Source organism: Bradyrhizobium sp. KB893862 SZCCT0404 (genome assembly GCF_018130885.1).
In the GTDB taxonomy this organism is placed as follows: Bacteria; Pseudomonadota; Alphaproteobacteria; order Rhizobiales; family Xanthobacteraceae; genus Bradyrhizobium; species Bradyrhizobium stylosanthis.
This window is the reverse complement of sequence record NZ_JAFCLT010000014.1, coordinates 1-54,517: the sequence shown is the minus strand read 5'-3', so window position 1 is coordinate 54,517 and position 54,517 is coordinate 1. Positions and strand designations below refer to the sequence as shown.

Here is a 54,517-nt window from a genome sequence, read left to right as displayed (position 1 = left end):
AGCGCGTAGGGAAAGGTCGAGAGCGAGACGCCGGCGATCAGCGCCCCCATCTCCCGCGACAGCGACAGCCGCTCGGCGGTTTCGGCAACGAGAAAGCACCAGGCCAGCGCGCCGAGCAGGATCAGCTCCGGCCGCCGGGCGATCTGGTGAAACACGCGCGGCAGCACATAGCGGCTGACCAGCAGCGCGGCCGCGACCAGTACCGCGACACGGGCGATGGAGAGCAGGATGACGGTGACTTCCAGATTGGCAAGGCTCGGCTGCACCGCCAGGAACAGGATGGCGAAGATGTCCTGGAGCACCAGCACGCCGAGGGTGATGCGGCCCGGCAGCGTGTCGAGCTCGCGCTTCTCGTAGAGCACCTTGACGATGATGACCGTGCTCGACAGCGCGCAGGCGACGCAGAGATAGACGGCGTCGAAGTGCCCGCCGCCGATCGACAGGCCGATGCCGACGAAGAACAGCACCCCGAGCAGGCAGCCGCCGAGCAACTGGCCGCCGGCCGCGAACAGGATCACCTTGCCCGCCCGCACGATCTTCTTCAGGTCGATCTCGAGCCCGATCATGAACAGCATGAAGATCAGGCCGAGCTCGGAGATGACGCTGATCGATTCCTGCGAATGGACCCAGCCGGCACCGAATGGACCTATGCAAAAGCCGGCGATAAGGTAGGCCAGGATCAGCGGCTGCCGGGAAAAATGGGCGAGCAGGCCCAGCATCCAGGCAAACAGAATACAGAGAGTGATGTCGCGAATGAGCTCGTGCATACCAAATTGGTCCGTTTCGCCGCACCCTAGAGGCGGGTTGCGGCGCGGCAAGCGAGCAATTCGTCACATGCGGAAGGGGCTGTTCGCAGCATTGCTGCTATGTCCCCTTGCCTGTGCCGCGCCCGCAGCCGCGCAATCCAAGGTCAATATCGAACAAAACTTTGCCGATTCGCTCACCGCACTGCCGAAAGAGGAACTCGCGGTGTCCGGCGGGTTCTACGTGCCGGCCTATTCCAGCGTTGCGATGAGCCAGGGCAAGCTGCGCGTCGATTTCTCGGTGACATTGAGCGTCCACAACGCCTCCGAGACCCAGCCACTGGTGGTCAAACGCATCGCCTATTTCGACACCTCAGGCAAGCAGGTCGAGAGCTATCTGAAGGCGCCGGTGGCCTTGAAGCCGCTCGCCACCGTCTCGATCTTCGTTCCGACCGACGACGTGCGCGGCGGCACCGGAGCCAATTTCATCGTCGACTGGGCCGCAACCGGCGACATCTCCGAACCGGTGGTCGAAGCCTTGATGGTTGGCGGCGTCGCCAATGCGCATTACGCTTTCATCAGCCAGGGCCGTCCGACCCGGACGGCCGGAAGGAAATAGGACCGTCCACCCCGGACGGCCCCAAGACGCAAGGCCGGTGCAAAGCCGGCCGCTCGACAAGAACAAAACGAGGAACGCTCCCATGACGTCCAGCTTCGATTTCGCCCCCCTGTTTCCTGCGGGGCTGCCGGCCCCGACTGCGCGCTGGACGGGCCTGGCCAAATACAGCTTCGTCGGCGGCAACAATGATTCCGAACAGGTGCCGCTCGACGAGCTGATCGAGGCCACCAACATTGTGTTGCGGCGCGAGGGCCGCTCGCTCGCCACTTACGGGCTGGCGCACGGGCCGCAAGGCTACCTTCCCCTGCGCGAATTCCTCGTGACCAAGCTGAAGCGCGACGCCGGCATCAATTGCACGGTCGACGATCTCCTGATCGTCTCCGGCTCGCTGCAGGCGCTCGACCTCGTCAACAACACGCTGCTGACGCGCGGCGACACCGTGATCTTCGAGCAGGACAGCTATCAGGGCTCGCTGAACCGCCTCGCCCGGCTTGGCGTCAACGTGGTCGGCATCCCCCTCGACAGCGACGGCATGCGCATGGACGTGCTGGCCTCGACGCTCGCCGACCTGAAGAGCCGCGGCATCCGTCCGAAATACATCTACACCATCCCGACGGTGCAGAACCCGACCGGCAGCATCATGCCGGAGAGCCGCCGCGCCGAGCTGGTGCGGCTGGCGAGCGAATACGGCGTGCCGATCTTCGAGGACGATTGCTATGCCGACCTGGTCTGGTCCGGACACCGACCGCCCGCGATCCATGCGATGAGCCCGAGCGGCGGCGTGATCCATATCGGCTCGTTCTCGAAGTCGATCGCGCCGGCGCTGCGCGTCGGCTTCATCGTCGCGCCCTGGGATGTGATGTCGCGGATGCTGTCGCTGAAGACGGATGCCGGCTCCGGCGCCCTGGAGCAGATGGTGCTGGCGGCCTATTGCAAGCCGCATTTTGCGACCCACGTGCCGGCGCTGACGAAGTCGCTGCGCACCAAGCTCGACACGCTGATGGAAGCGCTCAACGAGCAGTTCGGAACGGCGGCGGAGTTCGAGGAGCCCAAGGGCGGCATCTTCCTGTGGGTCAAGCTGCCCGACCAGGTCGATACGCTAAAGCTCTATCAGGCCGCGCTCGCCGCCGGCGTCTCGATCAATCCGGGGCCGGAATGGTCGACCAGCAAGAGCCATTCCAGCTCGCGCCTGCGGCTCTGCTTTGCGAGCCCGACGCATCAGCAGATCCGCGAAGGCGTCGCCGTGCTGGCGGAAGTGTGCCGCAAGGAGTTCGGCGTCCCGGCCCGCAGCGCCAATGTCGAGAAGCGGGCCTGAGGCTCGCTTACGCCGATTTTTCAAGCCGCCTGAGGCTGGCTGCTGTGGATCGCGGACGCCAGCCGCAGCAGCAGCACGATCGAGACGTTGCCCTTCCCGGCCTCGATCTGGGCGATGTAGCGCTCGGAAATCCCGGAGCGGCGGGCGAGCTCCCGGCGCGACAGGTCGCAGCGGGTGCGGGAGGATCTCAGGCGGTCGCCCAGCTCGGCCAGAAACGCGGTCTCCGAATAGGGCGGCACGGCACAGCTCCCCGGCAGCACCTCGCCCGCAAAATCCATGACTTGATTCAGCATTGGTCTATCCACGTTCGCCTTCGGAGCGGCCATCCTACCCCTGCCCGGCCCGGCCTCATTGACGCGGATCAAATTCGCGCGCGATCGGCGGCGGCCGTGGACGGACGCCGGCGGGATGCTACACTTTGGAATTCTTCGAGGCGGGGCTTTTCAGGACATGACGCGTTGTTTGAGCCGCTGGACCACGGCTGCATTGCTATGGGTTGCCTTGGTGCCTTCAGTGCGCGCGGAGACGCTTGCGGCGACGGTCGAGCAATGGGGCCTGCTTGGCTCATGGGCGGTCGATTGCGCGGCGCGGCCCGACCGCGACAGGGGCGCGCTGCTGACTTACGAGATCCGGAAGGACGGAAGGGTGATGTACCGGCGCAATTTCGGCGACGCCAGGGACGAGAACGAGGTGGTGTCCGCCACCATCAATGCCGAAGGCCTGCTCAATGTGATGGTGTACTTCCCTTCGCTGCATCAGACCCGCGAGTTCGGGCTGCTGCTCCTGAAGGACGGCAGCCTGCGCGCGATCTACAATCGCAGCGAGCGCGGCGAGTACACGATCAGGGACGGCAAATACGTCGCGACCGGCGCGCCGACACCGGCGCAGCAACGCTGCGATGAGAGGCCGTGATTTGAGCGCGATCTTGCGAAGATTCGGTTCGCGCCTGCTCACACCGCACTCTGTCTGAACAGGCGTTCAGAATTCTCCTGCGACTCCTCCGGAACGTTCACGCGAATGCGCCGTTTAGATTGGCATTCGATTGGAGGAGGACATCATGAAGAAGCTTGGTTATGTGGTTGCAGCCCTCGGCGCTCTCGCGATCGCGGCGCCTACGCTCGCCAGCGCGGAGACGGTGGTGATCAAGCGCGGTCATCACCACGGCCCGTATGCGGCGCGTGCCGAGTACGGCATGCATCGTGACCACGGCTGGCATCGTGGCTGGCGTCATCATGGCGACCGGGTCGTCGTGATCAAGCGCAGCCATCGTCACCACTGGGACTAATGCGCAACGCACCATGGAAATGGCCCCTCACGGGGCCATTTCTTTGCGTTTGCGATACGCCTTTGGTCAATCCCACGCCGGCGCGAAGCCCGGATTGACGCAGCGCCTGTCCTTGGGCAGCGCGGCGATCTTTTTGCGATCGGCATCGTCGAGCGTGATCTTGAGCGCATCGAGATTGGCCTGCTGACTCTCGCGGCGCGACGCCTTCGGGATCGCCGCGACGCCGTTCTGGTCGAGCAGCCATTTCAGCGCGACCTGCGCGGCCGTTGCATTGTGTTTGGTGCCGATCTCGGTCAGCACGGGATCGGAGGCAATGCGCCCCTGCGCGAGCGGGCAATAGGCAACCAGCGGAATCGACTTCGCGTTGAGATAGGCCAGCACCTTCGATTGATCGAGCATGGCGTGATATTCGATCTGGTTGCAGGCGATCGGCGCCTTGACGTCCTCGACGGCGATCTTGAGCAGCGCCGTGGTGAAATTCGCAACGCCGATGGCCCGCGTGCGCCCCTCCTCCTTCAGCTTCATCAAGGTCTCGAACACCGCACCCCAATTCGCCGACTTCGACGGCCAGTGCACCAGATAGAGATCGACATGGTCGAGCCGCAGCTTGGTCAGGCTGGCGTCGAAGGCACGGCGGATGGCGTCCGGAGAGAGGTTCTCGTGCCAGACCTTGGTCGTGACGTGCAGCTCGCCCCGCGGCAGCCTGGCCGCGGCGAGCGCGGCGCCGATCGGCTCTTCATTGGCGTACATCTCGGCGGTGTCGATGTGGCGATAGCCGATCGCAAGCGCGCTTTCGACCGCCGCCCGGCAGGCATCGCCCTGCATGCGGAAAGTGCCGAGGCCGAGCTTGGGCATGCTGATGCCCTGTGTCTTCAGATTGTCCATAGGTAAGCTCCTGACGTCATTCAACCCGCCGGACGCGCGGTGAGGCCGCGGGGACAGACTCTTCGGTGATGGAAAAGAGGTGGCGGGAACGGCCAGTATAGCGCGGAAGACGCAGGCGCGGCCAATCAAGATCGAGTTAGCTTTGGGGTGCACCATGCATCCCCGACGTCATGGCCGGGCTTGTCCCGGCCATCCACGCCTTGCTGCGCGGCGCGAAGAACGTGGATGCCCGCGACAAGCCCGGGCATGACGACTGCGGCTCTCAGGAGTGCTGCGCCACCACGGCCGGGCGCGGCTGCGGCTGCGGCACGATGTCGACGGACCAAAGGTCGCGGTTGTCGACGTCCTTCAACGTCACGGTCATCACGCCGCTCGCGCCATCGATGTCGACGCGGCCGAAGAATTGCAGGCCGAAGCACGGCGCGAGGTTCTCGCCCTGCGCCCCGCTGCAGCCGTTCTGGTACATCGCGACCGGACCGAACGTATTGTCGAGCTCGCCCGGGCCCCAGGTGCCGGCATGAAGCGGGCCGGAGACGAACTCCCAGAACGGCTCGAAATCCTGGAACTGCGCCTTGTTCGGATCGTAGTAGTGCGCGGCCGTGTAGTGCATGTCGGCGGTGAGCCAGACGATGTTGCGCACGCCCGCGCGCTTGATGGACGACAGCAGATCGGCGATCTCGTGCTCGCGCCGGTCGGGCGCCCCATTGCCGAGCGCGACGGCGTCGAGGCTGACGAGGCCGATCGGCAGGTCCGCCGCGATCACCTTCCAGGTCGCGCGCGAGGCGGCAAGCTCGCGCTTCAGCCAGGCGAGCTGCTCGGCGCCGAGAATCCAGCCGCGGTGATCGTCGCCTTTGTTCCATTTGTCGTCGCGATAGCTGCGCATGTCGATCATGAAGACGTCGAGCAGCGGGCCGTAGGCGATCTTGCGGTACAGGCGGCCCTGCCGCGTGCCGATGTCGCGGATCGGCATGAAGTCGAAGAAGGCGCGGCGGGCGCGCGCGATCAGGCGCGGCGTGCCGTCGTCCTCGAAGCCCGCATCGTCATAGCTGCCGGCCGGCGACCAATCGTTGGTGACCTCGTGGTCATCCCATTGCGCAACCATCGGCACCTCCGCGTGGAACGCGCGGAAATGTTCATCGAGATGGTTGTATTTGTAATTGCCGCGGAACTGCGCCAGCGTATGCGCGACCTCGGCCTTCTCTTCCGTGACGATGTTGCGCCAGGTCTCGCCGTTCGGGAGCTTCTGCTCCGATGGAATCGTGCAGTCGGCGTAGATGTGGTCGCCGGAATGGATGAAGAAGTCGGGGCGGTTGTCCAGCATGGTGCGATAGCTGCGATAGCCGCCGCGCGAGATGTCGATGCCCCAGCCCTGCCCCGCGACGTCACCGGACCACACGAACGAGATCGACTGGTTAGCCATCGGCGCGCTGCGGAAATGACCCATGCGGCTTTCGCCGGCGATGCCGGTCGCGATATCGTCGAACCGGACGCGATAGAAGATGTCCTGCCCGGCCGGCAGGTCGTGGAGCTGCAGCTTTGCGGTGAAGTCGGAATCGGGCAAGGCGTCGCGCGATGCCGATGCGACGATGGTCCTGAAGCTTTCGACGGTCGAGCATTCGACGTGCATCCGCGCGGCCCGGTCAGCGCGGGCCCAGACGACGGCAGAGCCATCCGAAACGTCGCCGGACTGGATGCCGCCCGCGATCTGCGGGCGGTCGGCGGCACGGCTGATGCGGGGCTTTGCGAGCGTGCCGAGCGAGGCAACGGCGAGGCTGGAGGTGGAGCGGACCAGGAATTGCCGCCGGGTCCATGCGCGCTGGGCGCGGAGCGTTGCCATTCAGGAGACCTTCGTCGAATCGCGACGGAAGGTGCCTGCGCCGGTTGACGGCTACCCTGACGGTTTCTTGACTCGGAGCCTACGGTTTTGCGACGCGGGGATGACGAGCGCGCGGCGAAAAAGGAGCACGCCCTCGCCCCGCTTGCGGGGAGAGGTGAAGCAACATCGCACTCGATTTAGGTGAGATCAGCTACGGCCTAACGCTGCCAGTTGCAGATGCCGCCGGAACGGCAGGGCCAGGTCTGGATGCGGGTATCCCTCGCCTGCGCGTCGAGCGGATTGCCGTGGCGATGGGCGAGCTTGGCGCGGGCGGCGCCGCGCGGCTGCGGGCTCCTGGTGGTATGCGCGACCTTCGGCTCGGCCACGTGCACGCGCTCGGCAGCGACCTTCCTGGGCACGTCCATCGGCTCGGCGCGGGCCTGCGCCTCGTTGCCGCCCTTCGCTTCGAGCGCGACCGGGGCGAATTGCGTCTCCGGTCCGAGCCGCTTTGGCGACAGGACTGCCTTGGAGAGATCGAGACCGAGATATTCGTCAGGCTTGTAGTCGTCAGCGCGCGCAATGCTACCGCACGCCACAGCGAGGGCGACGGCAACTGCAAAAGGAACGCTTTTCAGGACCACGGACGCCTCCTGAAATTGAATTATTAAGGGGTAATTTACCCCTATTTAGGAGGCGTCGCGCGCATTTCCAGCGGCCGATTGCCGCCGTGGTTAAGAAGTTTGGCGGTTTCAGGCGACTTTTCTAGCCGTGCCCGTACCTTCCAGGAACCCCAGCAGGCGGCTGCGGATGATCTGTTCCGCCTCGCCCATGATGCGGTCGATGAGTTCCTTGCAGGTGGGGATGTCGTGGATCAGCCCTGCGACCATGCCGCAGCTCCAGGCACCCGCGTCCATCTGTCCGTCCAGCATGACTTTCGGATAGACGCCGGCGACCTGGTCGTGGATGTCGTCGATGGTCAGCTTGGCGCCCTTCTCGCGCTCGATCTCGAGCAGGCGATCGACATTGGCGTTCTTCAGCACGCGCTCGGTGTTGCGCAGCGCGCGCATGATCAGGCGGGTGTCGAGCTCGGTAGCGGCGACCAGCGCGTCTTTCACGTTCTGATGCACCGGGGCTTCCCTGCTTGCGATGAAGCGCGTGCCCATGTTCATGCCGGCCGCGCCCAGCGACAGTGCCGCGACGAGGCTGCGCCCGTCGGCCATGCCGCCGGAGGCAACGAACGGGATCTTCAACTCCTCCGCCGCGCGCGGCAGCAGGATCATGTTCGGAATGTCGTCCTCGCCGGGATGGCCGCCGCACTCGAAGCCGTCGACGCTGACGGCATCACAGCCGATGCGCTCGGCCTTCAGCGAGTGGCGCACCGAGGTGCATTTGTGGATCACCTTGATGCCGGCCGCCTTCAGCGCCGGCATGTACTGTTCGGGGCTGCGGCCCGCGGTCTCCACCGCCTTGATGCCGCCTTCGACGATGGCGGCGATATACTCCGGATAGGGCGGCGCCGCGAACGTCGGCAGGAAGGTGAGGTTCACGCCGAACGGCTTGTCGGTCATGTCGCGGCAGCGCGCGATCTCCTTGGCGAGCAGCTCCGGCGTCTTCTGCGTGAGGCCCGTGATGATGCCGAGTCCGCCGGCATTCGAGACGGCGGCGGCAAGCTCGGCAAAGCCGACGAAATGCATGCCGCCCTGGATGATGGGGTGCTCGATGCCGAACAGTTCGGTGATCGCGGTCTTCACTTAAATACCTCCCGGAATTTGCTTGATGTTGCGATCAGTCTAGCCGGAGTTTTCGGCCGCGGTCACCATTTCTCTCCGAACGGCCTGATCTCCATCTCGAAGGTCCAGGCGCTCCTGGGCTGCTGATAGAGCTGCCAATAGGCATCCGCGACCGAGGCGGGCGGCATCAGGAGGTCGGGATTGTCGAGCGCGTTCGGCCCGAGCGCCTCGAGCCGGCGCTGCCGCACCCATTCGGTATCGACGCCGGAATCGATGATGAGATGGGCAACGTGGATGTTCTTCGGCCCGAGCTCGCGGGCCATCGCCTGCGCCACCGCGCGCAAACCGAACTTGGCGCTGGCGAAGGCGGCAAAGCCGCTGCCGCCGCGCAAGGACGCCGTCGCGCCGGTGAAGAAGATGTTGCCGCCGCCGTGCGGCAGCATCAGCCGCGCCGCCTCGCGGCCTGCGAGGAAGCCGGAATAGCAGGCCATCTCCCAGACTTTCCGGAATACGCGTTCGGTGGTGTCGAGGATCGGAAAGTTGACGTTGGCGCCGACGTTGAAGATGCAGACCTCGAGCGGCGCGTGCTTGTCGGCATCGCCAAGGAAGGAGATGACTTCCTCTTCCTTCCGCGCGTCGAGCGAACGCGCATGGATCTCGCCGCCGGCCGCCTCGATGTCCTTCACCAACGGCGCCAGCTTGTCACCGTTGCGACGACCGGCGAACACGGTGAAGCCTTCGGCGGCGAATTTCTTGGCGATCTCGGAGCCGATGAAATCGCCGGCCCCGATCACAGCGGCTGTCGCGTTTCGCTTGGGCAAAGTCGCCTCCTCCGGTGAGCGTGTGATTGGGGGGAAGGCTACAGTTCTAAAATAGAACTGTCAAACTCTTGGGCTAAATGCTAGGTTTGGCCCCGAATTGCACTGATTGTTCAAGTCAGTTCCTTTTTCTGACTGACGTTGACCGGAGACCGGATGATGAAGTGGGACACGCTGGACGAGGAGCAATGCTCGCTCTCCCGCACCGTCGCGGTGGTCGGCGATCGCTGGACGCTGCTGATCCTGCGCGAGTGCTTCCTGCGCGTGCGCCGGTTCGAGGCGTTCCAGTCCTCGCTCCAGATCACGCGGCATCTGCTCTCGGAGCGGCTGAAGAAGCTGGTCCGCTTCGGCATCCTGCGCCGCGTCCCCTATTCCGAAGCGCCGAAGCGTTACGAGTACATCCTGACGCAGAAGGGTCTCGACCTCTACCCGATCATCATGGCGATGGTGCATTGGGGCGACACCCACATGGGCGACGAGCGCGGGCGCCCGCTGCTGCACGAGCACAAGACTTGCGGCAAGCTGTTCGATCCCGTGATGGTGTGCTCGGAATGCGGCGAGGTGCTGGATGCGAAACAGGTGCATGTGCATGCGGGGCCAGGACGGAAGGAAGCGGTGGGATGAGTCTCGCTTTTGCCACGCGCACAGCTGCGTTCCCTCCCCCCTTGCGGGGGAGGGTTAGGGAGAGGGGTATCCCACCAGGACTCTCTCGACCTTAGTACCGACAACGCGAGCTGTTGTTGATGGCAGCACGTAGAGCGTCTGGCACCATTTGCTGGGCCACCCCTCTCCCCTGCCCTCCCCCGCAAGGGGGGAGGGAGCGCAGTGTGCTCCTGCGCAAGGACTCGACAACGACGACGTTCTCAATGCCCTCGCGCGGGCGCGCCGAGATTGATCGGGCGCAGCACGGCCGCGGTGGGGATCATCAGCACCGCGACGATCGCAAGCGTCCAGAACACATCGATATAGGCGAGGAAATCGACCTGCTGCTGCAAGGTGCGGCCGACCCAGGCGACCGCCTGCGAGGCCGCATCGCTCGCGCTTGAACCCTGCGCCTGGAAATAGCGCGTCATCGCGTCGATGGTCTGCTGATAGCCGAGATCGGACGGCGCGGCGTGCTCGATCAGGCGGCTTTGATGGAATTGCTGGCGCTGCGCCAGCACGGTTTGCGCCAGCGCGACACCCATGGATCCCCCGATGTTGCGGGCGACATTGATCAGCGCGGAGGCCTGGTTGGTCTTGTCCGGCGGCACACCGTCATAGGACGCCGTCGTCACCGGCAGGAACAGGAAGGGCAAGCCCATCGCGAGGAAGATGCGCGACAGCGCGGCATAGCCATAAGTGATGTCGCCGGTCAGGCCGGTGAGATGCCACATCGAGAACGCCACGATCGCAGCGCCGAACATGATGAGATATTTCGGCTGCACGATGCTGACGAGCCGGCCGACCACCGGCATCAGCACCAGGGTCGCGAGGCCGCCCGGTGACAACGCAAGGCCGGCCAGCATGGCCGTGTAGTTCAGCTCGGTCTGGAGCAGTTGCGGCAAAAGCTGCGTGGTCGAGATCAGCACCGCGCCGGTGGCGAGCATGACCAGGAAGCAGGCGCCGAACTGGCGGCGGCCGAGCAGGCGGAGGTCCACGATGGGATCCTCGCGCGTCAGCTCCCACGGGATCAGCGCGAGCAGCGAAGCTGCGGAGAGCACAGCGAAGAAGATGATCATGTTCGAGCCGAACCAGTCATTGCGCTGGCCTTCGTCGAGCACGAATTCGAGCGAGCCGAGGCCGATCGCGACGAGCAGGAAGCCGACATAGTCGACCCGCAGCCCCTTGCTCAGCAGCTTCTCCCGCTCCTCCTCCGCGCCCGAGGGCTCCTTGACCAGCGAGCCGACCAGGAACAGCGAGAGCAGGCCCATGGGCACGTTGATCAGGAACACCCAGTGCCAGGTGTAGGTGTCGGTGATCCAGCCGCCGAGCGTCGGACCGATCACCGGTGCGACCACGACGGCGACGCCGTAGATGGCAAAGGCCTGACCGCGCTTGTGCGGCGGGAACGAGTCGGCAAGGATCGCCTGCTCGCTGGTCGCCATGCCGCCACCGCCGAGCCCCTGGATGATGCGGAACAGCACCAGTGATTCCAGATTCCACGCGAAGCCGCAGAGCAGCGAGGCCAGCGTGAAGGTCGCGACGCAGATCATGTAGAACCGCTTGCGACCAATCACGGTCGACAGCCAGCCGGAGATCGACAGCACGATGGCGTTGGCGACGAGATAGCTGGTGATGACGTAGGTGCTCTCGTCGATACCGACGGCGAGGCTGCCGGCGACGTGGCGCAACGCGACATTCGCGATGGTGGTGTCGAGCACCTCCATGAAGGTCGCGATCGAGACGACGAAGGCGATCAGATAGGGATTGTGTCCGCCTGCCGCCGAACGCTCCGGCGACCAGCCGCCGGCGCCGTCTTGCGTGGTGTCCGTCATCGCACCCTGGTCCAGGGCACGACCGACATGCCGGGGCCGACGGGCAGATCGGCCGGCCAGTTGTCGACCACGATCTTCACCGGCACGCGCTGCACCACCTTGACGTAATTGCCCGTCGCGTTCTCCGCCGGCAGCAGGCTGAACGCGGTGCCCGAGCCCGGCTGCACGGAATCGACATGGCCCGTGAGCTTGCGGCCAGGATAGGCGTCGATGCGGATCTCGACCGGCTGGCCGGGCCGCATGTCGTTCAGCTGGGTTTCCTTGTAGTTGGCGACGATCCAGACTTCGTCGGGCACGAACATCATCAGGCTCTGTCCGGCCGTGACGAAGGTGCCCTTGGCGCCCGAGAGCTTGACGACGCGGCCGGATTGGGCGGCGAGGACATTGGTGTACTGCAAATTCAGCTTGGCCTGATCGAGCTGCGCCTGCGATTGCGCGAGCTGTGCCCTGGCCCCTTCGAGCTGCGCCTGCAGGGTCTTGATGCCGACCTGTGCGGCCGTGACGGCCGTCTTGGCCTTTTCGGTGTTGGCTTGCTGCGCCTGCAGATCGGAACGGGTCTGCTGCTGGCGCTGCACGGTGCCGGCGCCCTTCTCGACCAGATCCTCGGCGCGCTTGAACTCTTCCTGCGAGAATTGAAGCTGGGCCTGGGCTTGTTCGAGCTGCGCTTCGGCCTGCTTGATCTGCTCCTGCTGCGAAACGATCTGCGCCTCGACGTTATCGATGTTCGCCTTGGAGACCGCAACCTGCGCGTTGGCCTGATCGATCGCGATGCGATAGTCGCGCTCGTCGATCCTGGCGAGGCGATCGCCGGCATTGACGTGCTGGTTGTCGGTGACCGGAATGTCGGTCACGTAGCCGCCGACCTTGGAGGCCACGGAGAAACTGCGCGCCGCTACGAAGGCGTCGTCGGTGGATTCATAGTGACGGACCTCCAGCCAGTAGAGCACCCCGCCGACAACGGCCGCGACCAGCACGGCGGCGCCGACCGTCGCGAGCAACCAGTGCTCACGAAGCCGGTCGCGCAGCGATGGCGTCTCGGCCGGCTTGTCCGGATCCCTGGCATCGCGCGGCTGAGGCGCGGCATTCGGCGCCTCCTTTGCCTTCTGCGGCTGTTCCGCAGACGGGCCGCGCTGCCGTGTCTGAGCATCCACGGTACAACACCTCTCTCTGGACAGAACCGGCGGCGGAGCGGCCAGACGCAGCTCGCGCGCCGCGATGCCAACCGTAGCGCCGCGGCATGGTTCCGGCGTTGAAGCAGCACACCGCCATTCGTGATTGCATCGCTCAAAAAACAAGCGCGGCACTCATCGTGCCGCGCCCGGATTGTCGTCATCAGCGCACTTCGCTCAGTGCGTCTTGGTCTCGTGCCATTTCTCCAGATCGGGTTTCACCTTGCCCGATCCCTGCTCCTTCTCCGGATTGCCCTTCCAGGGCTTGTCCGTCTGGGCGTGGGAGCCCCAGTCGCTCTGCTGCCGGGGATCGTCGTTGGGCCGTTCCTTGCTCATGGGATCTCCTTACGCGAACGGAACACCGTAGTACGAGTTGATGCCGCGAACGGCGGCGTCGTCGCCCCAGTTCCAATCGCTCCTCTCGCCGTATTTCGGCGCACCTTCCAGCTCCTTGGCCGTGATGCCGGTGACGTAGCCACCAAGCTCCCTGTCGTATTTCAGCGATTGCCAGGGCAAGGGATAGTGGTCGTTACCGAGGCCCAAAAATCCGCCGAAACCGAGCACGGCGTAAGACACCTTGCCGCTGACCTTGTCGATCATCACGCGCTCGATTGAACCGATGCGATTGCGGTCGGCACCGTACACCGATGTTCCCTCGACCTTGTCGCTGCCGATCAACCGGCCCATCTCGCTGCGATCCAGCTCGCCTTGATTCAACATTGCAGTTCTCCACTCAGCCAATGTGAAGACCAACCCGGACAGCCCGGCGATCGTTCCGATCATGTTCCAGCGGCAGATCAGGAACGTCACGGGGCAGGAACAACGCGGAGAACGCGTGGTTCTGACTTTCGTACAACCGAGGCCGTGCGCGATGTCCCAGACCGTCTCCGACTTCATCGTCCAGCGCCTGCATCAATGGGGCGTGCGCCACCTGTTCGGCTATCCCGGAGACGGCATCAACGGCGTGTTCGGCGCGCTGAACCGGGCGGAAGGCAAGATCGGCTTCGTGCAGGCGCGGCATGAGGAGATGGCGGCGTTCATGGCGACCGCCTATGCGAAGTTCTCCGGCGAGCTCGGCGTCTGCATCGCGACCTCCGGCCCCGGTGCCTCACACCTCATCACGGGGCTCTACGATGCGCTGCTCGATCACCAGCCGGTGCTCGCGATCGTCGGCCAGCAGGCACGCAATGCGCTCGGCGGCAGCTACCAGCAGGAACTCGATCTCGTCTCAATGTTCAAGGATGTCGCCGGCGCCTACGTCGTGCAGGCATCCTCGCCCGCGCAGGTGCGCCACCTGATCGATCGATCCGTCCGGACCGCGCTCGCCCGGCGGACCCCGACCGCGCTCATCTTGCCCAACGATCTCCAGGAAGAACCATACGAAGCCCCGCCCCGCGCGCACGGCACGCTTCATTCCGGCGTCGGCTACAGCGCGCCACGCATTGTGCCGCGTGAGACCGAGATCGACCGTGCCGCAGAGATCCTCAACGCCGGCAAGAAGGTCGCGATCCTCGTCGGCGCCGGGGCGCTCCACGCTACCGACGAAGTGATCGCGGTTGCCGACCGGCTGTCGGCCGGCTGCGCCAAGGCGCTGCTCGGCAAGGCGGCGCTGCCCGACGATCTGCCCTGGGTCACCGGCTCGATCGGCCTGCTCGGCACCGAGCCTAGCTACAACATGATGATGGACTGCGACACGCTGCTGATGGTCGGCTCGGCCTTTCCCTATGCCGAGTTCTTGCCGAAAGAATGCGCAGCGCGCGGCGTGCAGATCGACATCGACGCCAGCATGATGTCGATCCGCTTTCCCATGGAGGTCGGCCTCGTCGGCGATGCCGCCGAAACCCTGCGTGCGCTGCTGCCGCGGCTCGAACCCAAGAGCGACGGCGCATGGCGCAAAGGCATCGCGGACGACGTCGCGAGATGGTGGAGGACGCTCGACGAGCGCGCGCATCAACCCGCCGCACCGGTCAACCCGCAGCTCGTCGCCTGGGAATTGTCGCCGCGCCTGCCCGACCGCGCCATCGTCACCTGCGATTCCGGCTCCTGCGCCAACTGGTTCGCACGGGACCTGAAGATGCGACGCGGCATGATTGCCTCGCTCTCCGGCGGCCTCGCCTCGATGGGCGCGGCGGTGCCTTACGCGCTCGCGGCAAAATACGCCCATCCGGACCGTCCCGTGATCGCGCTGGTCGGAGACGGCGCCATGCAGATGAACAACATGGCCGAACTGATCACGGCCGCCAAATATTGGCGCTCCTGGCACGATCCGCGCTTGATCGTCTGCGTGTTCAACAACGAGGATCTCAACCAGGTGACTTGGGAGCAGCGCATCATCAATGGCGATCCCAAGTTCGAGGCATCCCAGCGCATCCCGAACGTGTCCTATTCACGCTTTGCCGAGTTGGTCGGGCTCCGCGGCATCTATGTCGACAGCCCGCAGCTGCTGGGCTCCGCCTGGGAGCAGGCGCTGGGATGCGAGATGCCCGTCGTGCTCGAGGTGAAGACCGACCCCGAGGTGCCGCCATTGCCGCCGCACATCACGTTGCAGCAGGCCAGAAACTTCTCGCTCGCATTGCTCAAGGGCGATCCGAACGAAACCAGCGTCATCAAGGGCGCGGCACGGCAAGTGCTCGAGGCGATCCTGCCAGGAAAGGAGTGAACCATGAGCGATTTTCGCGACATCCAGCACGGCGTCAACGACCCCGTCGACGGCGTCGACGTGAAGCGGCACTTCAACGACAACAAGACACCGCACGAGCGCGCGCAGCGCCATGCCGATGTGCGCGCCGCGCCTACGGCTTCGCCGGACGAGCCGTTCCTGCCGGAAAGGCTCCGGCGCAAGCCGACCGATCCGGTCAATCCGCGCACCGGTCGCCATCCGACGGATTAGGAACATCCGTCCCGGCGCAGGGGTTGGTCGGCGCAATGTCGCGCGGCAGACAGCCTCGCCGCCAATTCAGAGGGATCGGACCATGAAACGTACCGTCATCGCCTTCGCCTGCGTGCTCCTCGCAGGGCCCGCGCTCGCGCAGTCGCTCGGCGAGAAGACCGGCGTCAATTCGGCGCTCGGCGTCGCGCCCGCGACTGCCGACTTCGTCAAGGAGGTCGCGATCAGCGACATGTTCGAGATCGAATCCAGCAAGCTCGCCGAGCAGAAGGGCAACGCCCAGGAGAAGGCGTTCGCGCAGCAGATGGTAACCGACCACACCAAGACCAGCAGCGAGCTCAAGGGTCTGGTCGGCAATGGCAAGGTCCCGGCGACGCTGCCGGCCGCGCTCGACAGCTCGCACCAGAGCAAGCTCGACAAGCTCAAGGCCGCGAGCGGCAAGGACTTCAGCTCCGACTACGATTCCTACCAGACCAGCGCGCACGAAGACGCAGTGTCGCTGTTCGAGCGTTACGCCAAGGGCGGCGATAACGCCGAACTGAAGGACTGGGCGGGCAAGACGCTGCCCGCACTCAAGCATCATCTGCAGATGGCGAAAGAGCTCGGCAAGGCGCCGAGCGTCGGGCAGTCGAAGTAGCACTTCAGAGGACGCCGGTCCGCCGGCGTCCTCCCGTTAGCAACGCCCCTCGTCTCCGCGCATTGAGATGGCAGACGCGGAGACCATCATGGCGCATCAGGACAAGACCTCACCATCCCGCCGGCACGTCGTCCAGGCGGCGAGCGCAACGCTTGCCGCAGCTTCGCTGACGTCTTCGGCAGCGAAAGGAGACACGACCATGGCCGAACAAAAATTGACGGACCCCGTCAGCCGCTATCCGAAACCGCCTTTCAAGAAGCAGACGCAGCCTTGGCCCGGCCTCGCCGGCAAGATGGAACCGCCGCCGGACCATGGCGAGACCAGCTACAAGGGTTCCGGCCGCCTCGCCGGCCGCAAGGCGCTGATCACCGGCGGCGATTCCGGCATGGGCCGGGCCGCCGCGATCGCCTATGCCCGCGAGGGCGCCGATGTCGCCATCAACTATTTTCCGAACGAGGAGCCCGATGCGCAGGAGGTGATTGCGCTGATCAAGAAGGCGGGACGCACCGGACTTGCAATTCCCGGTGACCTCCGCGACGAAGCGTTCTGCAGGAAGCTGGTCGAGCAGGCCCTGCAAGGCCTGGGCGGTCTCGACATCGTCGTCTGCAACGCCGCGCGGCAGCAGAGCCGCGAGTCGATCCTCGATGTTTCGTCGGAGGATTTCGACGCGACGATGAAGACGAACATCTATGCGCCGTTCTGGATCATCAAGGCGGCGCTACCGCATCTGAAGCCGGGCGCGTGCATCATCGGCACCACATCCGAGCAGGCCTACGACCCCTCTCCGGAACTCTACGACTACGCGCAGACCAAGGCCGCGACGATGAACTACGTCAAGTCGCTGGCCAAGCAGCTCGGTCCGAAAGGCATCCGCGTCAACGGCGTGGCGCCGGGTCCGATCTGGACACCGCTCCAGGTTTCCGGCGGCGCCTCGATGGAGAAGCTCGAGAAGTTCGGCGGCATGACGCCGCTTGGCCGTCCCGGCCAGCCCGCCGAGCTCGCCTCGATCTACGTACAGCTTGCAGCAGCCGATGCGAGCTACGCGACGGGCCAGGTCTACGGCTCGGCAGGCGGATCCGGGCAGCCGTAACCGCAGGAACGATCATCGTCACCAAGCTTTACAGGAATGTCACGGAGAACATTCCTGCGGACCGATGGCACTCGTAACAGTCAAACCCACTCGGATCGATACGGCGATCGCCAACGAGATCGCGGACCACACCGACCCAGGACTTGAGGAGACAGCGCAGACGCTGACCTGGGCGGCCGACGAACATGTGCTTCTTGCGCTTGCCGCGGCAGGGTGGCTGTACGCTCGATGGGCACGACCTCAGGCACGTCCCGCTGCCAATCATGTGCTGGCGGTCACAGTGGCGACGGCGATGCTGCCGCACCTGCTGAAATCCGTGTTCGACCAGATCAGGCCTGATCGTGTGACGATCGAGGGCCATCGTCATGGCGTTCCGATCTCCGGACGGGCCCGTGATGCCTTCCCGTCCGGCCACGCCATGCATATGGGCGCGCTTGCCTCCGCGGCGGGGCTCTTGCCCGCAGGGCCGCGCCGCCTCGTACGCTCCATTACCGTCGCGCTGTCACTGACGCGCATTGCGCTGCTGGCGCACTGGCCGAGCGATGTGGTCGCGGGCTTCTCGCTCGGCATTGTCGTCGAGCGGCTGATCAGGCCACTCACGCTGACGGGACGCCGGCGCAGCAAACACCAGCGAGCACGGCCATGACCGAATATGTGGTGCGCTTCATTGCCGGCGGCGTGATCGTCTCGGCTTTCGCGATCCTTGGCGACATGCTGCGGCCGAAGAGTTTTGCCGGACTGCTCGGCGCGGCCCCCTCGGTCGCACTCGCCACGCTCGCCATCGCGATCGTCCAGCACGGCACCCCGTATGCGGCCGCCGAAAGCTGGACCATGATCTACGGCGCGATCGCGCTTGCCTGCTACAGCATCGTCGTCTGCCATTTGCTGATGCGGCTTCGTCTCACCGCGCTGCCTGCCACCATTCTCGCTTTTGCGGCCTGGCTGGCCGTCGCCTTCGCCCTGCTCGCGAGCTTCGGAGGTGCTGCCTGATGCTGGTCCAGATGTCGCCATCGGCACTGAAGCAGACGCGTTGGTACGAGTACGGCATTCGCTTCGTGCTGGGCGGACTGGCGACGGTACTAGCAGGCGCCATGGGCGCGCGCTTCGGCACCGCCGTCGGCGGCCTCTTTCTGGCCCTTCCCGCGATCTTCTGCGCCAGCGCAACGCTGATCGAAAGTCACGAGCGACGCGGCAAGGAGAAGGCAGGGCTCGACGGCCGCCGGCGTGGACGGGAAGCCGCGGCGCTGGACGCCGCCGGCGCGGCCCTCGGAAGCGCCGGCCTTGTCGCCTTCGCCGCCGTCTTCTACGTCACGGTTTCCGTGAACAGCGCAGCGGCCTTTGCCGTTGCTATCCTTGCCTGGGCTGTGGTGTCGGTCTCAGCGTGGTGGTCAAGGCGGAAGTTTCGCACGGTCTCGCACCGCCGCTCGTCCAATTCCTGGCGATCAGCGCACCGCAGGAGCGTCCCGTAGCTTCAGGAATTCGAACATCTCGGCGGCGGTTTGCAGCTGCTCGATGCGCGCGGCCACGGAGTCGCGCTGGACGCCGACCGGCAGACTGGCAAGCTCGCGTTCGAGCCGCAGCCTCTGCGCGTCGAGCCGCTGTTCGAAAGTGTGGGGTTCAGAGCGTCTTCGCATCATCTGTCCTCGGCGGTTGCAGGCCCGGGCTGTTGGCCCAGCGCTCGACCTGATCGATCACCTTCTGGTGGCTCGGTCGCACAGGCTTCGGCGCTTCAGGCTCATCGGAAAGCTTGCGGGGTAACCTGACCTCTTCCGTCATGGCCAATCTCCCTTTGCAAGAGAATGCGCCAGCGCTGGACTCGTTTCAATAACTTATTGATTTTACTGTACTTTTTTACTCATTTGGGTATTTTTCCGACTCTTGGGGAACTCCCGCCCAATGAGATTGTTGAGCAAACTACTCATCTTACTCATTTTGCGTGACCGACCATGAATGACCTCCGCGCCGAGCGCCTTCAGGTCATGCTCTCACCCGAAGAGCTGGCCGCAGTTGATGATTTCCGGTTCAGGCACCGCATGCCGACCCGCGCCGCGGCGGTGCGCGAGCTGCTCAAGTTCGGGCTGGCGGCCGTAGGCGTAGATGCAGGCGCCGGCGTGAAGTCGAGCAGCTTCGGTGTGTTCGGCCGCGGCCCCGATGGCCATACGCAAAACGAGCCGGAAGAGGGTAAAGAGGACTGATCCCAACATCCCGCAAAAACAAAACGACCCCGGCACGGTGGGTGCCAGGGCCGTCCTTGGAGATTGCTTCCGGCGCACCGGGGCATGACAACCGGAAGCAACCCGTCGACTCGTCGCGCGCGGATTCGTTCCTTTGCCGGAGCTAGCCCGTCGGAGCGTCGCCGGAATCGTCCGGCATCACGCCGGAGCCCGGCGTCTTGCTCTTGTCGGTGAGTTTGGGATCGCGCGTTGCTTCGCGCGACGGCGATCCCTTCGGATCTGCCTTGTGCACGGTCTGGGCGCGCTGCTTGTCACGCGGCTGCTCCTCGCCGCGTTCGTCCCTGACGATACCATGATGCGAATTCGCCATGATGTCCTCTCGCCTCTCTGAATCTCTCGAGGCGTTTACGCGCAGGACCGTCGAACGTTCCGGCGCGCGCGAGGTCCGGCGCTAGCTATGTGCCGCATGGACCGCGGCAGATGCGTTCTCGAGATGCACCTGCCGCACCGTCGTCACCGTCGCGAACGCGACCGAGACGCCGAAGGCGAGAATGAGCGAAAGAAGAGCGAGACGCGGAGCCATTGCAAAATCTCCTTCTGGAATCGCAAATCGGCACGATTGACTTGTTCCCGGATGATCCTGGATCGGTCACTTCTAGTCCGTGCGCGGCCTCACACGCGGATTCACGGCGGCAGGATCGCCTATGCCTCCTGCTCCTGGGGGATACGGACCTTCATGGGCGGGACTTCACCGTCGAGCCAGTCCTGCTCCGCCGCGAGCGCCGTCCAGGCGTCAGCCATGCGCGAGTAGCGCTTGTAGGCCGGCTGCCCTTCGGCACGTTCGGCAAGCTGCAGGCAGTTGTCGGCGTTATCCCTGAAAATGTCAGACTGTTTCATCGATAAGACGTGGGGTCGGAACTCCTGCATCGCAACCGCCCTTACCGCATCGTAACATCAGGGGAACTTCGCACGGCATCGGTCATTGTCAGGGATGCGAGTTCTCGTCGCGATCGTCCTGATGTTCATCAGCACCGCCGCGCTTGCCGACAACACGGGCGAGCAGAGGCCGGACGGCCGTGCGCCGACGGCCACCGATGTCATCAGTGGCCTCTATGCCTTCAGCCGCTTTCAGCAGGGCCTTCTGGAGAGCACCGACCTGAAGGGCAATGCGGAGGTGAAGAACCTTGCCGCCTTGCGCGCCGAGGAGGCGGCCAAACGCGACAAGACGCTGAAGGAGATCCAGGCGGCGATCGGCGCCGAGCCGCACGTCGGCAAGACGGCCGCGGGCGCAAGCCTCGCCGAGCCCGACTCCTCAGAGGGCCCCGCCTACATACGCACCTTCTATGCCGCGCAGATCCCCGAATACGAGACCGCCATCACCCTGCTCGAACGCTACCTGAAGGGCCCGACAATGCGACGCTCGCGGCCTTTGCACGCGAGCAGCTTCCGGTGCTGCGCGCGCAGGTCAAGGACGCCGAGCGCACCATGGCGGACAAGTAGCCGCCCTCACTTGTCGTTGGGATGATGCTGCTGGCTCTCGGGCCGCACCGTGCGATTGCTCTCCGGCATCTTGTCCCGGCCCGCGTCCCCATTGTCGTCCTTGCCTCCAGAGGTCGACGTGCCGCTGCCGCTGGGGTTCGACCGGGTCGCTGCCCCCGTGGTCGGCGTATCCGCCCGCGGGGTGGCGGAGCTTGCGGCGGGATCGCCGGTCACCGAGCCGCGGCCGCTGGGCCCGCCACCCTGTGCCAAGGCCGGACCGGCGAGCAAGGTGATGGTCGCGATCGCTGTAAATGCTGCTTTCATATGCATGGCGCTCTCCCTGTCCCTGCTAACCGGGGGCCTGTTGCTCCGTTCCGTCCCCGGGAGTCGAGATCGGCGGCAACGAACCCTTAGCCAAGGCGGAAACTTTTTGGGCCCCGAATGGAACCAACGCGAACGGGCGCAGTTAATTTGGCCGGGCTGAGCAGAGGGTTCCATTTCGAAGCGCCGCAACGTTGGCGCTTGATTTCGAATTTGGCTGACGCTCTAGTTTGATCAATTGCGTCGTGGCGCGGATTCGGCCGACGCTTGCGGGGGAATCAGTATGAGCGACCTCGATCCCGGAACTGCATCACGGTCCGGTCGTCGCGTCCCAAAGCCTAAAACCAACGGAATGTCGGACCCGGACTCCCGGCCGGAATTGCTGCTCGCGCTCCAGGCGATGCGCAGCGGCGATTTCTCGGTGCGGATGAGCGGCGACTATCTCGGCATCGACGGCAAGATCGCCGACACCTTCAACGAAATCATCGCCGCCAACCAGCGCATGGCGCAGCAGCTCGAGCTGGTCGGCCAGGTGGTGGGCCGCGAAGGCAAGACCCGGCAGCGCGTCAAGTTCGGCCTCGCCTCCGGCTCCTGGGCCGACATGGAAGGGTCGGTCAACACGCTGATCGACGATCTGCTCTGGCCGACGCGCGAGGTGACGCGGGCGGTCGCGGCGGTGGCCCAAGGCGACCTGCTCCAGACCGTCAAGCTCGACGTCGACGGCCGGCCGCTCCGCGGCGAGTTCCTGCAGTCGGCGAACATCGTCAACACCATGATCAAGCAGCTCGGTGTGTTCACCTCCGAGGTGACGCGCGTCGCGCGCGAGGTCGGCACCGAAGGCAAGCTCGGCGGCCAGGCCCAGGTGCACGAGGTGACCGGCGTCTGGAAGGACCTCACCGAGAGCGTCAACTCGATGGCGAACAACCTGACCAACCAGGTTCGCAACATCGCCGAGGTGACGATCGCGGTGGCGAACGGCGACTTGTCGAAGAAGATCACCGTCGACGTCCGCGGCGAGATCCTTCAGCTCAAGGAAGCCATCAACACGATGGTGGACCAGCTCCGCTCCTTCGCCTCGGAAGTGACGCGCGTGGCGCGCGAGGTCGGCACCGACGGCAAGCTCGGCGGTCAGGCCATCGTCCCCGGCGTCGCCGGCACCTGGAAGGACCTCACCGACTCCGTCAACGCGATGTGCGGCAACCTCACCGCGCAGGTCCGCAACATTGCCAACGTCACCACGGCCGTGGCGCGCGGCGACCTGTCGCGCAAGATCACGGTGGACGTGCGCGGCGAGATCCTGGAGCTGAAGGACACCATCAACACCATGGTGGACCAGCTCAACTCCTTCGCCTCGGAAGTGACGCGCGTCGCGCGCGAGGTCGGTACCGAAGGCAAGCTCGGCGGCCAGGCCCAGGTGCCCGGCGTCGCCGGCACCTGGAAGGACCTCACCGACAACGTCAACTTCATGGCCTCGAACCTGACCGCGCAGGTCCGCAACATCGCCGATGTGGCGACCGCCATCGCGGGCGGCGACCTGTCCAAGAAGATCACGGTGAACGTCTCGGGCGAGATCCTTCAGCTGAAGGAAACGCTCAACACCATGGTCGACCAGCTCAACGCCTTCGCCGGCGAAGTCACGCGCGTCGCGCGCGAGGTCGGCACCGAGGGCCGGCTCGGCGGTCAGGCCAACGTGCTCGGCGTCGCCGGCACCTGGAAGGACCTGACGGAAAGCGTCAACTCGATGGCGTCGAACCTGACGGCGCAGGTCCGCAACATCGCGGAGGTGACGACCGCGGTCGCCGGCGGCGACTTGTCCAAGAAGATCACCGTGGACGTGCGCGGCGAAATTCTCGAGCTGAAGGACACCATCAACACCATGGTGGACCAGCTCAACGCCTTCGCCGGCGAAGTCACGCGCGTCGCGCGCGAGGTCGGCACCGAAGGCAAGCTCGGCGGACAGGCCCAGGTGCGCGGCGTTGCCGGCACCTGGAAGGACCTCACCGACAGCGTCAACTCGATGGCCTCGAACCTCACCGGCCAGGTCCGCAACATCGCCGAAGTCGCAACCGCGGTCGCCAAGGGCGACCTGTCGAAGAAGATCACGGTGAACGTGTCGGGCGAAATCCTTCAGCTGAAGGAAACGCTCAACACCATGGTCGACCAGCTCAACGCCTTCGCCGGCGAAGTCACGCGCGTCGCGCGCGAGGTCGGCACCGAAGGCAAGCTCGGCGGCCAGGCCCAGGTGACGGGCGTCGCCGGCACCTGGAAGGACCTCACCGACAACGTCAACTCGATGGCGGGCAACCTCACCGCCCAGGTCCGCAACATCGCCGAGGTCGCAACCGCGATCGCCGGCGGCGACCTGTCGCGCAAGATCACGGTGGACGTGCGCGGCGAGATCCTTCAGCTGAAGGACACGCTGAACACGATGGTCGACCAGCTCAACCGCTTCGCGGGCGAGGTGACCCGCGTGGCGCGCGAGGTCGGCACCGAAGGCCGCCTCGGCGGCCAGGCCAACGTGCCCGGCGTCGCCGGCACCTGGAAGGACCTCACCGACAGCGTCAACTCGATGGCGGGCAACCTGACCGCGCAGGTCCGCAACATCGCCGAAGTGACCACCGCGGTGGCGCGCGGCGACCTGTCGCGCAAGATCACCGTGGACGTGAAGGGCGAAATCCTCGAGCTCAAGAACACCATCAACACCATGGTGGACCAGCTCAACGGCTTCGCCGGCGAAGTGACGCGCGTTGCGCGCGAGGTCGGCACCGAAGGCAAGCTCGGCGGCCAGGCCGAGGTGCCCGGCGTCGCCGGCACCTGGAAGGACCTCACCGACAACGTCAACTTCATGGCCTCGAACCTGACGGCCCAGGTCCGCAACATCGCCGAGGTCGCGACCGCGATCGCCGGCGGCGACCTCTCGAAGAAGATCACGGTGGACGTCCGCGGCGAGATCCTGCTGCTCAAGGACACCCTGAACACCATGGTCGAGCAGCTTCGCTCCTTCGCGGCCGAAGTGACGCGCGTGGCGCGCGAGGTCGGCACCGAAGGCCGGCTCGGCGGTCAGGCCGTCGTGCCCGGCGTCGGCGGCACCTGGAAGGACCTCACCGACAACGTCAACCTGCTGGCGGCGAACCTCACCACGCAGGTCCGCAACATCGCCGAAGTGACCACGGCCGTGGCGCGCGGCGACTTGTCCCGCAAGATCACCGTGGACGTGAAGGGCGAAATCCTCGAGCTGAAGAACACCATCAACACCATGGTGGACCAGCTCAACGCCTTCGCCGGCGAAGTCACGCGCGTGGCGCGCGAAGTCGGCACCGAAGGCGAGCTCGGCGGCCAGGCCCAGGTGCCCGGTGTGGCCGGCACCTGGAAGGATCTCACCGACACCGTCAACTTCATGGCGGCGAACCTCACCGAGCAGGTCCGCGGCATCGTCAAGGTGGTGACCGCGGTCGCCAACGGCGACCTCAAGCAGAACCTCACCGTGAAATCGAAGGGCGAGGTCGCGGCGCTCGCCGACACCATCAACAACATGACCGAGACGCTCGCGACCTTCGCCGACCAGGTCTCGTCGGTGGCGCGCGAAGTCGGCGTCGAGGGACGGCTTGGCGGTCAGGCCGACGTGCCCGGCGCGGCCGGCACCTGGAAGGACCTCACCGGCAACGTCAACCTCCTGGCGGCCAACCTCACCTCGCAGGTGCGCGCGATCGCCGAAGTGGCGACCGCCGTGACCAAGGGCGATCTGACACCGTCGATCCAGGTCGACGCCCGCGGCGAACTCGCCGAGCTGAAAGACAACATCAACACGATGATCACGAATCTCCGTCTCACGACGGACGTGAACACCGAGCAGGACTGGCTGAAGACCAACCTCGCCAAATTCACCAACATGCTCCAGGGCCAGCGTGACCTCGCGACCGTCGGCCGGCTGCTGTTGACCGAGCTGTCGCCGCTGGTGAACGCCCATACCGGCGTGATCTACCAGATCGAGAGCGAGGACAATCCGCAGCTCCTGCTGCTCGCCTCCTACGCCGGCGACGGCATCTATCCCTACCAGCGCGTGCTGCAATTCGGCGAAGGCCTGATCGGCCAGTGCGCGCTCGACCGGCGGCCGCGCGTGGTCGCAGACATTCCGACGGACGTGGTGCCGATCAATTCCGCGCTGTTCCGCGTCGCCCCGAAGAACCTCGTGGTGCTGCCGGTGCTGTTCGAAGGCCAGGTCAAGGCGGTGATCGAGCTCGCCTCGCTCACCTCCTTCACGACCTCGCAGATGACCTTCCTGGAGCAGCTCACCGACTCCATCGGCATCGTGCTCAACTCGATCGAGGCGACGATGCAGACCGAGGGCCTGCTGAAGCAGTCGCAGCAGCTCGCCGGCGAGCTGCAGACCCAGCAGCGCGAATTGCAGCAGACCAACGACCAGCTCGAACAGAAGGCGCAGCAGCTGGCCGAGCGCAACGTCGAGGTCGAGCGCAAGAACCAGGAGATCGAGCAGGCCCGCCGCGCGCTGGAGGAAAAGGCGACCGAGCTGGCGCTGACCTCGAAGTACAAGTCCGAATTCCTCGCCAATATGAGCCACGAGCTGCGCACGCCGCTGAACTCGATTCTGATCCTGGGCCAGCAGCTCACCGACAATCCGGACGGCAACCTCACGGGCAAACAGGTCGAATTCGCCCGCACCATCCACGGCGCCGGCACCGATCTTTTGAACCTCATCAGCGACATTCTCGATCTCTCCAAGATCGAGTCCGGCACGGTGACGGTCGATGCCGAGGAGATCCTGACCGCCAACCTGCTCGAGACCGTCGGCCGGCCGTTCCGCCACGAGGCGGAGAACCGCGGCCTCTCGTTCAAGATCGACGTCGACCCGAACCTCGCGCGCAGCATCGTCACCGACTCCAAGCGCCTGCAGCAGGTCCTGAAGAACCTGCTCTCCAACGCCTTCAAGTTCACCGCCGAAGGCGAGGTCCGCCTGAAGGTCGCCGCCGCCGTCGGCGGCTGGGGAACGGATCACCCGGTGCTGAACTCCGCACCGGCCGTGATCGCATTCGAGGTGTCCGACACCGGCATCGGCATTCCCCTGGAGAAGCAGAAGCTGATCTTCGAGGCGTTCCAGCAGGCCGACGCCGGCACCAGCCGCAAATATGGCGGCACCGGCCTTGGCCTTGCCATCAGCCGCGAGCTCGCCAGCCTGCTCGGCGGCGAAATCCATCTGCGCAGCTCGCCGGGCAAGGGCTCCTCCTTCACGCTCTATCTGCCGCTGAAATATTCCGGCCCGACGCTGGCGCCGCGCGCGCCCTCGCCGCAACAATACAGCCAGCCGCCGGCGCTGCAGCCGTCCGCACCGGAGCAGCAGCGCGTCATCGAGCAACTGCCCGACGACCGGCTCAACCTCGAACCCGGCGATACCATCCTGTTGATCGTCGAGGACGACCCGCATTACGCGCGCGTCCTGGTCGATCTCGCACGCGACAAGGGCTTCAAGGTGCTGGTGGCGGCACGCGGTGCGGAGGCGCTGGAGCTTGCCAAGCAGTACCAGCCCCGCGCCGTCTCGCTCGACGTGTTCCTGCCCGACATGCTCGGCTGGACGGTGCTGAGCCAGCTCAAGCACAATCCGCTGACCCGCCACATCCCCGTGCAGATCATCACGCTCGACGAGGACCGCCAGCACGCGCTGGCGCGCGGTGCCTTCTCCTTCGTCAACAAGCCGACCACGACCGAAGGCGTCGCGGCGGCGCTGACGCAGATCAAGGAATATGCGCGTCCCAGACGCAAGCGGCTCCTCATCGTCGAGGACAACGAAGCCGAGCAGATGTCGATCCGGGAGCTATTACATCACGACGACATCGAGATCGTAGCGACCGACACCGGCGCCGGCGCACTCACGATGCTGCGTGAGGCGCCTTGCGACTGCGTCGTGCTCGACCTCCGCCTGCCCGACATGAGCGGCTTCGAGGTGCTGGACCAGATCCGCAATGACGAGGCCCTGTCGAACGTTCCCGTCGTGGTCTTCACCGGCCGCGAGCTCTCGGCGGAAGAGGACGCGGAGCTGCACACCATGGCGCGCAGCATCGTGGTCAAGGGCGTGGAATCGCCGGAACGCTTGCTCGACGAGACCGCGCTGTTCCTGCACCGCGTGATCACGGAACTCCCGGTCGAGAAGCAGCGCATGCTGGAGAAGCTGAACAGTTCCGACGAGGATCTGATCGGCAAGACCGCCCTGCTCGTCGACGACGACGCCCGGAACATCTTCGCGCTGTCGAGCGTGCTGGAACGGCGCGGCATGAAGGTGCTGACGGCGACCACCGGCAGCGAGGCGGTGACGCTGGTCGAATCCAATCCGGAAATCGCCATCGTGCTGATGGACATCATGATGCCGCAGATGGACGGTTATCAGACCATCGGCGTCATTCGCGAGAACCCGGCCTTCGCCCGGCTTCCGATCATCGCGCTGACCGCCAAGGCGATGAAGGGCGACCGTGAGAAATGCCTGGAGGCCGGCGCGTCCGACTACCTCGCCAAACCCGTCAACACCGATCAATTGCTGCTTGCGATCCGCATGTGGCTGCATCGCTGAGTTTGGATCCGCGAATGGACCACGAAAAGGTCAACATCCTCCTCGTCGACGACCAGCCGGCCAAGCTGCTCGCCTATGAGGTGATCTTGAAGGATCTCGGCGAGAACCTCGTGATCGCCTCGTCGGGGCGCGAGGCGCTGGAGGTGCTGCTCAAGACCGAGATCGCCGTCATCCTGGTCGACGTCTGCATGCCCGAGCTCGACGGTTTCGAGCTCGCCGCCATGATCCGCGAGCATCCGCGCTTTCAGAAGACCGCGATGATCTTCATCTCGGCCATCCAAGTCAGCGACATCGACCGCTTGCGCGGCTACGAGATGGGCGCGGTCGACTACGTGCCGGTGCCCGTCGTTCCCGAGGTGTTGCGCGCCAAGGTCAAGGTGTTTGCCGAGCTCTACCGCAAGACCCGCGAGCTCGAGCGGTTGAACCGGGATCTGGAGGATCGCGTCCGCGCGCGCACGGCGGAACTGGAGAACTCCACGGCAAAGCTGCGCGAGAGCGAAGAACGGCGGAGCATGGCGATCGCCGCCGGCAAGATGGGGTCCTGGGACTGGGACTGGATCACCGGCGACTGGATGTGGGACGAGGGCCAGTACCGCATCTTCGGCGTCGGCCCGGAGAATTTCGAGGTCAACCCCGCCAATGTCCAGGCCCTGCTGCATCCCGACGACGTCGATCAGCTGCGCAAGGCCGTCGCCGAGTTCAACAAGGGCACGCGCGCCTATGAGGCGGAGTTCCGCATCATCAGGCCCGACGGCGATGTGCGCTGGTGTGTCGGCACGGCCGCCGCCACGGTCGACAATAGCGGCCGCGTAGTGCGCGTCAGCGGCGTCACCGTGGACATCACCGAACGCAAGCGCGCCGAGGAGCGGCAGAACCTGCTGGCGCGGGAGGTCGATCATCGCGCCAAGAACGCGCTGGCGCTGGCGCAATCGATCGTGCGCCTCACCCGCGCCGACGAGGTCAAGGCCTATGTCAACGCTGTCGAAGGGCGCATCAATGCGCTGGCGCGCGTGCACACGATCCTGTCGCTGTCGAGCTGGCAGGGCGCCGAGCTCTCCAAGCTGATCGACGAGGAACTCGCGCCCTATTCGCTCGGCGGCCAGATCAGATTGGCAGGTCCCGAGGTTCAGCTGGTGCCGGCGACGGCGCAGACGCTGGCGCTCGCGCTGCACGAGCTCTTCACCAACTCGGCCAAGTATGGCGCGCTCTCGACGCGGTCAGGCCGGCTCCTGATCGGCTGGCAGGTCGAGGACGACCATCTCACGCTGACATGGGAAGAGTCCGGAGGTCCGCTGGTGAGGACTCCGAAGTCTCGCGGCTTCGGCACGCGGAGCCTGCTTGCGAGCGTGGAGTCCCAGCTCGGAGGCCAAGCGCAGTTCGATTGGCGCGCCGAGGGCCTGTTGTGCCGCCTTGAGGTGCCCTTGATCCGAAAGAGCGCGGCGACGAGCACGTCGGACAAATTCGAGGCGGCCGGCTCCGACGAATTGCAGCGCGCATCCGGTTAGCCGGACGCGGCCGTCGTCATCTGCTGCAGCGATCGCGGCTCGCAAGCGACCCGCCCTTCGAGCCAGGCTTCCGTTCGCGCGAGATCACGTAGTGCCTTCGCATAACGGCGCGCGGCGCTACGCTCGGCTCCGCGGGGCAGCTTGCGCGCCTTGCGCAACATGTCTGCGGCCGCATTCCGGTACGCCAGCGAACGGTAAAGATAGACGACCTTACCCATAGCGAATGTTCCCGTGTTGATGGCCTTCATCCTCGCAAGCCCGGCATGAACGTCGGATGAAGCCGCCGATGACAATTCCTTCATGCGAATGGAACCCGCGGCCACCATGCGCGTTGCATGTGCAATCGAGGGTTGGTTCCATGCGTGCGAACAAGACACCCAAGAAGCCGACGAGCCTGATCTCTGCCACTGGCGTCATCAAACTCGTGACCCATGCGATGATGGGCGCGGCTCTCGGGCTCGCATTCGGTCTCGCGCTCACCTTGTCCAATCCGGCGGTCGCCAATTTGCTCAATCACGGCGGAAGCCAGGCGATGCTGGTCTTCACTCTCACATTGGTGACCACGTTCGCGATCGGCGCGACGCTCACAGGCCTCGTGTTCATCATCGACGAGGACAAGGAATCTTGAAGCGCGCGTGAATCCGGCGGGCGACTTTGTCGGGAACTCCTGTGACAAACGGCAGTTGGCTGCCTGCGTCAATTTAACCCAGGGAGTTCCCGCGCATGAAGACGACCAAGCTCGCTCTCGCCGTGATGTTGGCAACCGGCCTTGCCGCCGCTCCGTTTGCCGCGCAGGCCAAGTCGCACAAGGCGAAACACGGATCCTCGATGTCATCATCGCAGACCACGGGCGCCAACACGAAAACCAAGAGCCCCGATGCTTCCGGTCAGGGCGGCTCCGGCCCCGGCTCCGATCAGGGCGGCACCATGACCAAAGGCACGGGCACCGCGAAGTAAGGCGCTGCAATTGTCGAAGGCCTCGCATCTGCGGGGCCTTCGTACTTTGGTGTTCGACACAATGCGCCTGACGGCACGTCGTCCGCGCACACGCTAGCCGCGTTGCGCAGTGGTGATGTTCAGTGCGCCGTTCGCGGAATTCATCTTCACGAGATGGTCGAGCTGCGCCCGCTTGCGCGTGATCAGTAGCTGAGCCGCAGCATCGTCGAGCCCCTCGCGCTGCAATTGGCGGATCGCGGAGCCCAGTTCGAGAATCTCGGCGCGCAGCTTCAGGATCCGGTACGTGTCCGGGTCTTCCTCCATGGCGCGCTCCCAAGGCTCTCAGCGGCGCGCGATCACGCGCACCGGATCTACTTTCTTGAGGGGACGAAGCCGGACACGATCGCGGACATCCGGCAGCACATCGCTACCCCCAGCCGCCTTCCACTCGCCGATCAGCAGATTGATCTTCTGGCGCAGCTCCATCTGCGCCAGGGCCTTTTCCGTGCAGTCGCGATCGCGGTTGACGAGGTCGCGCACAGTCGCCTCGACGCCGGCCATCTCCAGCCTCAAGGCACTGATTTTACGTCGGATTTGATTAATTCTGTTGTCCATGGCTTGTTAGAACAAAATAAGAACATATAGTCAAGTCACGATTTCAGAATGGAGAGCGGACATGCAGGTTCAGGGCAAATACGACGCCAAGGCTTTTCTGATGGAGCAGATGACCCGGGCGCAGGGGCTGAAGCTGAAGCGGCTGAGCGAAGAGACGTATCAGCCCGCACAATATGCGCGGGACCTGTCCTTTGCCGAAGCCGCGCGGCGCATCAGGGTGCTTGAGGCGGAGATCGATCTCGCAAACTCGTTCTAGGCCGCGCGCACTTCCGCAGCTTTGCTGACGCAATTTCGGAACGATGCCTGTGTCGGGCGGTTTCTTCCGGCGAAGGGAGAACATGCATGGCACGCAAGGCAAAGAAGCGCCGCTACTCGCGCAGCGCCGGCAGTGATGTCGAAAGCGAAATGCGCCGCTACAAGAAGGGGACCGCGAAGAGCGGCCGTGGCGGTCGCGGCGGACGCGTGAAGAGTCGCAAGCAGGCAATCGCCATCGGACTGTCCAAGGCCCGCAAGAAGGGCAAGAAGGTCCCGAAGAAGGCCTCCAAGCGGAAGACGGCGAAGAAAACATCCAAGAAGAAGACGACAAGGAAATCGTCGAAGCGCAAATCCAGCAAGCGGTGATGCCAACCGGCGTCAGATCATGCTGCCCGGCATGAAGCAGCGGATCGAAATCCCGAACGCCGTCTTCACCGGCCAGACCATCGTGCGCCCCGCCCGGTTCGGCTCGGTGATGACGGCTTCATCCGGCACATCCACCCACTGACCGTCGAGACGCACGCGATAATGTCCGTCATGCGACTCCCAATCGGGGTCGGAGACCGCAAAGCCGTCGGCGTCCGAGCAGCACGGGCCGAGATGGCTGCGCAGACTGTCGAACCACGGCTTGAGCGGCGAATCGGCGTAACGGCCGTCGTCGCGACCCAGCGCGCTTCCAGCCGACAGCACCAGGGGCGCCACGAGCAGCGCACGTCTCAGCGAAAGCTTCAATCGATCCATGTCGGCACCGATCAAATGCGAACACCGGCCGGTTCCACTAAGCGGCCGGACGTTCGGAACTCCACCCCCTGCAGGTCATATATGAGTCCAAAGTCTGACGAGTGAACGCGGCTTTTTCGGACGAACCCGTCACCAATGCTGCCGTTGACGAGAATGTTATCGGCGGCCTTCGCGCTATCTTCCAGACGCGCACGAAAAAGGCGGCCCGCAGGCCGCCTTTTGAATTGCTGTTGAAGACGAGAGACTTACGCGAGCGGCACGGCGACGAACCGGGTCGCCTCGGCGTTCTTGACCTGGAGCAGCACGCTGTTCTTGCCGGACGATTTGGCCTGCGCCAATTCAGCGCGGACCTCACCGACATTGGCGACAGCCTTGCCGCCGACGTTGAGAATGACGTCGCCGGTCTGGATGCCGCGCTGCGCGGCCGGTCCTTGCGGGTCGACCTCGGTGACGACGACGCCCTTCTGGCCGGCGCCCTGCACCTCGGCGGCGGGCGCCAGGCTCAGTCCGAGACGCGGGGTGCCCGGCTGCGCCTTGCCCTCGTCGGCTTTGCCGCCCTGGGCCTGCTTCTCGTTCGGCAACTCGCCGAGCGCCAGCGTCATCGTCTTGCTGGTGCCGTTGCGGTAGACGTCGAGCTTCACGGACGTGCCCGGCGCCAGCGTCGCAATGGTGCGGGCGAGATCGCGGGAGTCCTTGATCGCGGTGCCGTTGACGGCGGTGATGACGTCGCCCGCCGCAATGCCGGCCTTCGCCGCCGGGCTGCCGTCCTGCGGATTGTCGACGATCGCGCCGCGCGCCTCCTTCAGGCCGAGGCTGTCGGCGATCTCGGCGGTCACCGGCTGCACCTGCACGCCGAGCCAGCCGCGGATCACCGCACCCTTGTCCTTCAACTGCGCGACGACGAGCTTGGCGGTCGTCGCCGGGATGTCGAAGCCGATGCCGACCGAACCGCCCGACGGCGAGAAGATCGCGGTGTTCACGCCGATCACGTTGCCGTTCATGTCGAAGGCCGGACCGCCGGAATTGCCCTTGTTGATGGGGGCGTCGATCTGGATGAAGTCGTCATAGGGCCCGTTGCCGATGTCGCGGCCGCTGGCCGAGACGATGCCGGCCGTCACGGTGCCGCCGAGGCCGAAGGGATTGCCGACCGCGACCACCCAGTCGCCAATGCGCGGCTTCTGCTCGGCGAACTTGACGAAGGGGAAGTCCTTCTTGCCGTCCACCTTGATCAGCGCGAGATCGGTCTTCGGATCGGTGCCGACCACCTTGGCGGTGTAGGTCGTGCCGTCGTCCATGGTGACCTGCACGGACTCGGCGTGATCGACGACGTGGTTGTTGGTCACGGCATAGCCGTCAGGCGAGATGAAGAAGCCGGAGCCTTCGCCCGTGATCACCTGATGACGCTGGCGCGGCATGCCGTTCATGCCACCGTTCCTGCCCTCCGGGAAGCGGAAGCCGAATTCGCGCGAGAACTGGTCGAGCGGCGAAGAATCCTCGTCCGAATCCATCCGGTTCTGCTGCAGCATCGCACTCTTGTCGTTGTCCCGGTCGATCTTGACCCGCACCGAGATGACGGCGGGCTTGACCTTGGCGACGAGGTCGCCGAAGCCCGGCGGGGTGGAGGCGGCGGTTTCCGCAGCATGCGCAGGCGTGACCAGGGAGGTCATGCCGAAGGGCGAAGAGCCGGGGGAAGCAGCAAGCACGGCCACGCCAAGCGCGGCCACGGTGCCGAGCAGCGCAAGCCGGCGCGGCCTCAGGATTGTCCGGGACGTGGTGGTGTCGGAATTGACGCGATCGTTCATGTCGAAATGTCCATGTTGGGTCAGGTGTCGCCTTGCATCCAACATGGGCGTTCGCACCTTACGGCGTCCCGTCCACACGATTAAATCTTGGCAAAGGTACCGAAGCCGGCGGCGGCTCGCGAAAAATCGCCAATCGACATTTGATGCAGCTCAACGCGGCGCCCTCGGTCAGTGAAAAACTGCGGCCACCGAACGATATCGATCGGAGGCAGCGCCATGTACAAAGACATTCTCGTCCACATCCCGACCGAGAGGCCGATGCGTCCCGTGATCGACGGCGCGATCTCGCTCGCGAAGCACCTCAACGCCCATCTCGATGCGGTCGCGGCCGGCTATGTCGCAAGCAGCGCGGCTTACGTCCTGGATGGTGGCGCCGCCGTGGCGGCCGTGTTCGAGCTGGAGCGTGAGCGCGCGGTGGAGCGGGCCGAGGCGGCGCTCGAGGTGTTCAAGAGCGAAGCCGTGAACGCCGGCATTTCCTACGCCTGCCATCCGCTCGGTGCGATTCCCGCGGATGCAGCCGGCGCGCTCGGCGAGATGGCGCGGCTGCACGACCTCAGCATCGTGCTCCAGCCCGATCCGGCGCAAGGCTCGTTCGACAACGACGTGCCCGGCGAGATCCTGTTCCAGGCCGGCGGCCCGGTGCTGTTCCTGCCCTATACCTTCCGTGGCCCCTTCAAGGCGCGGCGGATCGGCCTCTGCTGGGACGGCAGCCGCCTCGCCGCCCGCGCGATGCGCGACGCAGCGCCGTTCCTGGCGCGGGCAGAGGAGATCGTGATCATCTCGATCAACGAGGCCGACGCGGTCCCGGGCGAAGTGTCGGCAAGCCAGCTGGCGAGGCATCTCGGCCGGCGCGGGCTCACGCCGCGCAGGGTCGGCCTGTCAGCGGCACGCTCCGAGATTCAGCCGACCATCCTGTCGCTGGCGGCCGACGAAGGCCTCGATCTGCTGGTGATGGGCGGTTACGGTCACGCGCGCTGGCAGGAACGCTTCCTCGGCGGCGTGACCCGCGCCATGCTGGAGGCGATGACAGTGCCGACGCTGATGTCGCATTAGCGAAGACGGCCCGGCGCTCTCACGCCGCGACGGGTGCCTCCCATGTCGCGGGGGCGATCGCATCATCGCTACGTTGCGCATTGCACGCGTCGAAATGCGCCTTCAGCGCGACCTCGGCGAGATGTTCGAAATGTTCGGCCTGGCCGAGGAGTTCCCAGTTCTGAAGCGGCCTGTAGGCCGCCTGCTGGCGACAGAGGGACGCCAGCGCCCGGTAGCGACGTACGTTCTCCATGAGACCCTCCCTCGCGTGCACAGGCTTAATGCCTTGATTTTGCGTCAGGCCGATGGCGGTTGTGCAAAACATTTGCTGCGGGCGCCACGCGGCCAGCATCGGTTAATTTTGGGCAAACGTCGACAGGCAATTTAGTTCCAGATCGCCGCGTGGAACTCCGCCCCTCGACGACGCTAAGCGTAGAGCCGGCGTTCCACGGCCACGCCGACCAGCTCGAGATAGCGTTCGATCAGTTCGGGCCGGCCGACGAGATAGCCCTGCATCTCCTCGCAGGCCTCGTGCGCCAGGAAGGTACGCTGCGCCTCCGTCTCCACCCCTTCGGCGACGACGGGGATATTCAGCGCGTGGGCGAGACTCAGCACCGCGCGGACGATCTCGGCCGATTGCGGCGTCGCCTCCAGATTGGAGATGAAGCTGCGATCGATCTTGATCTTGTCGAACGGAAACGACTGCAGATAGGACAGCGAGGAGTAGCCGGTGCCGAAATCGTCCATCGCGATGCGGATGCCCAATGCCTTCAGCCGCCGCAGCAGAGTGAGCGCCCGGGTGAAATCGCCGATCAGGACGCCCTCGGTGATCTCGACCTCGAGCCGTGTCGGCGAAAGGCCCGTCTCCAGCAGGATCTGGTGGATCGCGCGTTCGAGATCGCCCGTCTGGAACTGGACAGGCGACAGATTGACCGCGACCTGCAACGGCCGCGGCCAGGACGCCGCCTCGCGGCAGGCCTCGCGCAGCACCCATTCGCCGATCTCGACGATCAGCCCGTTCTCCTCGGCGAGCGGAATGAACTGGTCCGGCGGCACGAAGCCCCGCGTCGGATGGTTCCAGCGCAGCAGCGCCTCGAAGCCGATCACCTCGCCGTCCATCCGCGCCTGCGGCTGGAAATAGACCAGCAACTGGTTCTGCTCCAGCGCCTGGCGCAGATCGTGCTGCAGCAGCCTGCGATCGCGCAGCTCCTGGTCCATCTCGGACTCGAAGAAGCAGACCCGCCCCCTGCCCTCGCGCTTGGCGCGGTACAGCGCGGAATCCGCATTGGCGAGCAGCGTCGCTGCATCCACCCCGTCGTCGGGATAGACGGCGATACCGACGCTGACGCCCACCTGGGAGAGATAGTCGTCGATCTCGAGTTCCTTGCCGATCACCTCGACCAGGCGTTCGGCGAGCGTGAGCACGTCTTCGCGCCTGGCGTCCTCGGGCATCAGGATCATGAACTCGTCGCCGCCGATGCGGGCGACGAAGGCGTCGTCGGCTTCGGCAGCAATGCGCTCCGCCGCGGCCCGCATCAGCATGTCGCCGACGGGATGGCCGAAGACGTCGTTGACCTCCTTGAAGCGATCGAGATCGAGGCTGAGCACCGCAAAGCTGGTCGAGCCCTCCTGCGCCCGCTCCAGCCGCTCGTCCAGCGCCGCGTTGAAGGCGCTGCGGTTCGGCAGGTCGGTCAATGCGTCGTGGTGGGCCAGATGGCTGATCCGCGCCTCGTTGGTGATCCGCTCGGTGATATCCTCGATGACGCCGACGAGATATTGCGGCGCGCCGTTACCGTCGCGAACCAGCAGCTTGCGCGAGTTGACCAGGCGATCATGGCCCTTGACGCCGATCTCGAGCGAATGCCCCTCCAGCACCATGGGGGTGCCGCTGTCGACCACGCGGCGGTCCTGCTCGCTGACGACGCGGGCGACCTCCCGCGGAAAGATCTGCTCCGGCGTCTTGCCCAGCATCTCCTCGCGCGGCATGCCGTAATACTCTTCGCCGGCGCGGTTGAGCAGGACGTAGCGGGAGTCCTTCGCGTCCTTGGCGAAGACCGCGATCGGAATGTTCTCGATGATGCTGTCGAGGAACTCGCGCGCCCGGAGCAGATCCTGCTCGGCGCGCTTGTGCGTCTGCTCCAGCTCCTCGATCATCAGCTTGATCGCACGGTCGGTGCGGCGGCGATCGCGATCGCTCTCCTCATAGGCCGCGCTGACGAGCTCGCCGAGCCTGGTCAGATCGACCTGCCCGGCTTCGTCGGTCGCCTGGCGAATCTGTCTTGCCAGCAGGCGGTGCACGCTCACGCGGCCGCCTCCGCGATCATGGTCACCGTCATGGTCTGGTTGTGCAGCTCGCAGCGGCCGGATGCGACCGGCGGAGCAATCTCGCCATAGGAGTAGAAGCCGATGCGGACGACGTCGTCGCCGAGCTCGGCAGCGACCGCGTCCAGCTCATCCTGCGTGCGCTGCCCCATCACCCTGCGGCGGCCGGTGCAGCTGACCAGGATCGCGAGCTTGTCGCCTTCAACCCCGTCCGCGAGCGCGGTGCGTGCCTGCCTGCCCGCCTCGCCGGCGCCGGCGGCGAGACTGTCGAAATTGGCGCGCATCAGCTGCGCCGTGCACCCTTGCGGAATGTCCGCTGCGAACGTCAGCGTGCGGGCGTTGCGATCCACTGCGAAGACGGAGCGCACGATCTGCCGATCCGGCGCGGCCTCGTCGTGAATGCGCAAGGGAAAGGCGAGACCCGAGCCCGGCATCGCCGCGGCTTCCTCCTCGCCGAGATAACGCGTGTAGAGATCGAGCGGCGGTTCGCCATCCAGCTCGACCACCACGGGGCCCTCCGACTTCGTCACCTTGCGGCGCGGACCGAACACGTCCCAGCCTCCGGCACAGCCATGTGCGAAGCGGAAGGACGCGCCATAGAATCCGATCGCAGCGATGCGGTTCGGCAATGCCTCGCCATCGGCGCCAACCAATGTCTGCTCGAGCTTGGTGCCGTCGCCCGCCAACCCGCCTGTCACCAGCACGCCCGGTCCCAGCACGTCGCTGATCCCGGCGATCAGCTCGTTGCCGTTCACGTTCAATCCATCGGAGAGCACGAACACACCCGCAAGATCCGGAGCCGCCAACTGGCGGGCGAAACGGGCGCCGCAGGCCCGCGAGGCGGTGCGGGATTCGATCGTCTCGTTCACGACCCGCACTTGCGTGCGCGCGAAATGCAGGGCGACGGCGACGATTACGTCGTCGGCAATATCGTCGCCGTGGATCTGGCCACCGGTGCTGCAGCCGACGATGTGGCTTTCGGGATGGAGGCCGCGCAGCTCGCGATAACGCTCGCCGTCCGCCAGCGCCTCCCGGCCGCCGAAGTAGAGCACGAGCTGAGCAGGCTCGCGCAGGGCATCCGCTCCGCGCCAGCCATGGGCCGCATTCCAGTGAAGATATTGAATGTGCATCCCACGCGTCTCCGCGGCACTTGAACCACAGATTGTGACGCAGCGCATTGCGCCGGTGTTAATCGAGGCGCGGCTTTGCGACCGTTGGTTACCCCGGCATGAAGGTGACGGCGAATTCGCGATCAATTCCCCGTAGCGGCCCGGAGAAACGTCGCGGGCGCGTACCGCACCTCCGTAATCTACCGGAGGCGCGCCGTCTCGCCGCTACGCAGCGCATGCACGGAACTATCCTGCAATTTTGGAACCCGCGCCGCCTCCGCAGCGACGCGGATAGCCGCGATGTTCCCGGCGTAGTCGGCACTGCTCTTGCCGCGGAACACGGCGGAACCCGCCACCAGCGTATCGACACCGGCGGCGGCAACCGCCGCAGCGTTGTCGCGCGTGATGCCGCCATCGACCTCGAGCCGGATCGGCCGGTCGCCGATCATGCTGCGAATGCGCCGGATTTTTTCGAGCTGGGATTCGATGAAGGCCTGGCCGCCGAAACCCGGATTGACCGTCATCACCAGCACGAGGTCGAGACGATCGAGCACATAGTCGATCGTGCTCTCCGGTGTGGAAGGACACAGGCTGACGCCGGCCTTCTTGCCGAGTGCGCGGATCGCCTGCAGCGAGCGATCAAGATGCGGTCCCGCTTCGGCGTGGACCGTGATGACATCGGCGCCCGCCTTCGCGAACGCTTCGAGATAGGGATCGACCGGCGCGATCATGAGATGCACGTCGAAGACTTTCTTCGTCAGCGGCCGGATCGCCTTGATCACGTCGGCGCCAAAGCTGATGTTCGGGACGAAATGTCCGTCCATGACGTCGCAATGGATCCAGTCCGCGCCGGCCGCGTCGATCGCCGCGATCTCTTCGCCGAGACGCGCGAAATCCGCAGCCAGGATCGAGGGGGCGATGAGGATCTCCCGCGTCATGGCTTTGCACTCCCTAAGTCGGCACCGCCGCTGAAGACACGGCTTGCGAGGACATCGGCGGGGTCGATGGTTTCGAGATCGGCGACATCGAGCATGCGGTCGAGGTCGGAGACCAGGCGATCGGCCTGCCGCAGCCGAATGCGGTCCACGGCGTTGCGGATCGAACGCGCGTTGGAGAAGAACGGCTGGGTGCGGCGCAGGGCGATATATTTCTCGAATGCCTCGCGCGCCGCCGCCGAGAGGCGATAGCCCCGCTCCTTCAGCATCAGCTCGGCGATGACGAGCAGCTCGGCTTCCGCATAATCGGGAAACTCGATGTGGTGAGCGATGCGCGAGCGGAATCCGGGATTGGATGCGAAGAAGCTCGTCATCCGTTCGCCATAGCCTGCGAGGATCACGACCAGATCCTCGCGCTGGTTTTCCATCACCTGGAGCAGGATCTCGATCGACTCCTGGCCGTAGTCGCGCTCGTTGTCGGGGCGATGCAGATAATAGGCCTCGTCGATGAACAGCACGCCGCCCATCGCCTTCTTCAGGATCTCCTTCGTCTTCGGCGCGGTGTGGCCGATATACTGGCCGACGAGATCGTCACGCGTCACCGAGATCACCTGCCCGCGCCGTACGAAGCCGAGCCCATGCAGGATCTTGGCCATACGCAGAGCCACCGTGGTCTTGCCGGTGCCGGGATTGCCCGTGAACGACATGTGCAGCGTCGGCGGCGCCGCGGCGAGGCCTGCGCGTTGACGGATGCGCTCGATCAGCAGCAGCGAAGCGATCTGGCGCACGCGGTTCTTCACCGGCTTGAGCCCGATCAGTTCCTGATCGAGTTGTTGCAACGTCTCGGTTATACCGGCCGCCTCGGCCTCCTTGCGGAGATCGAACTGGGTCTCGCCTGGTTCGGCCGTGGTTGCGTGGGGGACATCCAGCATGGGTACCTCGAAGAAAAGAGCTTCGCCGCGGGGGAGCGGCGAAGCAGTGGTCCGCCAAGGAAACGGAGCAGGGAGTGCTCCGCGCGGAGGGAGAACCGTTATTGCGTGGCGTGGGCGGGCTTCCGCACCGTGGTGTAGCGGATCGCGCGGCCGCCGACCTCCTGCCGGACCAGCTCGAATTCCGCTTCCTGCGGCGGCCGGTTGACGAGGAAGGAGATCCGCACCGATTCCCAGCCATGGCTGGAATCGAAGCCGCTGATGCGGATGTAGCGGTCGCCGTACACCCTGCGGCACTCGGCGAGTTCCATCATCACGCCGGCGGCGTCCTGGAGGTCGAACATCGGCAGCCCCCACATCTCCCAATAAGTGTTGCGGGGATGCGGATCGTCGGTGAACTCGATGTTCACCGCCCAGCCATTGGCGAGGCAGTATTGCACCTGCTTGGTGATCTGGTCGTCGGTGAGATCAGGCAGGAACGAGAAGCAGCCCTGGGTCAGTTTCATCTCAAAACTCCTCAAACGGTTTCCAGCGCCGTCGGCACGAAGTCCGGCGTGTCGGTGGATTGATAGTTGAAGGTGACGTCCTTCCAGACATCGAGCGCGGACTTCAGCGGCGTGCAGGTCTGCGCGGCCTTGGCCAGGATCTCCGGGCCTTCGTGGACGTAGTCGCGGCCCTCGTTGCGAGCGAGGATCATCGCTTCCAGCGCCACGCGGTTGGCGATCGCGCCGGCCGCAATGCCCATGGGATGGCCGATGGTACCGCCGCCGAACTGCAGCACGACGTCCTCGCCGAGCAGGTCGAGCAGCTGATGCATCTGGCCGGCATGAATGCCGCCCGAGGCGACCGGCATCATCTTGTTCAGGCTCGCCCAGGACTGATCGAAGAAGATGCCGTGTTCGAGCCTGGTCGGATTGAACTCCTCGCGGCAAACATCGTAATAGCCGCGCGTGGTGTTGGGATCGCCTTCGAGCTTGCCGACAACCGTGCCGGCATGGATGTGGTCGACGCCGGCGAGCCGCATCCATTTGGCGATGACGCGGAACGACACGCCGTGGCTCTTCTGCCGCGTGTAGGTCGAGTGACCGGCGCGGTGCAGATGCAGGATCATGTCATTGCGGCGCGCCCACTTCGCCATCGACTGGATCGCGGTGTAGCCGATCACGAGGTCGATCATGACGATGCATGATCCGAGCTCCTTGGCGAACTCCGCGCGCTCGTACATGTCCTCCATCGTCCCCGCGGTGACGTTCAGGTACGTCCCCTTCACCTCGCCGGAGGCGGCCTGCGCGCGGTTCACCGCCTCCATGCAATAGAGGAAGCGGTCGCGCCAGTGCATGAAGGGCTGCGAGTTGATGTTCTCGTCGTCCTTGGTGAAGTCGAGCCCACCCTTCAGCGCCTCGTAGACGACGCGGCCGTAGTTGCGGCCCGAGAGCCCGAGCTTCGGCTTCACGGTCGCACCGAGCAGCGGCCGGCCGAACTTGTCGAGCCGTTCGCGCTCGACCACGATGCCGGTCGCCGGTCCCTGGAAGGTCTTCACATAGGCGACGGGGAAGCGCATGTCTTCGAGACGCAGCGCCTTCAGCGGCTTGAAGCCGAACACGTTGCCGATGATCGAGGCCGAGAGGTTGGCGATCGAACCCGGCTCGAACAGGTCGAGATCGTAGGCGATGTAGGCGAAATACGAGCCCGGCGTGCCCGGCACCGGATCGACGCGATAGCATTTTGCGCGGTATTTTTCGGCGGCGGTCAGGCGGTCGGTCCACACCACCGTCCAGGTCGCGGTCGAGGATTCGCCCGCAACCGCGGCGGATGCCTCGATCGGATCGACGCCCTCTTGCGGCGTGACGCGGAACAGCGCGATGACGTCGGTGTCCTTCGGCGTGTAGTCGGGCTCCCAATAGCCCATGCGCGCGTATTCCATCGTGCCCGATCGATAGCGCTCTTTGCCGCGGACGGTTCCTGCATGTGCATTCATGGCTCTCTCCTGCTCTTCTCTCTCTGATTGACTAGGCCGCTACGGGCTCGCGGGCGCCGATGCGCGGATCCAGTTCGCCGGCGCGGTACCGCCGCGCCATCTCGCTCATCGGAATGACCTTGATCCTGCTGGCATGACCCGCGGTGCCGAACTGCTCGAAGCGATCGCGGCAGAGCTCGCGCATCGCGTCCATCGCGGGCTTGAGGAACTTGCGCGGATCGAACTCGGAGCGCGTCTGTGCGGCGACTTTCCGGAACACCGCCGTCATCGCGAGGCGGCAGTCGGTATCGATATTGACCTTGCGCACCCCGCTCTTGATGCCGCGCACGATCTCCTCGACCGGCACCCCCCAGGTCTGCGGCATCTCGCCGCCGAACTGGTTGAACATGTCCTGCAGCGGCTGCGGCACCGAGGAGGAGCCGTGCATGACCAGATGCGTGTTCGGCAGCCGGCGATGGATCTCCTCGACCACCCGCATCGCCAGGATGTCGCCATCAGGCTTGCGGCTGAACTTGTAGGCGCCGTGCGAGGTGCCCATCGCGATCGCCAGCGCATCGACCTTCGTCGCGCGGACGAAATCGACGGCCTGGTCCGGGTCGGTCAGCAACTGGTCGTGGCTGACCTTGCCCTCGACGCCATGGCCGTCCTCCTGTTCGCCGCCGCCATGCTCGAGCGAGCCGAGCACGCCGAGCTCGCCCTCGACGGAGGCACCGGTCCAATGGGCGAGATCGACGACACGGCGGGTGATCGCGACGTTGTAGTCGTAGTCGGCCGCCGTCTTGGCGTCGGCCTTGAGCGAGCCGTCCATCATCACCGAGGTGAAGCCATGGGCGATGGCGGAGGCGCAGGTCGCCTCGTCATTGCCGTGGTCCTGGTGCATGCAGAGCGGGATGTCCGGGTAGGTCCGCTCCAGCGCGTCGATCATGTGCGAGAGCATGAGATCGCCGGCATAGCTGCGCGCGCCCCGCGAGGCCTGGATGATGACGGGCGCGTCGACCTCGGCCGCGGCCTGCATGATCGCGATGCCCTGCTCCATGTTGTTGATGTTGAACGCCGGCACGGCATAGCCGTGGCTGGCAGCGTGATCGAGCAGTTGGCGAAGGGTGATACGTGCCACGTCAGATCCTCCTGTTATTGCTTGCGCGCGCGGGCGATTGCCCTGCGAGCGGCCTCGGCCACGCTTTGCGGCGTGATGCCGAATTCGCGGTAGAGCACCGGTGCCGGTGCCGAAGCGCCGAAGCCGCGCATGCCGACGAATTCACCGTCGGCGCCGATCCAGCGATGCCAGTCGCCGGCGACGGCCGCCTCGACGCCGACGCGCGGCGCGGAGCCGAGCACGGCGGCGCGGTAGTCGTCCGGCTGCTCCTCGAACAGCGCGAAGCACGGTGCGGAGACCACAGCCGCACGGACGTGCTCGGTCGCGAGCAGGCGAGCGGCGTCCAGCGCGATCGAGACCTCCGAGCCGGTCGCCATCAACGTGACGTCACGGCCGCCGTCGGGCGAGACGATAAGATAGGCGCCGCGCGCGACGCGGTTCCGGCCGCGGGCATCGCTGCGGAAGGCCGGCAGCGCCTGTCGCGACAGGCACAGCACCGAGGGGCGATCCTCCGCTTCGAGCGCGCAGTCCCAGGCCTCCAGCGTCTCGACCGCGTCGGCGGGACGAAACACCAGCAGGTTCGGAATGACCCGCAGCGCCGCAAGATGCTCGACCGGCTGGTGCGTCGGGCCGTCCTCGCCGAGGCCGATGGAATCGTGCGTCATCACATGGATGACGCGCAGCCGCATCAGGGCCGCAAGGCGGATCGCGGGCCGGCTGTAATCGGAGAACGCGAGGAAGGTGCCGCCATAGGGGAGGAAGCCGCCGTGGAGCGCGAGGCCGTTCATCGCAGCCGCCATGCCGTGCTCGCGAATGCCGTAATGGATGTAGTCGCCGGCGAAGGCACCGCTCTTGACCGGCGCCTGCGCCTTGGCATGCGTCAGGTTCGAATGGGTCAGGTCCGCCGAGCCGCCGACCATGCCGGGAATTGTCCCGGCGATGGCATCGAGCACCTGCTGCGAGGCCTGCCGCGTCGCGAGCTTCGGGCGCTCGCTGGCAAAGCGTTCGCGCAATTTCGCCGCGGCCAGCGCATAGGCCGCCGGGAGAGCGACGGCCTTGCCCTCGACGAACATATCGCGCTGCTCGGGCGTCGCACATTCGTAGCGATCGAGCCACGCGAGACGATCGACCTGTCCGCGCTGCCCGATCATCCGCCAAGCCTTCGCGACGGGGATCGGCACCACGAAGGGCTGATAGTCCCAGCCGAGTGCGCGGCGCGCGGCGGCGGTCTGTTCGGTGCCGAGCGGCGCGCCATGCGCCTTCTCGGTGCCCTGCCTGTCGGGCGCGCCATAGCCGATGATGGTGCGGCAGGCGATCAAGGACGGCCTGGCGGTCTCGCGCTCCTCCGCAATCGCCCGAGCGACAGCTTCGGGATCATGCCCGTCGACGCGGCGCACCGACCAGCCGGAGGCGGCGAAGCGCGCGAGCTGGTCGTCCGATGTCGCAAGCGACGTCGGACCGTCGATGGAGATGCCGTTGTCGTCGAAGAGCACGATCAGGCGGCCGAGCCCGAGATGGCCGGCAAGCGAGATCGCCTCCTGGCTGATGCCTTCCATCAGGCAGCCGTCGCCGGCGATGACATAGGTGAAGTGATCGACGAGCCCGTCGCCATGCCGCGCATTGGCCATGCGCTCGGCGAGCGCCATGCCGACAGCGGTCGCGATCCCCTGCCCGAGCGGTCCCGTCGTGGTCTCGACGCCGGGCGTATGACCATACTCAGGGTGGCCCGGCGTCCTGGAGCCCCACTGCCGGAAGGCCTTGATGTCGTCGAGGCTGACATCGCCGCCGGTGAGATGCAGCAGCGCATAGAGCAGCATCGAGCCATGCCCCGCCGAGAGCACGAAGCGGTCGCGGTCCGGCCAGTTGGGATGGGCCGAGTCGAATTTCAGGAAACGCGAGAACAGCACGGTTGCGACGTCGGCCATGCCCATCGGCAGGCCGGGATGACCGGACTGCGAGGTCTCGATGGCGTCGACTGCGAGGAAGCGGACCGCATTGGCGAGATCGCTGTGCGCGACGGCATAGAGGTCGGCTTCGGCGTGGACGGAGATGTTCATCGGGGTCTCTCCTCGTTCACTTCAAGCTGCGCTTGCGCTCGATGAGCTGCATGATCAGCGGCGTCAGGATCAGTTGCATGGCGAGATCGAGCTTCGCGCCGGGGCACACGATCGAGTTCGCGCGCGACATCCAGCTCTGCGGCAGCATCGAGAGCAGATAGGGGAAATCGATGCCGCGCGGATTTTTGAAGCGGATCACGACCATCGATTCGTCCGGCGTCGGGATCCAGCGCGCGATGAACGGATTGGAGGTATCCACCGTCGGCACGCGCTGGAAGTTGATGTCGGTCTCAGTGAATTGCGGGCAGATGTAGTGGATGTAGTCGGGCATCCGCCGCAGGATGGTGTCGGTGACGGCCTCGGTCGAATAGCCCCGCGCGCTGCGGTCGCGGTGCAGCTTCTGGATCCATTCGAGATTGATGACCGGTACGACGCCGATCTTGAGGTCCGCATAGCGCGCGACGTTGACCTTGTCGGTGACGACGGCGCCGTGCAGGCCTTCGTAGAACAAGAGGTCGGAGTTCTCCGGCAACTGCTTCCAATCGGTGAAGGTGCCGGGCGCAGCACCATGCAGCGCGGATTCCTCGGCATCATGGACGTAGTGCCGCGTCACCGCGGAGCCGGTCTCGCCGTAGTCGCGGAAGGCGCGCTCCAGCTCCTCGAACAAATTGGTCTCGGGGCTGAAATGGCTGAAATGCTTGTTGCCGCGCTCGGCCTCCGTCGCCATCTGCGTGCGCATCTCGGCACGGTCGTAGCGATGGAAGGCGTCGCCCTCGATGTAGGCGGCGTTGACCTTCTCGCGGAAGAAGATCTGCTCGAACGTCTTCTTGACCGAAGTGGTGCCGGCGCCGGAGGAGCCGGTGATGGAGATGATGGGATGCTTCCTGGACATGGGACGCCTCGCTCAGAGCCGGAAGAAGCCGCGCCGCGCGAACAGCGGCGCGGAGACGCTGGCGACCAGCAACGGGTCGCAGTGCAACTCCTCAACGCGCCGCACCTCGTTGCTCGAGCCCATGATCAGCGGCACGCGCTGGTGCAGGCTCTGCGCGGAGAGGTCGAGGATGCGCTCGCGCCCGGTCGAGGCCGAGCCGCCGGCCTGCTCGATGATCATCGCCATCGGGTGGGCCTCGTAGACGAGGCGCAGGCGGCCGTCGCCATAGCCGGGGCGCGCGTCCGACGGATAGAGGAACACACCGCCGCGGGTGAGGATGCGATAGGCCTCCGCGACCAGCGAGCCGATCCAGCGCATGTTGAAATTGTGGTTGGCGGGCCCCTCGACGCCGGCGAGGCATTCGTCGACGAAGGCACGCACCGGCTGCTCCCAGTGCCGGCGGTTCGACGCGTTGATGGCGAACTCCTCGCAGGCCTCGGAGATCTGCACGCCGCTGCGCGCGAGGCGGAAGCAGCCGGCCTTGCGGTCGAGCGTGAAGATGTCGACGCCGTCGCCGAGCGTCAGCACCAGCGATGTCTGCGGCCCGTAGGTGACGAAGCCCGCCGCAAGCTGCACTGATCCGCGCTGATGGAAGGCGAGCGCGGGATCGTCGGGCGCGGGCAGGATCGAGAAGATCGTCCCGACCGTCATGTTGATGTCGATGTTGGAGGAACCGTCGAGCGGATCGATCGCCACGCAGATCTTTGCCGCGCGGTCGCCGGTCTGGGGCTCGCGCATCTCCTCCGACGCCAGCGCCGCGACCGGCAGCCGGCTGAGGCAACGGCGCAGGATCGCATCGGCCTGGACGTCGAGATCGCGCTGGACGTCGCCGTCGCTGTTGCGGCCCGTAGTCAGGCCCGAGGCGTCGGCGAGGTCGCCGGTGGCGATGAGCTCGGCGATCTCGATCGCCGCTGCCGCGATGGCATCGACTGCGGCCGCCACCGCCAGCGCGTGGGGCGCGGTCTCTGAATACCGTTGAAGGTGGTCGTCCAGCCTGAGTTGCCCGGTCATCTGCGTCCATCCCCTGGGCCGGCGCCGCATCCATTGCCCTCCACGTGGAGGTCGGTGCGGTCAGTCCCGGCATCAGGAGATTGACAGGCGCGACTTAATAAGGAAAATTTCTAATCATAATGAGTGCCAAAGATTTTTCTTATAATGGCTCCGGCCATGCGGCGGTCCAGCTCCGGCATCTGACGATCCGGCAGCTTCGCTCGCTTGCGGCGCTCTCGGCCAAGGGCAGCGTGACGGCGGCCTCCGGCCATCTCGGCCTGACGCAGCCGGCCGTGACCCAGCAACTCCGGCAGCTTCAGGACCTCGCCGGCCTGCCGCTGGTGCAGCGGACCGGCGACGGCATGCTGCTGACGGAGGCAGGCAAGGAAGTGCTGGCGCTCGCCGAGCGCGTCGAGGCCGCGATCACGGACTGCCAGGGCGCGCTCGACCTGCTCGCGGGGCGGACCGGCGGCACGGTGCATCTCGGCGCGGTCTCCACCGCGAAATATTTCGTGCCGCATGCGATCGCGGCGTTCTCGAAGCGGCATCCCAAGATCGAGATCAAGCTCACCATCGGCAATCGCGAGGAGATCCGCGAGGCCATGCACGGCTACGATCTCGATTTCGCGGTGATGGGTCGGCCGCCGGCCGACGTCAGCGTCGACGTCCGTCAGCTCGGACGCAATCCGCACGTCATCGTCGCGCGCAAGGGGCACTGGCTGGAGAAGGATTCCGGCCTCAGCCTGACCGACCTCGTGCACGAGACCTTCCTCACCCGCGAGCCCGGCTCGGGCACGCGCACGCTGATGGAGGGCATGTTCCAGAGGTCGGACCTCGAGCCGATCATCGGCATGGAGATGAGCAGCAACGAGACCATCAAGCAGGCGGTGATCGCCGGGCTTGGCATCGCCTTCATCTCGGCCCACACGGTCGCGCATGAGCTCGCGGAGGGCCGGCTGATCGTGCTCGACGTCGCCGGCCTGCCGATCGTGCGGCAATGGTACGTGATCCGCCGCAGCGACAAGGTGCTGCTGCCGCCGGCGCAGGCGATGTTCGATTTCTTGGGGTCGGAAGGGTCGAATTATCTGCCCGACGTGCCCGAGTTCGGCGGGCGGTAGGCAGCCGGCGTTCAGGCCATCAGCTTCATCGCGATCGTCGCCGCCAGAATGACGATGATCTGAAGCAGGCGCTCGGTCGTGAAGATGCGGTTGAAGGTGGTCATCGCTCGCCCCCGGCCTGCGTAAGGAAATCCCGGGGCTTGCTAGCATACGGCACCGGCCGGGTAACTCCGTAGTCGACCCGGGTCCCGCGCGCGGCCGAAGCTTGCCGGAACCCGAAATGTTTCGAACGATTCAAATCCGATGTCCCGGAATTGCCGGCCGCCCGCCGTGTTCATCCACGCAGTGACTTCGCGTGCACGGTCGCGTCTTGCCCCGCGTCCAGCCGCATCCCAGGGGAATTCGGGCGAGTCTTGAAACGTATGGAGGGCGCGATGAACGGCATCGCAGCCAACGGCGAGCTTTTGTCTGCTGACGGACGTCTTTCCAAGCGCGAGGTTCGGGGGATCGCGCGCGCCCTGCTCGCCACATTGATGACCTCAGGCGCATTCCTCATTGCCCCGCAGGCAGTTGCACAATCCTCGCCCGGACAAGGCGCCACGCTTCCCCCGATCACCGTGACCGCACCCGAAGCGCAGCGGCGCTCCAATCCATCTTCGGCCGCGCGACGGTCGGGCGGCACGCGAACCCGCCGGACACAGACCGCGCGGCGGCCCGAGACGGCGCCCGCGCCTCAACCGTTCACGCCCTCGCAGGACGCCCGCACCGGCACGGTCGGCTATTTCGCGAACAGCACCTCGGTCGCGACCAAGTCCAACACGCCCATCGTCAATATTCCGCAATCACTCGCGGTCATCACCAGGGAGCAGATCCGCGACCAGAACTACCAGGGCCTAACGGATGTCACGCGCTATGTCCCGAGCGTCGCCATCCACCAGGGCGAGGGCAACCGCGACGAGCTCGTCATCCGCGGCGTCGATTCCAGCGCGAACTTCTTCGTCAACGGGTTTCGCGACGACGTGCAGTATTTCCGCGACATGTACAACACCCAGAGCATCGAGGTGCTGAAGGGCCCGAGTGCCCTCACCTTCGGCCGCGGCGCTGGCGGCGGCGTGCTCAACCGTACCCTCAAGGAGGCCGACGGCAGGCGCATCTACGAGGCAAGCGCGCAGACGGGATCCTGGGGCGACCGCCGCGTCACGCTCGATGCAGGACAGGCCATCAACGACAACGTCGCGGCGCGGCTGAACGTGTTCTACGAAGGCAGCGATGCCTTCCGCGACTTCAACCATCTCGAGCGCTACGGCATCAACCCGACCGTGACGCTGAAGCCGGATGACTTCACCAGGATCAAGCTCTCCTACGAATACTACCACGACGGCCGCACCGCCGATCGCGGCAATCCTTCCCAGAGCCTTCCCGGCGGCGTGACCCGGTTCAATCCGACCACGCCGTTTGCGCCGAACGGCAATCTTCAGACCTTCTTCGGCAGCCCAAGCCTCAACACCGCGCAGGCCACCGTGCAGACCGGCATGGCGATCATCGAGCACGACTTCCAGAACGGCCTGTCGGTGCGCAACGGCACGATCGCGGCCGACTATCAGAAATTTTACCAGAACGTCTATCCGACCGGCGGGCCGCTTGCCGGCGCCGTCAATCCGGCCGGGACCGCGGTCAATCTCGGCGCTTATCAACACACGACCAACCGCGACAACGTCTTCAACCAGACCGACTTCACCTACAAGGGCTGGACCGGTCCGATCGCGCACACTTTCGGCTTCGGCACCGAGTTCGGCCGCCAGACCGGTGTCGACATCCGCAACACGGGCGTCTTCCCGAACGGCACCAACACCATCGTCCAGAATCCGTTCGCACCGACCTATTTCGGGCCGGTCACCTTCGTTCACCACTTCACCGGCACCAATACCGACGGCGTCACGACGCCGGATTCCAACAGCAGATACGCGTTGAACGTCTCGTCCGGCTACCTGCGCGACACCGTCGAATTCTCTCGCGCGCTCCAGCTCATCGTCGGCACGCGGTTCGACCGCTTCGAGATGTCGGCGCTGGACATGAACACCAACATCAACCGCAACCGCACCGACAATCTGGTGTCGCCGCAGGCGGCGGTGATCCTCAAGCCGATGGAGGCGATGTCGCTCTATACCGCCTACAGCATTTCCTATCTGCCCGCCTCCGGTGACCAGTTCTCCTCGCTTAACGACGGCACGCTGATCCTGCAGCCGCAAAAGTTCGAGAATACCGAGGTCGGCATGAAGTGGAACGTCAATCCCAAGCTGCTGTTCTCGACCGCGATCTACAATCTGAACCGCACCAACCAGCCGATTGCCGACGGCAACCGACCCGGCTTCTTCCTGCCCTCAGGCAGCACGCTGACGCGCGGCTTCGAGGCCAGCCTCGTCGGCTACGTCACCGATCAATGGCAGTCCTCGCTCGGTTACGCCTATACGGATGCGAAGATCACCAGCGCGACGTCGGCAACCGTGGTGCCCGGCAATCGCGTGCAACTCGTGCCGTACAATCAGTTCGCCTGGTGGAACAAGTACCAGTTCACACCGATGTGGGCGGCGGCGCTCGGCATCATCTATTTCAGCGATTCGTTCGCGTCGTCGGACGACACCGTGAGGCTGCCGGGCTTCGTTCGCTTCGATGCCGGTCTCTACGCCACCATCGATGCCAATTGGCGTGCCCAGCTGACGGTCGAGAACATTTTCAATCGCGGCTACTGGGCGTCCGCCGACGGCAACAACAACATCTCTCCCGGCCAGGGCCGCACGGTGAGGGTTCAGGCGAGCTACCGGTTCTGACCGGGGGGCGCGGACGTCTCTGCGGCCGTTCGCGCGCAGCGCTGCGATGGTTAACGATCAGGCCGCGAGCGGTGCGGCATAGTCCATGCGCGCAGCGAAATAGGCTTCGAGCTCCGACAGCGCCCGCTCCTCCCAATCCCTCGCCTGCTCCAGCAGCGACCAGCTCTGGCCCGGGCGGAATGCAGCGGTCTGGCGATAGAGCGATGCGATGCCGCGATAGCGGCGCACGTTCTCGAGGATGGCGTGTCCGTTGATCTGGCCGTTCATGTCTCAAAACTCCCTCGTCATTCCCGGGGGAGAAAGTGCGGCCAAATCTTTTTCGAAAAGTTAGCGGCGCACGGCATGCTCGCGCATGGTTGCCGGACTGTTGCGCGCGCGCAACGCGCACGCTCGCGCAACACCGAATCTATTGCGAATTCGTTGCCGCGCTCTCGCCCGACGGCTTCAGCCCGCCGCGGCTGATCATCGACATCGTTTCGCGGCAGAGATCGGCAAGCCCGATCAGCAGCACGGCGAGCAGGCAGAACAGGTTGACGGAATCGGCATTCGCGCTGGTCAGCGGGGCGAACTGGAAGAAGGGCGGTATGAATGCCCACCACACCAGCGGAATGGTGAGCAACGCGGCGAATGCCGCCGCCGGCGCGCCCGCGATCAATGCGAGCACGAACAGGCTAGGCAGAAACGCCGCGAAATAGAGCTTCGCGCCGAGCGCGACGCAGACGCCCTGGAGCAGGGCCGACATTGCAACGACGACGAATCCGAGCAGGAACGCCTGCCACGACCATGGTCGTACCCGCGGTACGCCAAACAGCCCCGCACGCCTCATCAGCCTCCCCCTGCCAGCCCGTTAACCAGGTCCGCTTGCGACGAAAGTACTACAAGCGCGGGCCGGCCGCGAGATGGAAATTGCACCCCCGAAGGCCCGGCGGGGCTGGGTCTCCGCGGATTGGTAAACATCCGCGTCGCGCAATCCCCCCTTCGGGCGGTTACTCGGTTACCGCATAGAGCAGTCCCGCCACGGGCAGAGCAAGGCCAATGGCCGAGGCCAGCGTCCAGCCGCCCTGTGCGAAGGCCCAGGCGCCGACCGCGGAGCCGGCGGCGCCGGCGGCGAAAAACGTCGCCATATAGAGGCCGTTGAGGCGGCTGCGCTGCTCGTGCCCGAGCACGAAGATGGCGCGGAAACCGAGCACGACGTTGCCCTGCACGCCGATATCGATGGCGATCGCGGCCACGACCAGGCAGGCGAGGTTCAGCATCGAGCCGGGCGCGCCGATATAGGTCGCGAGGAAGCCCAGGGCCGCCAGCAGCATCGCCACCAGAGTCGCGATGCGGCTGTGGCCGCGGTCGGCGAGCCGGCCGGCGATGGGCGCTGCGAACACGCCGGCGACGCCGGCAAGGGCGAACAGCGCAATGCCCTGCTGGGAGAAGCCGAATGCGCCGGCAAGCTGGAGGGGCGCCACCGTCCAGAACAGCGTAAAGCAGCCGAACAGGCTCGCCTGGTAGAGCGCCCGGCGCCGCAGCAGCGGCGTGGTGCGCACCAGATGCGGCATCGACAGCAAGAGCGTGCCGTAATGCATGCGCGCGACGGGCTTGCGCCGCGGCAGCGTCATCCAGAGCACCGTCGCGAGCACGATCATCAGCGCGGCGGAGGCGAAGAACACCGCATGCCATGACGAGGCCGCCGTGACGAAGCTCGACACCGGACGCGCCAGCATGATGCCGAGCATCAGGCCGGTCGAGACGTTGCCGACGACGCGGCCGCGGATCGCTTCCGGCGCCAGATGCGCCGCATAGGGAATGATGATCTGCACCGCGACCGAGCCGAGGCCGATGAACAGCGCGGCAGCCAGGAAGGGCAGCGCATGGGTCGAGAACGCGGCCGCAAGCAGGGCCGCAGCGCCGAGCATGATGACCGAGCAGATCAGGGCGCGGTTCTCGACGAGATCGCCGAGCGGCACGATGAAGAGCAGCCCGACGCCATAGCCGATCTGCGTCATGGTCACGATCAGCCCCGCCGCCGCATGCGACAGGCCGAGCGCGGCGCTGATCGGGGCGATCAACGGCTGGGCATAATAGATGTTGGCGGCGACCATGCCACAGGCCGCGGCAAGCACGAAGGTCAGTCGCTGCGACACCGCATCCGGCTCGGGTGCGGTCTCGATGGTGGCATTCATCGTCATTTCAAACAGTCTCCGAAAGATCGGGAACGTTCATTCCCTAATATGACATAAATTCAGGCGAGCAGCTTCAGCGCGACGCCGACCAGACGCTCCCCGTCGAGCGGCAGGCGCGCCTTGCCGACGACGCGCATCCCTTGCGTGATGCAGATCATCAGCCGCGCGGTATCGTCCGCATCGACATGGCGGGGAATCGAGCCGTCGGCCTGTCCTTCGCGGATCAGGCCGGCGATGAAGCTTTCGTTGGTCTCGAGCTGGGCGTTGACGCGGGCGCGGACTTCCGGGTCGAGCGCGGCGAGCTCGACCGCACCGCCGACCACGATGCAGCCGCGGCGCCCCTCGATGCCCTGGGAGTGCTCGACATAGGACAGCAGCATATGGCGCAGCCGCTCGCGGCCATTGGCGCCCCGCGCAGCCGCGCTGCGGGTCTGCTCCCGGCGCACCGTGGCGTAGCGCTCGAACGCGGCCAGGAACACGGCCTGCTTGTCGCGAAAAGCCTTGTAGACGCTGCCGGTGGCGAGCCGCATCGCCGCGGTGAGGTCGCCGATCGAGGTGGCATGATAGCCGCGCTCGCAAAACACCCGCACCGCGCGGTCAAGCGCGGTGTCCATGTCGAACTCCCGGGGACGACCGGGCGGACGGGCGACAGCTTGCGATCGGCGGGCGACTTTTTGCATTGCGGGATAATAGGGAATGATCGTTTCCGAATAAAGACACGGAGTTGTGATTGGGGGATGGGACGCTTCTGTCGCCACGCCACCCGCCCTCGTGTCCCGGACGCGCTGCAGCGTGCAACGCTGCTGCGCAGAGCCGGGACCCACAGCGGAACGGGAAGAGGCCGATGCATGGGCCCCGGCTCTGCAGCGCACCACTACGTGATGCGCTGCTCCGGGGCACGAGAGTGGGGTGGGACGCTCGCTTTCTCCTCCGCGTCATTGCCAGCGTAGCGACTTGTCCGCCGAAGCCTTTGGCGAAGGCGGAAGCAATCCAGAGTGTCTCCGCGACGACGGTGCCGTAGGGTGGGCAAAGGCGCAAAGCGCCGTGCCCACGTGCCGGTCACGATACGCAAAGTCGTGGGCACGCTTCGCTTTGCCCACCCTACGATGCCGGAGTGTTTGGCAGCACTGCAGTTCTCCGACATGCACTCGTAGGATGGGTAGAGCGAAGCGAAACCCATCACGCATCTGGCCCGCCGGAAC

59 protein-coding genes and 1 pseudogene (1 of these 60 cut by a window edge) are annotated in these 54,517 nt (G+C 65.5%); 23 read left to right on the top strand and 37 right to left on the bottom strand.

Annotation, left to right across the window (positions count from 1 at the left end):
• On the bottom strand, positions 1-767 hold the start of the coding sequence (locus JQ617_RS36035; RefSeq protein WP_212030510.1) for a cation:proton antiporter domain-containing protein. 964 nt of this gene lie to the left of the window's left edge; the window shows 767 of its 1,731 coding nt (coding positions 1-767); the start codon lies at positions 765-767; its stop codon lies off the left edge, out of view.
• A 67-nt stretch (positions 768-834) separates the two neighbouring features.
• Here JQ617_RS36035 and JQ617_RS36030 point away from each other — a divergent pair, with 67 nt between their 5' ends.
• A complete protein-coding gene (locus JQ617_RS36030) occupies positions 835-1,362 on the top strand; it encodes a DUF3124 domain-containing protein (RefSeq protein ID WP_063691720.1) in 528 nt (175 codons plus the stop codon).
• Positions 1,363-1,444: 82 nt separating this feature from the next.
• The gene (locus JQ617_RS36025) at positions 1,445-2,677 is read left to right on the top strand and encodes an aminotransferase-like domain-containing protein (RefSeq protein ID WP_212030509.1); all 1,233 of its coding nucleotides are present in this window, start codon (positions 1,445-1,447) and stop codon (positions 2,675-2,677) included.
• A 20-nt stretch (positions 2,678-2,697) separates the two neighbouring features.
• Here JQ617_RS36025 and JQ617_RS36020 read toward each other — a convergent pair whose 3' ends face one another.
• The gene (locus tag JQ617_RS36020) at positions 2,698-2,970 is read right to left on the bottom strand and encodes a helix-turn-helix domain-containing protein (protein ID WP_018648688.1); all 273 of its coding nucleotides are present in this window, start codon (positions 2,968-2,970) and stop codon (positions 2,698-2,700) included.
• Positions 2,971-3,127: 157 nt separating this feature from the next.
• Between JQ617_RS36020 and JQ617_RS36015 the strand changes: the two genes are divergently transcribed.
• Together JQ617_RS36015 and JQ617_RS36010 are read left to right on the top strand one after the other, a co-directional pair.
• Positions 3,128-3,589, top strand: a complete 462-nt coding sequence (locus tag JQ617_RS36015; RefSeq protein ID WP_212030508.1) for a hypothetical protein — start codon at positions 3,128-3,130, stop codon at positions 3,587-3,589.
• A 145-nt stretch (positions 3,590-3,734) separates the two neighbouring features.
• The gene (locus JQ617_RS36010; protein ID WP_212030507.1) at positions 3,735-3,962 is read left to right on the top strand and encodes a hypothetical protein; all 228 of its coding nucleotides are present in this window, start codon (positions 3,735-3,737) and stop codon (positions 3,960-3,962) included.
• A gap of 66 nt (positions 3,963-4,028) precedes the next feature.
• Here JQ617_RS36010 and JQ617_RS36005 read toward each other — a convergent pair whose 3' ends face one another.
• The 5 genes from JQ617_RS36005 to JQ617_RS35985 all read right to left on the bottom strand — a co-directional run bounded on the left by JQ617_RS36005 (position 4,029) and on the right by JQ617_RS35985 (position 9,214).
• Positions 4,029-4,847 (bottom strand): aldo/keto reductase, encoded by an 819-nt coding sequence (locus tag JQ617_RS36005; protein ID WP_212030506.1) that lies wholly within the window; start codon positions 4,845-4,847, stop codon positions 4,029-4,031.
• 262 nt (positions 4,848-5,109) lie between these two features.
• Positions 5,110-6,684 (bottom strand): alkaline phosphatase D family protein, encoded by a 1,575-nt coding sequence (locus tag JQ617_RS36000; RefSeq protein WP_212030505.1) that lies wholly within the window; start codon positions 6,682-6,684, stop codon positions 5,110-5,112.
• 197 nt (positions 6,685-6,881) lie between these two features.
• The gene (locus JQ617_RS35995; RefSeq protein ID WP_212030504.1) at positions 6,882-7,304 is read right to left on the bottom strand and encodes a hypothetical protein; all 423 of its coding nucleotides are present in this window, start codon (positions 7,302-7,304) and stop codon (positions 6,882-6,884) included.
• 108 nt (positions 7,305-7,412) lie between these two features.
• The gene (locus tag JQ617_RS35990) at positions 7,413-8,414 is read right to left on the bottom strand and encodes an NAD(P)H-dependent flavin oxidoreductase (protein WP_212030503.1); all 1,002 of its coding nucleotides are present in this window, start codon (positions 8,412-8,414) and stop codon (positions 7,413-7,415) included.
• A gap of 62 nt (positions 8,415-8,476) precedes the next feature.
• Complete coding sequence (locus tag JQ617_RS35985; RefSeq protein WP_212030502.1) at positions 8,477-9,214, bottom strand: SDR family oxidoreductase; 738 nt, start codon at positions 9,212-9,214, stop codon at positions 8,477-8,479.
• Between the two features lie 156 nt (positions 9,215-9,370).
• Between JQ617_RS35985 and JQ617_RS35980 the strand changes: the two genes are divergently transcribed.
• On the top strand, positions 9,371-9,835 hold the full coding sequence (locus tag JQ617_RS35980) for a winged helix-turn-helix transcriptional regulator (protein WP_212030576.1): 465 nt from the start codon (positions 9,371-9,373) through the stop codon (positions 9,833-9,835).
• Positions 9,836-10,074: 239 nt separating this feature from the next.
• Here the strand turns inward: JQ617_RS35980 and JQ617_RS35975 are convergent, their stop codons facing one another.
• The 4 genes from JQ617_RS35975 to JQ617_RS35960 all read right to left on the bottom strand — a co-directional run bounded on the left by JQ617_RS35975 (position 10,075) and on the right by JQ617_RS35960 (position 13,577).
• Positions 10,075-11,688, bottom strand: a complete 1,614-nt coding sequence (locus tag JQ617_RS35975; RefSeq protein WP_212030501.1) for a DHA2 family efflux MFS transporter permease subunit — start codon at positions 11,686-11,688, stop codon at positions 10,075-10,077.
• The gene (locus tag JQ617_RS35970; protein WP_212030500.1) at positions 11,685-12,839 is read right to left on the bottom strand and encodes an HlyD family secretion protein; all 1,155 of its coding nucleotides are present in this window, start codon (positions 12,837-12,839) and stop codon (positions 11,685-11,687) included. Before JQ617_RS35970 ends, JQ617_RS35975 begins: the two co-directional genes overlap by 4 nt.
• 195 nt (positions 12,840-13,034) lie before the next feature.
• A complete protein-coding gene (locus JQ617_RS35965; RefSeq protein ID WP_167358296.1) occupies positions 13,035-13,193 on the bottom strand; it encodes a hypothetical protein in 159 nt (52 codons plus the stop codon).
• 9 nt (positions 13,194-13,202) lie between these two features.
• The gene (locus tag JQ617_RS35960; protein WP_063691744.1) at positions 13,203-13,577 is read right to left on the bottom strand and encodes a PRC-barrel domain-containing protein; all 375 of its coding nucleotides are present in this window, start codon (positions 13,575-13,577) and stop codon (positions 13,203-13,205) included.
• A 151-nt stretch (positions 13,578-13,728) separates the two neighbouring features.
• On the opposite strand from JQ617_RS35960, the gene JQ617_RS35955 reads away from it, so the two are divergent.
• The 7 genes from JQ617_RS35955 to JQ617_RS35925 all read left to right on the top strand — a co-directional run bounded on the left by JQ617_RS35955 (position 13,729) and on the right by JQ617_RS35925 (position 18,940).
• Entirely contained in the window at positions 13,729-15,516 is a 1,788-nt protein-coding gene (locus tag JQ617_RS35955; protein WP_212030499.1) for a thiamine pyrophosphate-requiring protein, read from the top strand.
• Positions 15,517-15,519: 3 nt separating this feature from the next.
• Positions 15,520-15,747, top strand: a complete 228-nt coding sequence (locus JQ617_RS35950) for a hypothetical protein (protein WP_212030498.1) — start codon at positions 15,520-15,522, stop codon at positions 15,745-15,747.
• 82 nt (positions 15,748-15,829) lie between these two features.
• Positions 15,830-16,381 (top strand): DUF4142 domain-containing protein, encoded by a 552-nt coding sequence (locus JQ617_RS35945; RefSeq protein ID WP_212030497.1) that lies wholly within the window; start codon positions 15,830-15,832, stop codon positions 16,379-16,381.
• A 199-nt stretch (positions 16,382-16,580) separates the two neighbouring features.
• Positions 16,581-17,471 (top strand): SDR family oxidoreductase, encoded by an 891-nt coding sequence (locus JQ617_RS35940; protein WP_212030496.1) that lies wholly within the window; start codon positions 16,581-16,583, stop codon positions 17,469-17,471.
• 64 nt (positions 17,472-17,535) lie between these two features.
• Entirely contained in the window at positions 17,536-18,117 is a 582-nt protein-coding gene (locus tag JQ617_RS35935; RefSeq protein ID WP_212030495.1) for a phosphatase PAP2 family protein, read from the top strand.
• Complete coding sequence (locus JQ617_RS35930) at positions 18,114-18,461, top strand: DUF3147 family protein (protein WP_212030494.1); 348 nt, start codon at positions 18,114-18,116, stop codon at positions 18,459-18,461. The genes JQ617_RS35935 and JQ617_RS35930 overlap by 4 nt, the downstream gene beginning before the upstream one ends.
• Positions 18,461-18,940 (top strand): DUF3147 family protein, encoded by a 480-nt coding sequence (locus JQ617_RS35925; protein ID WP_212030493.1) that lies wholly within the window; start codon positions 18,461-18,463, stop codon positions 18,938-18,940. Before JQ617_RS35930 ends, JQ617_RS35925 begins: the two co-directional genes overlap by 1 nt.
• Here the strand turns inward: JQ617_RS35925 and JQ617_RS35920 are convergent.
• Both JQ617_RS35920 and JQ617_RS35915 read right to left on the bottom strand, forming a co-directional pair.
• Entirely contained in the window at positions 18,914-19,108 is a 195-nt protein-coding gene (locus JQ617_RS35920; protein ID WP_249157802.1) for a hypothetical protein, read from the bottom strand. The two genes, JQ617_RS35925 and JQ617_RS35920, sit on opposite strands and share 27 nt — an antisense overlap.
• Positions 19,089-19,247, bottom strand: a complete 159-nt coding sequence (locus tag JQ617_RS35915; RefSeq protein WP_167358297.1) for a hypothetical protein — start codon at positions 19,245-19,247, stop codon at positions 19,089-19,091. Before JQ617_RS35915 ends, JQ617_RS35920 begins: the two co-directional genes overlap by 20 nt.
• Positions 19,248-19,417: 170 nt before the next feature.
• Between JQ617_RS35915 and JQ617_RS35910 the strand changes: the two genes are divergently transcribed.
• The gene (locus JQ617_RS35910; protein WP_212030492.1) at positions 19,418-19,666 is read left to right on the top strand and encodes a hypothetical protein; all 249 of its coding nucleotides are present in this window, start codon (positions 19,418-19,420) and stop codon (positions 19,664-19,666) included.
• Positions 19,667-19,808: 142 nt separating this feature from the next.
• Here the strand turns inward: JQ617_RS35910 and JQ617_RS35905 are convergent, their stop codons facing one another.
• The 3 genes from JQ617_RS35905 to JQ617_RS35900 all read right to left on the bottom strand — a co-directional run bounded on the left by JQ617_RS35905 (position 19,809) and on the right by JQ617_RS35900 (position 20,542).
• Positions 19,809-20,015 (bottom strand): hypothetical protein, encoded by a 207-nt coding sequence (locus tag JQ617_RS35905; RefSeq protein ID WP_212030491.1) that lies wholly within the window; start codon positions 20,013-20,015, stop codon positions 19,809-19,811.
• 81 nt (positions 20,016-20,096) lie between these two features.
• Positions 20,097-20,228 carry a hypothetical protein gene (locus tag JQ617_RS40305; protein WP_257787559.1) on the bottom strand — a complete coding sequence of 44 codons (132 nt, stop codon included), beginning with the start codon at positions 20,226-20,228 and terminating at the stop codon, positions 20,097-20,099.
• Positions 20,229-20,347: 119 nt separating this feature from the next.
• Positions 20,348-20,542, bottom strand: coding sequence for a hypothetical protein (locus JQ617_RS35900; protein WP_212030490.1), 195 nt, complete (start codon positions 20,540-20,542; stop codon positions 20,348-20,350).
• Positions 20,543-20,636: 94 nt separating this feature from the next.
• Between JQ617_RS35900 and JQ617_RS35895 the strand changes: the two are divergent.
• Positions 20,637-21,145 (top strand): annotated as a pseudogene (locus JQ617_RS35895) (DUF4142 domain-containing protein).
• Positions 21,146-21,151: 6 nt separating this feature from the next.
• On the opposite strand, the gene JQ617_RS35890 reads toward JQ617_RS35895, so the two are convergent.
• Positions 21,152-21,448, bottom strand: coding sequence for a hypothetical protein (locus tag JQ617_RS35890; RefSeq protein ID WP_212030574.1), 297 nt, complete (start codon positions 21,446-21,448; stop codon positions 21,152-21,154).
• A 280-nt stretch (positions 21,449-21,728) separates the two neighbouring features.
• On the opposite strand from JQ617_RS35890, the gene JQ617_RS35885 reads away from it, so the two are divergent.
• Entirely contained in the window at positions 21,729-28,022 is a 6,294-nt protein-coding gene (locus JQ617_RS35885; RefSeq protein WP_212030489.1) for a HAMP domain-containing protein, read from the top strand.
• Between the two features lie 14 nt (positions 28,023-28,036).
• Entirely contained in the window at positions 28,037-29,527 is a 1,491-nt protein-coding gene (locus JQ617_RS35880; RefSeq protein WP_212030488.1) for an HWE histidine kinase domain-containing protein, read from the top strand.
• Here JQ617_RS35880 and JQ617_RS35875 read toward each other — a convergent pair.
• On the bottom strand, positions 29,524-29,829 hold the full coding sequence (locus JQ617_RS35875) for a hypothetical protein (RefSeq protein ID WP_249157800.1): 306 nt from the start codon (positions 29,827-29,829) through the stop codon (positions 29,524-29,526). The two genes, JQ617_RS35880 and JQ617_RS35875, sit on opposite strands and share 4 nt — an antisense overlap.
• 56 nt (positions 29,830-29,885) lie before the next feature.
• Here JQ617_RS35875 and JQ617_RS35870 point away from each other — a divergent pair, with 56 nt between their 5' ends.
• Both JQ617_RS35870 and JQ617_RS35865 read left to right on the top strand, forming a co-directional pair.
• Complete coding sequence (locus JQ617_RS35870) at positions 29,886-30,155, top strand: hypothetical protein (RefSeq protein WP_212030487.1); 270 nt, start codon at positions 29,886-29,888, stop codon at positions 30,153-30,155.
• Between the two features lie 95 nt (positions 30,156-30,250).
• Positions 30,251-30,484 (top strand): hypothetical protein, encoded by a 234-nt coding sequence (locus JQ617_RS35865; protein WP_063691767.1) that lies wholly within the window; start codon positions 30,251-30,253, stop codon positions 30,482-30,484.
• A 93-nt stretch (positions 30,485-30,577) separates the two neighbouring features.
• Here the strand turns inward: JQ617_RS35865 and JQ617_RS35860 are convergent, their stop codons facing one another.
• Positions 30,578-30,787, bottom strand: coding sequence for a hypothetical protein (locus JQ617_RS35860; protein WP_212030486.1), 210 nt, complete (start codon positions 30,785-30,787; stop codon positions 30,578-30,580).
• Between the two features lie 18 nt (positions 30,788-30,805).
• Positions 30,806-31,024, bottom strand: coding sequence for a hypothetical protein (locus JQ617_RS35855; RefSeq protein WP_212030485.1), 219 nt, complete (start codon positions 31,022-31,024; stop codon positions 30,806-30,808).
• Between the two features lie 115 nt (positions 31,025-31,139).
• Between JQ617_RS35855 and JQ617_RS35850 the strand changes: the two genes are divergently transcribed.
• Positions 31,140-31,334 (top strand): DUF3072 domain-containing protein, encoded by a 195-nt coding sequence (locus JQ617_RS35850; protein ID WP_212030484.1) that lies wholly within the window; start codon positions 31,140-31,142, stop codon positions 31,332-31,334.
• An 86-nt stretch (positions 31,335-31,420) separates the two neighbouring features.
• Entirely contained in the window at positions 31,421-31,699 is a 279-nt protein-coding gene (locus JQ617_RS35845) for a DUF6496 domain-containing protein (protein WP_212030483.1), read from the top strand.
• A 12-nt stretch (positions 31,700-31,711) separates the two neighbouring features.
• Here JQ617_RS35845 and JQ617_RS35840 read toward each other — a convergent pair whose 3' ends face one another.
• Together JQ617_RS35840 and JQ617_RS35835 are read right to left on the bottom strand one after the other, a co-directional pair.
• Positions 31,712-32,074, bottom strand: coding sequence for a hypothetical protein (locus JQ617_RS35840; RefSeq protein WP_026312964.1), 363 nt, complete (start codon positions 32,072-32,074; stop codon positions 31,712-31,714).
• Positions 32,075-32,319: 245 nt separating this feature from the next.
• Positions 32,320-33,876 (bottom strand): Do family serine endopeptidase, encoded by a 1,557-nt coding sequence (locus JQ617_RS35835; protein ID WP_212030482.1) that lies wholly within the window; start codon positions 33,874-33,876, stop codon positions 32,320-32,322.
• 216 nt (positions 33,877-34,092) lie between these two features.
• On the opposite strand from JQ617_RS35835, the gene JQ617_RS35830 reads away from it, so the two are divergent.
• The gene (locus JQ617_RS35830) at positions 34,093-34,929 is read left to right on the top strand and encodes a universal stress protein (RefSeq protein WP_212030481.1); all 837 of its coding nucleotides are present in this window, start codon (positions 34,093-34,095) and stop codon (positions 34,927-34,929) included.
• A 19-nt stretch (positions 34,930-34,948) separates the two neighbouring features.
• Here the strand turns inward: JQ617_RS35830 and JQ617_RS35825 are convergent, their stop codons facing one another.
• The 11 genes from JQ617_RS35825 to JQ617_RS35775 all read right to left on the bottom strand — a co-directional run bounded on the left by JQ617_RS35825 (position 34,949) and on the right by JQ617_RS35775 (position 47,276).
• Complete coding sequence (locus JQ617_RS35825; protein WP_212030480.1) at positions 34,949-35,161, bottom strand: hypothetical protein; 213 nt, start codon at positions 35,159-35,161, stop codon at positions 34,949-34,951.
• A gap of 173 nt (positions 35,162-35,334) precedes the next feature.
• Positions 35,335-37,212, bottom strand: coding sequence for a putative bifunctional diguanylate cyclase/phosphodiesterase (locus tag JQ617_RS35820; RefSeq protein WP_212030479.1), 1,878 nt, complete (start codon positions 37,210-37,212; stop codon positions 35,335-35,337).
• Positions 37,209-38,360 carry an FIST signal transduction protein gene (locus tag JQ617_RS35815; protein WP_212030478.1) on the bottom strand — a complete coding sequence of 384 codons (1,152 nt, stop codon included), beginning with the start codon at positions 38,358-38,360 and terminating at the stop codon, positions 37,209-37,211. Before JQ617_RS35815 ends, JQ617_RS35820 begins: the two co-directional genes overlap by 4 nt.
• A 179-nt stretch (positions 38,361-38,539) precedes the next feature.
• Positions 38,540-39,277, bottom strand: coding sequence for a ribulose-phosphate 3-epimerase (gene rpe, locus JQ617_RS35810; protein ID WP_212030477.1), 738 nt, complete (start codon positions 39,275-39,277; stop codon positions 38,540-38,542).
• Entirely contained in the window at positions 39,274-40,206 is a 933-nt protein-coding gene (gene cbbX / locus JQ617_RS35805) for a CbbX protein (RefSeq protein ID WP_212030476.1), read from the bottom strand. The genes rpe and cbbX overlap by 4 nt, the downstream gene beginning before the upstream one ends.
• Positions 40,207-40,304: 98 nt before the next feature.
• The gene (locus JQ617_RS35800) at positions 40,305-40,709 is read right to left on the bottom strand and encodes a ribulose bisphosphate carboxylase small subunit (protein WP_145668005.1); all 405 of its coding nucleotides are present in this window, start codon (positions 40,707-40,709) and stop codon (positions 40,305-40,307) included.
• An 11-nt stretch (positions 40,710-40,720) separates the two neighbouring features.
• Positions 40,721-42,181, bottom strand: coding sequence for a form I ribulose bisphosphate carboxylase large subunit (locus JQ617_RS35795; RefSeq protein WP_212030475.1), 1,461 nt, complete (start codon positions 42,179-42,181; stop codon positions 40,721-40,723).
• Positions 42,182-42,212: 31 nt separating this feature from the next.
• On the bottom strand, positions 42,213-43,298 hold the full coding sequence (fba, locus tag JQ617_RS35790; protein WP_063691802.1) for a class II fructose-bisphosphate aldolase: 1,086 nt from the start codon (positions 43,296-43,298) through the stop codon (positions 42,213-42,215).
• 14 nt (positions 43,299-43,312) lie between these two features.
• Complete coding sequence (gene tkt, locus JQ617_RS35785; RefSeq protein ID WP_212030474.1) at positions 43,313-45,334, bottom strand: transketolase; 2,022 nt, start codon at positions 45,332-45,334, stop codon at positions 43,313-43,315.
• A gap of 16 nt (positions 45,335-45,350) precedes the next feature.
• Positions 45,351-46,226: a phosphoribulokinase gene (locus tag JQ617_RS35780; RefSeq protein ID WP_212030473.1), complete on the bottom strand. Its 876-nt coding sequence runs from the start codon at positions 46,224-46,226 to the stop codon at positions 45,351-45,353.
• 12 nt (positions 46,227-46,238) lie between these two features.
• Positions 46,239-47,276 (bottom strand): class 1 fructose-bisphosphatase, encoded by a 1,038-nt coding sequence (locus JQ617_RS35775; RefSeq protein WP_212030472.1) that lies wholly within the window; start codon positions 47,274-47,276, stop codon positions 46,239-46,241.
• Positions 47,277-47,395: 119 nt separating this feature from the next.
• Here JQ617_RS35775 and JQ617_RS35770 point away from each other — a divergent pair, with 119 nt between their 5' ends.
• Together JQ617_RS35770 and JQ617_RS35765 are read left to right on the top strand one after the other, a co-directional pair.
• The gene (locus JQ617_RS35770; RefSeq protein WP_212030471.1) at positions 47,396-48,373 is read left to right on the top strand and encodes a LysR family transcriptional regulator; all 978 of its coding nucleotides are present in this window, start codon (positions 47,396-47,398) and stop codon (positions 48,371-48,373) included.
• A gap of 374 nt (positions 48,374-48,747) precedes the next feature.
• Positions 48,748-51,141: a TonB-dependent receptor gene (locus JQ617_RS35765; RefSeq protein WP_212030470.1), complete on the top strand. Its 2,394-nt coding sequence runs from the start codon at positions 48,748-48,750 to the stop codon at positions 51,139-51,141.
• Between the two features lie 57 nt (positions 51,142-51,198).
• Here the strand turns inward: JQ617_RS35765 and JQ617_RS35760 are convergent, their stop codons facing one another.
• From JQ617_RS35760 to JQ617_RS35745, 4 genes are all read right to left on the bottom strand, one after another.
• Positions 51,199-51,408 carry a hypothetical protein gene (locus JQ617_RS35760; RefSeq protein WP_212030469.1) on the bottom strand — a complete coding sequence of 70 codons (210 nt, stop codon included), beginning with the start codon at positions 51,406-51,408 and terminating at the stop codon, positions 51,199-51,201.
• A 139-nt stretch (positions 51,409-51,547) separates the two neighbouring features.
• Positions 51,548-51,967, bottom strand: a complete 420-nt coding sequence (locus JQ617_RS35755) for a DUF4118 domain-containing protein (RefSeq protein ID WP_212030468.1) — start codon at positions 51,965-51,967, stop codon at positions 51,548-51,550.
• 160 nt (positions 51,968-52,127) lie between these two features.
• Positions 52,128-53,321 (bottom strand): MFS transporter, encoded by a 1,194-nt coding sequence (locus JQ617_RS35750; RefSeq protein WP_212030467.1) that lies wholly within the window; start codon positions 53,319-53,321, stop codon positions 52,128-52,130.
• A 53-nt stretch (positions 53,322-53,374) separates the two neighbouring features.
• Positions 53,375-53,995: a TetR/AcrR family transcriptional regulator gene (locus tag JQ617_RS35745; protein ID WP_063691825.1), complete on the bottom strand. Its 621-nt coding sequence runs from the start codon at positions 53,993-53,995 to the stop codon at positions 53,375-53,377.
• Positions 53,996-54,517 lie beyond the last annotated feature (522 nt).

Excerpts from the sequence above, each read along its gene's own strand:
- JQ617_RS35965 (WP_167358296.1), bottom strand. The coding sequence starts at position 13,193 with ATGAGCAAGGAACGGCCCAACGACGATCCCCGGCAGCAGAGCGACTGG.
- JQ617_RS35840 (WP_026312964.1), bottom strand. The coding sequence starts at position 32,074 with ATGGATCGATTGAAGCTTTCGCTGAGACGTGCGCTGCTCGTGGCGCCC.
- rpe (WP_212030477.1), bottom strand. The coding sequence starts at position 39,277 with ATGACGCGGGAGATCCTCATCGCCCCCTCGATCCTGGCTGCGGATTTC.
- cbbX (WP_212030476.1), bottom strand. The coding sequence starts at position 40,206 with ATGCTGGATGTCCCCCACGCAACCACGGCCGAACCAGGCGAGACCCAG.
- JQ617_RS35915 (WP_167358297.1), bottom strand. The coding sequence starts at position 19,247 with ATGACGGAAGAGGTCAGGTTACCCCGCAAGCTTTCCGATGAGCCTGAA.
- JQ617_RS35825 (WP_212030480.1), bottom strand. The coding sequence starts at position 35,161 with ATGGAGAACGTACGTCGCTACCGGGCGCTGGCGTCCCTCTGTCGCCAG.
- JQ617_RS35860 (WP_212030486.1), bottom strand. The coding sequence starts at position 30,787 with ATGGAGGAAGACCCGGACACGTACCGGATCCTGAAGCTGCGCGCCGAG.
- JQ617_RS36030 (WP_063691720.1), top strand. The coding sequence starts at position 835 with ATGCGGAAGGGGCTGTTCGCAGCATTGCTGCTATGTCCCCTTGCCTGT.
- JQ617_RS35775 (WP_212030472.1), bottom strand. The coding sequence starts at position 47,276 with ATGACCGGGCAACTCAGGCTGGACGACCACCTTCAACGGTATTCAGAG.
- JQ617_RS35800 (WP_145668005.1), bottom strand. The coding sequence starts at position 40,709 with ATGAAACTGACCCAGGGCTGCTTCTCGTTCCTGCCTGATCTCACCGAC.
- JQ617_RS35770 (WP_212030471.1), top strand. The coding sequence starts at position 47,396 with ATGAGTGCCAAAGATTTTTCTTATAATGGCTCCGGCCATGCGGCGGTC.
- JQ617_RS35925 (WP_212030493.1), top strand. The coding sequence starts at position 18,461 with ATGCTGGTCCAGATGTCGCCATCGGCACTGAAGCAGACGCGTTGGTAC.
- JQ617_RS35865 (WP_063691767.1), top strand. The coding sequence starts at position 30,251 with ATGAAGACGACCAAGCTCGCTCTCGCCGTGATGTTGGCAACCGGCCTT.
- JQ617_RS35905 (WP_212030491.1), bottom strand. The coding sequence starts at position 20,015 with ATGGCGAATTCGCATCATGGTATCGTCAGGGACGAACGCGGCGAGGAG.
- JQ617_RS35940 (WP_212030496.1), top strand. The coding sequence starts at position 16,581 with ATGGCCGAACAAAAATTGACGGACCCCGTCAGCCGCTATCCGAAACCG.
- JQ617_RS35755 (WP_212030468.1), bottom strand. The coding sequence starts at position 51,967 with ATGAGGCGTGCGGGGCTGTTTGGCGTACCGCGGGTACGACCATGGTCG.
- JQ617_RS35885 (WP_212030489.1), top strand. The coding sequence starts at position 21,729 with ATGAGCGACCTCGATCCCGGAACTGCATCACGGTCCGGTCGTCGCGTC.
- JQ617_RS35870 (WP_212030487.1), top strand. The coding sequence starts at position 29,886 with ATGCGTGCGAACAAGACACCCAAGAAGCCGACGAGCCTGATCTCTGCC.
- JQ617_RS40305 (WP_257787559.1), bottom strand. The coding sequence starts at position 20,228 with ATGGCTCCGCGTCTCGCTCTTCTTTCGCTCATTCTCGCCTTCGGCGTC.
- JQ617_RS35835 (WP_212030482.1), bottom strand. The coding sequence starts at position 33,876 with ATGAACGATCGCGTCAATTCCGACACCACCACGTCCCGGACAATCCTG.
- JQ617_RS35830 (WP_212030481.1), top strand. The coding sequence starts at position 34,093 with ATGTACAAAGACATTCTCGTCCACATCCCGACCGAGAGGCCGATGCGT.
- JQ617_RS35935 (WP_212030495.1), top strand. The coding sequence starts at position 17,536 with ATGGCACTCGTAACAGTCAAACCCACTCGGATCGATACGGCGATCGCC.
- JQ617_RS35795 (WP_212030475.1), bottom strand. The coding sequence starts at position 42,181 with ATGAATGCACATGCAGGAACCGTCCGCGGCAAAGAGCGCTATCGATCG.
- JQ617_RS35750 (WP_212030467.1), bottom strand. The coding sequence starts at position 53,321 with ATGACGATGAATGCCACCATCGAGACCGCACCCGAGCCGGATGCGGTG.
- JQ617_RS35955 (WP_212030499.1), top strand. The coding sequence starts at position 13,729 with ATGTCCCAGACCGTCTCCGACTTCATCGTCCAGCGCCTGCATCAATGG.
- tkt (WP_212030474.1), bottom strand. The coding sequence starts at position 45,334 with ATGAACATCTCCGTCCACGCCGAAGCCGACCTCTATGCCGTCGCGCAC.
- JQ617_RS35960 (WP_063691744.1), bottom strand. The coding sequence starts at position 13,577 with ATGTTGAATCAAGGCGAGCTGGATCGCAGCGAGATGGGCCGGTTGATC.
- JQ617_RS36000 (WP_212030505.1), bottom strand. The coding sequence starts at position 6,684 with ATGGCAACGCTCCGCGCCCAGCGCGCATGGACCCGGCGGCAATTCCTG.
- JQ617_RS35780 (WP_212030473.1), bottom strand. The coding sequence starts at position 46,226 with ATGTCCAGGAAGCATCCCATCATCTCCATCACCGGCTCCTCCGGCGCC.
- JQ617_RS35760 (WP_212030469.1), bottom strand. The coding sequence starts at position 51,408 with ATGAACGGCCAGATCAACGGACACGCCATCCTCGAGAACGTGCGCCGC.
- JQ617_RS35980 (WP_212030576.1), top strand. The coding sequence starts at position 9,371 with ATGAAGTGGGACACGCTGGACGAGGAGCAATGCTCGCTCTCCCGCACC.
- JQ617_RS36015 (WP_212030508.1), top strand. The coding sequence starts at position 3,128 with ATGACGCGTTGTTTGAGCCGCTGGACCACGGCTGCATTGCTATGGGTT.
- JQ617_RS35880 (WP_212030488.1), top strand. The coding sequence starts at position 28,037 with ATGGACCACGAAAAGGTCAACATCCTCCTCGTCGACGACCAGCCGGCC.
- JQ617_RS35975 (WP_212030501.1), bottom strand. The coding sequence starts at position 11,688 with ATGACGGACACCACGCAAGACGGCGCCGGCGGCTGGTCGCCGGAGCGT.
- JQ617_RS35765 (WP_212030470.1), top strand. The coding sequence starts at position 48,748 with ATGAACGGCATCGCAGCCAACGGCGAGCTTTTGTCTGCTGACGGACGT.
- JQ617_RS35930 (WP_212030494.1), top strand. The coding sequence starts at position 18,114 with ATGACCGAATATGTGGTGCGCTTCATTGCCGGCGGCGTGATCGTCTCG.
- JQ617_RS35910 (WP_212030492.1), top strand. The coding sequence starts at position 19,418 with ATGAATGACCTCCGCGCCGAGCGCCTTCAGGTCATGCTCTCACCCGAA.
- JQ617_RS35920 (WP_249157802.1), bottom strand. The coding sequence starts at position 19,108 with ATGATGCGAAGACGCTCTGAACCCCACACTTTCGAACAGCGGCTCGAC.
- JQ617_RS35850 (WP_212030484.1), top strand. The coding sequence starts at position 31,140 with ATGCAGGTTCAGGGCAAATACGACGCCAAGGCTTTTCTGATGGAGCAG.
- JQ617_RS36020 (WP_018648688.1), bottom strand. The coding sequence starts at position 2,970 with ATGCTGAATCAAGTCATGGATTTTGCGGGCGAGGTGCTGCCGGGGAGC.
- JQ617_RS35945 (WP_212030497.1), top strand. The coding sequence starts at position 15,830 with ATGAAACGTACCGTCATCGCCTTCGCCTGCGTGCTCCTCGCAGGGCCC.
- JQ617_RS35815 (WP_212030478.1), bottom strand. The coding sequence starts at position 38,360 with ATGCACATTCAATATCTTCACTGGAATGCGGCCCATGGCTGGCGCGGA.
- JQ617_RS35855 (WP_212030485.1), bottom strand. The coding sequence starts at position 31,024 with ATGGCCGGCGTCGAGGCGACTGTGCGCGACCTCGTCAACCGCGATCGC.
- JQ617_RS35745 (WP_063691825.1), bottom strand. The coding sequence starts at position 53,995 with ATGCAAAAAGTCGCCCGCCGATCGCAAGCTGTCGCCCGTCCGCCCGGT.
- JQ617_RS35875 (WP_249157800.1), bottom strand. The coding sequence starts at position 29,829 with ATGAAGGAATTGTCATCGGCGGCTTCATCCGACGTTCATGCCGGGCTT.
- JQ617_RS35890 (WP_212030574.1), bottom strand. The coding sequence starts at position 21,448 with ATGAAAGCAGCATTTACAGCGATCGCGACCATCACCTTGCTCGCCGGT.
- JQ617_RS35845 (WP_212030483.1), top strand. The coding sequence starts at position 31,421 with ATGGCACGCAAGGCAAAGAAGCGCCGCTACTCGCGCAGCGCCGGCAGT.
- JQ617_RS36010 (WP_212030507.1), top strand. The coding sequence starts at position 3,735 with ATGAAGAAGCTTGGTTATGTGGTTGCAGCCCTCGGCGCTCTCGCGATC.
- JQ617_RS35900 (WP_212030490.1), bottom strand. The coding sequence starts at position 20,542 with ATGAAACAGTCTGACATTTTCAGGGATAACGCCGACAACTGCCTGCAG.
- JQ617_RS35950 (WP_212030498.1), top strand. The coding sequence starts at position 15,520 with ATGAGCGATTTTCGCGACATCCAGCACGGCGTCAACGACCCCGTCGAC.
- JQ617_RS36025 (WP_212030509.1), top strand. The coding sequence starts at position 1,445 with ATGACGTCCAGCTTCGATTTCGCCCCCCTGTTTCCTGCGGGGCTGCCG.
- JQ617_RS36005 (WP_212030506.1), bottom strand. The coding sequence starts at position 4,847 with ATGGACAATCTGAAGACACAGGGCATCAGCATGCCCAAGCTCGGCCTC.